Annotated in this window: 57 protein-coding genes and 2 riboswitches (2 of these 59 cut by a window edge); of the genes, 21 read left to right on the forward strand and 36 right to left on the reverse strand. The window is 41.3% G+C overall.

Translation table 11 applies throughout. The features are described 5' to 3' along the window. Positions 1-34, reverse strand: partial view of a molybdopterin-guanine dinucleotide biosynthesis protein B gene (mobB, locus tag G8782_RS14630; protein WP_172372532.1) — the beginning only. The gene continues 479 nt to the left of window position 1, outside the view; the window shows 34 of its 513 coding nt (coding positions 1-34); its start codon is at positions 32-34; the stop codon falls past the left edge of the window. Then, positions 31-1,278, reverse strand: a complete 1,248-nt coding sequence (locus tag G8782_RS14635) for a molybdopterin molybdotransferase MoeA (protein ID WP_246231706.1) — start codon at positions 1,276-1,278, stop codon at positions 31-33. The genes mobB and G8782_RS14635 overlap by 4 nt, the downstream gene beginning before the upstream one ends. Positions 1,279-1,345: 67 nt before the next feature. On the opposite strand from G8782_RS14635, the gene moaC reads away from it, so the two are divergent. Beyond that, entirely contained in the window at positions 1,346-1,840 is a 495-nt protein-coding gene (gene moaC, locus G8782_RS14640; RefSeq protein WP_172372536.1) for a cyclic pyranopterin monophosphate synthase MoaC, read from the forward strand. Positions 1,841-1,899: 59 nt separating this feature from the next. On the opposite strand, the gene G8782_RS14645 is transcribed toward moaC, so the two are convergent. The 7 genes from G8782_RS14645 to G8782_RS14675 form a co-directional block, all read right to left on the reverse strand. Continuing rightward, positions 1,900-2,418, reverse strand: a complete 519-nt coding sequence (locus G8782_RS14645; RefSeq protein WP_216667895.1) for a MogA/MoaB family molybdenum cofactor biosynthesis protein — start codon at positions 2,416-2,418, stop codon at positions 1,900-1,902. Between the two features lie 15 nt (positions 2,419-2,433). Next, entirely contained in the window at positions 2,434-3,453 is a 1,020-nt protein-coding gene (locus G8782_RS14650) for a ThiF family adenylyltransferase (RefSeq protein WP_172372538.1), read from the reverse strand. A 251-nt stretch (positions 3,454-3,704) separates the two neighbouring features. Continuing rightward, a complete protein-coding gene (locus tag G8782_RS14655) occupies positions 3,705-4,742 on the reverse strand; it encodes a ribonucleotide-diphosphate reductase subunit beta (RefSeq protein WP_172372540.1) in 1,038 nt (345 codons plus the stop codon). Next, positions 4,730-5,158, reverse strand: coding sequence for a flavodoxin (locus G8782_RS14660; RefSeq protein ID WP_425505497.1), 429 nt, complete (start codon positions 5,156-5,158; stop codon positions 4,730-4,732). The genes G8782_RS14655 and G8782_RS14660 overlap by 13 nt, the downstream gene beginning before the upstream one ends. Beyond that, complete coding sequence (locus G8782_RS14665) at positions 5,146-7,368, reverse strand: ribonucleoside-diphosphate reductase subunit alpha (protein ID WP_172372544.1); 2,223 nt, start codon at positions 7,366-7,368, stop codon at positions 5,146-5,148. The genes G8782_RS14660 and G8782_RS14665 overlap by 13 nt, the downstream gene beginning before the upstream one ends. A 210-nt stretch (positions 7,369-7,578) precedes the next feature. Next, positions 7,579-7,787, reverse strand: a riboswitch (cobalamin riboswitch). Positions 7,788-8,036: 249 nt separating this feature from the next. After that, positions 8,037-8,234, reverse strand: a complete 198-nt coding sequence (locus G8782_RS14670; RefSeq protein ID WP_172372546.1) for a hypothetical protein — start codon at positions 8,232-8,234, stop codon at positions 8,037-8,039. A gap of 102 nt (positions 8,235-8,336) precedes the next feature. Next, entirely contained in the window at positions 8,337-9,203 is an 867-nt protein-coding gene (locus G8782_RS14675; RefSeq protein ID WP_172372548.1) for an MBL fold metallo-hydrolase, read from the reverse strand. A 151-nt stretch (positions 9,204-9,354) separates the two neighbouring features. Between G8782_RS14675 and G8782_RS14680 the strand changes: the two genes are divergently transcribed. Then, a complete protein-coding gene (locus tag G8782_RS14680; RefSeq protein ID WP_172372550.1) occupies positions 9,355-9,906 on the forward strand; it encodes a spore coat protein in 552 nt (183 codons plus the stop codon). A gap of 57 nt (positions 9,907-9,963) precedes the next feature. Here G8782_RS14680 and G8782_RS14685 read toward each other — a convergent pair whose 3' ends face one another. From G8782_RS14685 to G8782_RS14705, 5 genes are all read right to left on the reverse strand, one after another. Then, the gene (locus tag G8782_RS14685; protein ID WP_172372871.1) at positions 9,964-11,388 is read right to left on the reverse strand and encodes an alanine/glycine:cation symporter family protein; all 1,425 of its coding nucleotides are present in this window, start codon (positions 11,386-11,388) and stop codon (positions 9,964-9,966) included. A gap of 164 nt (positions 11,389-11,552) precedes the next feature. Further along, entirely contained in the window at positions 11,553-13,514 is a 1,962-nt protein-coding gene (locus G8782_RS14690) for an FtsX-like permease family protein (protein WP_343035075.1), read from the reverse strand. Further along, positions 13,492-14,280: an ATP-binding cassette domain-containing protein gene (locus tag G8782_RS14695; protein ID WP_172372554.1), complete on the reverse strand. Its 789-nt coding sequence runs from the start codon at positions 14,278-14,280 to the stop codon at positions 13,492-13,494. The genes G8782_RS14690 and G8782_RS14695 overlap by 23 nt, the downstream gene beginning before the upstream one ends. A 205-nt stretch (positions 14,281-14,485) precedes the next feature. Continuing rightward, positions 14,486-15,529 (reverse strand): sensor histidine kinase, encoded by a 1,044-nt coding sequence (locus G8782_RS14700; RefSeq protein WP_172372556.1) that lies wholly within the window; start codon positions 15,527-15,529, stop codon positions 14,486-14,488. Positions 15,530-15,544: 15 nt separating this feature from the next. Then, positions 15,545-16,222 carry a response regulator transcription factor gene (locus G8782_RS14705; RefSeq protein WP_172372873.1) on the reverse strand — a complete coding sequence of 226 codons (678 nt, stop codon included), beginning with the start codon at positions 16,220-16,222 and terminating at the stop codon, positions 15,545-15,547. A gap of 266 nt (positions 16,223-16,488) precedes the next feature. Here G8782_RS14705 and G8782_RS14710 point away from each other — a divergent pair, with 266 nt between their 5' ends. The 3 genes from G8782_RS14710 to G8782_RS14720 are packed head-to-tail and all read left to right on the forward strand — an operon-like array spanning position 16,489 to position 19,164. Beyond that, the gene (locus G8782_RS14710) at positions 16,489-17,625 is read left to right on the forward strand and encodes a betaine/proline/choline family ABC transporter ATP-binding protein (RefSeq protein ID WP_172372558.1); all 1,137 of its coding nucleotides are present in this window, start codon (positions 16,489-16,491) and stop codon (positions 17,623-17,625) included. Beyond that, positions 17,618-18,271, forward strand: a complete 654-nt coding sequence (locus tag G8782_RS14715) for an ABC transporter permease (RefSeq protein WP_172372560.1) — start codon at positions 17,618-17,620, stop codon at positions 18,269-18,271. Before G8782_RS14710 ends, G8782_RS14715 begins: the two co-directional genes overlap by 8 nt. After that, positions 18,271-19,164 (forward strand): glycine betaine ABC transporter substrate-binding protein, encoded by an 894-nt coding sequence (locus tag G8782_RS14720; protein ID WP_216667896.1) that lies wholly within the window; start codon positions 18,271-18,273, stop codon positions 19,162-19,164. The genes G8782_RS14715 and G8782_RS14720 overlap by 1 nt, the downstream gene beginning before the upstream one ends. Positions 19,165-19,395: 231 nt before the next feature. Here the strand turns inward: G8782_RS14720 and G8782_RS14725 are convergent, their stop codons facing one another. The 6 genes from G8782_RS14725 to G8782_RS14750 all read right to left on the reverse strand — a co-directional run bounded on the left by G8782_RS14725 (position 19,396) and on the right by G8782_RS14750 (position 26,275). Continuing rightward, positions 19,396-20,187 (reverse strand): dioxygenase family protein, encoded by a 792-nt coding sequence (locus G8782_RS14725; RefSeq protein ID WP_172372562.1) that lies wholly within the window; start codon positions 20,185-20,187, stop codon positions 19,396-19,398. A gap of 37 nt (positions 20,188-20,224) precedes the next feature. After that, positions 20,225-20,920, reverse strand: a complete 696-nt coding sequence (locus tag G8782_RS14730; RefSeq protein WP_172372564.1) for a carboxymuconolactone decarboxylase family protein — start codon at positions 20,918-20,920, stop codon at positions 20,225-20,227. A gap of 30 nt (positions 20,921-20,950) precedes the next feature. Then, a complete protein-coding gene (locus G8782_RS14735; RefSeq protein ID WP_172372566.1) occupies positions 20,951-22,504 on the reverse strand; it encodes a 4-hydroxyphenylacetate 3-hydroxylase family protein in 1,554 nt (517 codons plus the stop codon). 182 nt (positions 22,505-22,686) lie between these two features. Further along, positions 22,687-23,160, reverse strand: coding sequence for a flavin reductase family protein (locus G8782_RS14740; protein ID WP_172372568.1), 474 nt, complete (start codon positions 23,158-23,160; stop codon positions 22,687-22,689). Between the two features lie 157 nt (positions 23,161-23,317). Beyond that, entirely contained in the window at positions 23,318-24,430 is a 1,113-nt protein-coding gene (locus G8782_RS14745) for a 5-methyltetrahydropteroyltriglutamate--homocysteine S-methyltransferase (protein ID WP_172372877.1), read from the reverse strand. A 106-nt stretch (positions 24,431-24,536) separates the two neighbouring features. Then, positions 24,537-24,636, reverse strand: a riboswitch (SAM riboswitch). Between the two features lie 148 nt (positions 24,637-24,784). After that, positions 24,785-26,275, reverse strand: a complete 1,491-nt coding sequence (locus tag G8782_RS14750; protein ID WP_172372878.1) for an AbgT family transporter — start codon at positions 26,273-26,275, stop codon at positions 24,785-24,787. Between the two features lie 261 nt (positions 26,276-26,536). Between G8782_RS14750 and G8782_RS14755 the strand changes: the two genes are divergently transcribed. Next, complete coding sequence (locus G8782_RS14755; protein ID WP_172372570.1) at positions 26,537-27,271, forward strand: MBL fold metallo-hydrolase; 735 nt, start codon at positions 26,537-26,539, stop codon at positions 27,269-27,271. A 71-nt stretch (positions 27,272-27,342) separates the two neighbouring features. On the opposite strand, the gene G8782_RS14760 is transcribed toward G8782_RS14755, so the two are convergent. Further along, a complete protein-coding gene (locus tag G8782_RS14760; protein ID WP_246231707.1) occupies positions 27,343-29,079 on the reverse strand; it encodes a sigma-54-dependent Fis family transcriptional regulator in 1,737 nt (578 codons plus the stop codon). Positions 29,080-29,308: 229 nt separating this feature from the next. Here G8782_RS14760 and fdhA point away from each other — a divergent pair, with 229 nt between their 5' ends. Both fdhA and G8782_RS14770 read left to right on the forward strand, forming a co-directional pair. Next, positions 29,309-30,583, forward strand: coding sequence for a formaldehyde dehydrogenase, glutathione-independent (fdhA, locus tag G8782_RS14765; protein ID WP_172372572.1), 1,275 nt, complete (start codon positions 29,309-29,311; stop codon positions 30,581-30,583). 194 nt (positions 30,584-30,777) lie between these two features. After that, entirely contained in the window at positions 30,778-31,617 is an 840-nt protein-coding gene (locus tag G8782_RS14770; RefSeq protein ID WP_172372574.1) for an MIP/aquaporin family protein, read from the forward strand. 54 nt (positions 31,618-31,671) lie between these two features. Here the strand turns inward: G8782_RS14770 and G8782_RS14775 are convergent, their stop codons facing one another. The 4 genes from G8782_RS14775 to G8782_RS14790 form a co-directional block, all read right to left on the reverse strand. Continuing rightward, positions 31,672-32,256 carry a PepSY domain-containing protein gene (locus tag G8782_RS14775; protein ID WP_172372576.1) on the reverse strand — a complete coding sequence of 195 codons (585 nt, stop codon included), beginning with the start codon at positions 32,254-32,256 and terminating at the stop codon, positions 31,672-31,674. 88 nt (positions 32,257-32,344) lie between these two features. Further along, positions 32,345-33,052, reverse strand: coding sequence for a PepSY domain-containing protein (locus G8782_RS14780; protein ID WP_172372578.1), 708 nt, complete (start codon positions 33,050-33,052; stop codon positions 32,345-32,347). A 38-nt stretch (positions 33,053-33,090) separates the two neighbouring features. Further along, entirely contained in the window at positions 33,091-34,452 is a 1,362-nt protein-coding gene (locus tag G8782_RS14785) for a sensor histidine kinase (RefSeq protein ID WP_172372580.1), read from the reverse strand. Beyond that, positions 34,449-35,150: a response regulator transcription factor gene (locus G8782_RS14790; RefSeq protein ID WP_172372582.1), complete on the reverse strand. Its 702-nt coding sequence runs from the start codon at positions 35,148-35,150 to the stop codon at positions 34,449-34,451. The genes G8782_RS14785 and G8782_RS14790 overlap by 4 nt, the downstream gene beginning before the upstream one ends. A 461-nt stretch (positions 35,151-35,611) precedes the next feature. Between G8782_RS14790 and G8782_RS14795 the strand changes: the two genes are divergently transcribed. From G8782_RS14795 to G8782_RS14805, 3 genes are read left to right on the forward strand one after another with little or no spacing between them, the layout of a single operon-like run. Further along, on the forward strand, positions 35,612-36,352 hold the full coding sequence (locus G8782_RS14795) for a metal ABC transporter ATP-binding protein (RefSeq protein ID WP_172372584.1): 741 nt from the start codon (positions 35,612-35,614) through the stop codon (positions 36,350-36,352). Then, entirely contained in the window at positions 36,352-37,218 is an 867-nt protein-coding gene (locus tag G8782_RS14800) for a metal ABC transporter permease (protein WP_172372586.1), read from the forward strand. Before G8782_RS14795 ends, G8782_RS14800 begins: the two co-directional genes overlap by 1 nt. A gap of 39 nt (positions 37,219-37,257) precedes the next feature. Continuing rightward, entirely contained in the window at positions 37,258-38,205 is a 948-nt protein-coding gene (locus tag G8782_RS14805; RefSeq protein ID WP_172372588.1) for a metal ABC transporter solute-binding protein, Zn/Mn family, read from the forward strand. Positions 38,206-38,250: 45 nt separating this feature from the next. Here G8782_RS14805 and G8782_RS14810 read toward each other — a convergent pair whose 3' ends face one another. The 4 genes from G8782_RS14810 to G8782_RS14825 form a co-directional block, all read right to left on the reverse strand. Further along, a complete protein-coding gene (locus G8782_RS14810; RefSeq protein WP_172372590.1) occupies positions 38,251-39,078 on the reverse strand; it encodes an undecaprenyl-diphosphate phosphatase in 828 nt (275 codons plus the stop codon). 7 nt (positions 39,079-39,085) lie between these two features. Further along, a complete protein-coding gene (locus G8782_RS14815; RefSeq protein ID WP_172372592.1) occupies positions 39,086-39,697 on the reverse strand; it encodes a VTT domain-containing protein in 612 nt (203 codons plus the stop codon). A gap of 291 nt (positions 39,698-39,988) precedes the next feature. Next, positions 39,989-40,198 (reverse strand): hypothetical protein, encoded by a 210-nt coding sequence (locus tag G8782_RS14820; RefSeq protein WP_172372594.1) that lies wholly within the window; start codon positions 40,196-40,198, stop codon positions 39,989-39,991. A 63-nt stretch (positions 40,199-40,261) separates the two neighbouring features. Beyond that, entirely contained in the window at positions 40,262-41,884 is a 1,623-nt protein-coding gene (locus G8782_RS14825; protein WP_172372596.1) for a long-chain fatty acid--CoA ligase, read from the reverse strand. A 316-nt stretch (positions 41,885-42,200) separates the two neighbouring features. Here G8782_RS14825 and G8782_RS14830 point away from each other — a divergent pair, with 316 nt between their 5' ends. From G8782_RS14830 to G8782_RS14850, 5 genes are all read left to right on the forward strand, one after another. Continuing rightward, entirely contained in the window at positions 42,201-42,557 is a 357-nt protein-coding gene (locus G8782_RS14830) for a lmo0954 family membrane protein (protein WP_172372598.1), read from the forward strand. Between the two features lie 16 nt (positions 42,558-42,573). Next, on the forward strand, positions 42,574-43,212 hold the full coding sequence (locus G8782_RS14835) for a PspA/IM30 family protein (protein ID WP_172372600.1): 639 nt from the start codon (positions 42,574-42,576) through the stop codon (positions 43,210-43,212). Positions 43,213-43,732: 520 nt separating this feature from the next. Next, complete coding sequence (liaF, locus tag G8782_RS14840) at positions 43,733-44,437, forward strand: cell wall-active antibiotics response protein LiaF (RefSeq protein ID WP_172372602.1); 705 nt, start codon at positions 43,733-43,735, stop codon at positions 44,435-44,437. Then, the gene (locus tag G8782_RS14845) at positions 44,434-45,462 is read left to right on the forward strand and encodes a sensor histidine kinase (protein WP_172372604.1); all 1,029 of its coding nucleotides are present in this window, start codon (positions 44,434-44,436) and stop codon (positions 45,460-45,462) included. The genes liaF and G8782_RS14845 overlap by 4 nt, the downstream gene beginning before the upstream one ends. Next, on the forward strand, positions 45,455-46,087 hold the full coding sequence (locus G8782_RS14850; RefSeq protein ID WP_172372605.1) for a response regulator: 633 nt from the start codon (positions 45,455-45,457) through the stop codon (positions 46,085-46,087). Before G8782_RS14845 ends, G8782_RS14850 begins: the two co-directional genes overlap by 8 nt. 43 nt (positions 46,088-46,130) lie before the next feature. Here G8782_RS14850 and G8782_RS14855 read toward each other — a convergent pair whose 3' ends face one another. Both G8782_RS14855 and G8782_RS14860 read right to left on the reverse strand, forming a co-directional pair. Next, complete coding sequence (locus G8782_RS14855; RefSeq protein ID WP_172372607.1) at positions 46,131-46,664, reverse strand: DinB family protein; 534 nt, start codon at positions 46,662-46,664, stop codon at positions 46,131-46,133. Continuing rightward, complete coding sequence (locus tag G8782_RS14860; RefSeq protein WP_172372609.1) at positions 46,615-46,809, reverse strand: hypothetical protein; 195 nt, start codon at positions 46,807-46,809, stop codon at positions 46,615-46,617. The genes G8782_RS14855 and G8782_RS14860 overlap by 50 nt, the downstream gene beginning before the upstream one ends. Positions 46,810-46,953: 144 nt before the next feature. Between G8782_RS14860 and G8782_RS14865 the strand changes: the two genes are divergently transcribed. Beyond that, on the forward strand, positions 46,954-47,601 hold the full coding sequence (locus G8782_RS14865; protein ID WP_172372611.1) for a CPBP family intramembrane glutamic endopeptidase: 648 nt from the start codon (positions 46,954-46,956) through the stop codon (positions 47,599-47,601). A 46-nt stretch (positions 47,602-47,647) separates the two neighbouring features. On the opposite strand, the gene G8782_RS14870 is transcribed toward G8782_RS14865, so the two are convergent. The 4 genes from G8782_RS14870 to G8782_RS14885 all read right to left on the reverse strand — a co-directional run bounded on the left by G8782_RS14870 (position 47,648) and on the right by G8782_RS14885 (position 52,559). Next, a complete protein-coding gene (locus tag G8782_RS14870; RefSeq protein ID WP_172372613.1) occupies positions 47,648-49,312 on the reverse strand; it encodes a mechanosensitive ion channel in 1,665 nt (554 codons plus the stop codon). Between the two features lie 172 nt (positions 49,313-49,484). After that, the gene (locus tag G8782_RS14875) at positions 49,485-51,710 is read right to left on the reverse strand and encodes a sensor histidine kinase (RefSeq protein WP_172372615.1); all 2,226 of its coding nucleotides are present in this window, start codon (positions 51,708-51,710) and stop codon (positions 49,485-49,487) included. Positions 51,711-51,712: 2 nt separating this feature from the next. Next, positions 51,713-51,889 (reverse strand): hypothetical protein, encoded by a 177-nt coding sequence (locus G8782_RS14880; protein ID WP_172372617.1) that lies wholly within the window; start codon positions 51,887-51,889, stop codon positions 51,713-51,715. Beyond that, complete coding sequence (locus tag G8782_RS14885; protein WP_172372619.1) at positions 51,867-52,559, reverse strand: response regulator transcription factor; 693 nt, start codon at positions 52,557-52,559, stop codon at positions 51,867-51,869. The genes G8782_RS14880 and G8782_RS14885 overlap by 23 nt, the downstream gene beginning before the upstream one ends. A 246-nt stretch (positions 52,560-52,805) precedes the next feature. On the opposite strand from G8782_RS14885, the gene G8782_RS14890 reads away from it, so the two are divergent. Next, complete coding sequence (locus tag G8782_RS14890; RefSeq protein WP_172372621.1) at positions 52,806-53,735, forward strand: hypothetical protein; 930 nt, start codon at positions 52,806-52,808, stop codon at positions 53,733-53,735. Further along, positions 53,732-54,289 carry a hypothetical protein gene (locus G8782_RS14895; RefSeq protein ID WP_172372623.1) on the forward strand — a complete coding sequence of 186 codons (558 nt, stop codon included), beginning with the start codon at positions 53,732-53,734 and terminating at the stop codon, positions 54,287-54,289. Before G8782_RS14890 ends, G8782_RS14895 begins: the two co-directional genes overlap by 4 nt. A gap of 17 nt (positions 54,290-54,306) precedes the next feature. Here G8782_RS14895 and G8782_RS14900 read toward each other — a convergent pair whose 3' ends face one another. Then, complete coding sequence (locus G8782_RS14900; protein WP_172372625.1) at positions 54,307-55,194, reverse strand: DMT family transporter; 888 nt, start codon at positions 55,192-55,194, stop codon at positions 54,307-54,309. 214 nt (positions 55,195-55,408) lie between these two features. Here G8782_RS14900 and G8782_RS14905 point away from each other — a divergent pair, with 214 nt between their 5' ends. Together G8782_RS14905 and G8782_RS14910 are read left to right on the forward strand one after the other, a co-directional pair. Next, positions 55,409-56,683: a D-alanyl-D-alanine carboxypeptidase family protein gene (locus tag G8782_RS14905; protein WP_172372627.1), complete on the forward strand. Its 1,275-nt coding sequence runs from the start codon at positions 55,409-55,411 to the stop codon at positions 56,681-56,683. A gap of 556 nt (positions 56,684-57,239) precedes the next feature. Next, positions 57,240-57,671, forward strand: partial view of a carbonic anhydrase gene (locus tag G8782_RS14910; protein ID WP_172372629.1) — the 5' portion only. Its footprint extends 402 nt past the window's final position; the window shows 432 of its 834 coding nt (coding positions 1-432); its start codon is at positions 57,240-57,242; its stop codon lies beyond the right edge, outside the window.

Below are 57,671 nucleotides of genomic sequence, written 5' to 3' on the forward strand. Positions count from 1 at the left end.
TATTTTTAAAGCCGACGATGTGCAATGTTTTCATAGTACCCAGTCACTGACGCTTTGCTCGGCACCTAGTAATAAGACATCTACTTCCATGCCCGCTGAAAATCCGCGAGTCCCGCTTGGCAGGACAATGATGCAGTTCCCGCGAGCGATCGATGAGACCGCACTGGATTTATTAAACCCTGCCGGCACTGCAACCGGTCCATCCTCAGTCATCTCCCAAACCGCGCGAACGAAGCGTGTAAATGGGTTCGGTTTTGTGAAGTCTTCGCCAAGAACGGCTCTCATTCTAGGCATATAAGGTTTCTCCGCACCCATCATCCGATGGATCGCCGGCCGGGTGAATAACTCGAAGCCGGTGAAACATGCGGATGGATTTCCGGAAAGCCCAAATAGGAGTTTCCCTTCAAGAACAGCCACTGTAGTCACACTACCCGGACGCATCGCCACTTTGTTGAATAAAACCTTGGCACCAAGCCGCTCATAAATCGCCGGTAAATAATCATAATCTCCGACTGAAACGCCGCCTGTCGTGATTAAAACATCCGACTCGGCAAGCGCTTGTTTAACCATGCCGGTACATGCATCCAAGTTATCTTCCAGCATGCCGTAGGATTTATAACCGATTCCCATTCGAGTCAGTTGAGCGGAAATCATAGGTCCATTGGAATTTCGGATTTTACCAGGCGCCAGCTCTTCATCAACACGGAGGAGCTCGGTTCCTGTCGATAAAATACTCACTACAGGACGCTCGGCGACTCGAACTTCCGCATAACCGAAGGTAGCGAGAAGCGCGGTCGTTCCCGGATGTATAAATGCTCCGCTTTCGATTAGCGTTTCTCCATTTTTCGCATCTTCGCCTTGGAACGAAATGTTTTCGCCCGGAGTAAATGGTTTTCGAAGCGTGAAACCATTCGGCTGTTCCACTGTTTGTTCTAGCATAACAACCGCATCAGCGTTTTGCGGGATCGGGGCGCCCGTCATGATTCGATATGCTTCACCTTCGCCGATTTCCCGAGCGGCTACATGCCCTGCGCCGATTTCACCGATGACATTGAAGGCGATCCGGTTATCTCCAGAGGCTCCGTTTGTATCTGCGGCCCTCACTGCAAATCCGTCGTAAGGCGATCGATCAAAAGGCGGCACATCATGCTTTGCAATAATTGGTTCGGCTAGAATCCGACCATATGTATGTTCAAGGGCAATTTTTTCTGTCCCGATCGGTTGTGCATGTTCCATGACGAGTTCGACTGCTTTCGCTACTGGAATTGGTTTTCTCATTGTAAATTCCTCCCTAATTATCATCTGTTATACTAAACTTAAGTTAATGCTGAAAGGAATGAGTAGTTTGTCTAAATTAACACATTTCAACGAACAAGGTCGCGCTAAAATGGTCGACGTTTCAGATAAGGCAATCACCGTTAGAACTGCGATTGCGAAGTCTTCCATTATGTTAAATGAAACCATTCACAGTCAAATTAAAGAAGGTACGAATAAAAAAGGCGATGTATTGGGTGTTGCACAAATTGCAGCTGTCATGGCCGCAAAAAACACGTCAACCATCATTCCGATGTGCCATCCACTTCCACTCACCGGGGTTGATGTTCAATTTGAATGGATCATCGACGAGCTTGCATCTCATTATGAGGTGGTCATCTATGCGGAAGTGAAAACTAAAGGGGTTACAGGTGTCGAAATGGAAGCTTTGACCGCCGCCTCGGCCGCTGCGCTTACAATTTACGATATGTGCAAAGCCGCTGGCAAAGAAATGATCATCGGGCCAACGATGTTAATCGAAAAAACCGGTGGTAAAAATGGGGATTATAAGCGCTCGCAGGACTGATTCTTTTCGAGTGAATTAAACTGCTTTAACGTGCAAACAGTTGATGTTTGCACGTTTTATTATTCCTCTTCTAAGTGTTTCGTAATTTCATGAACGACATGATGCAATTCAGGCAGGACTAACTTGTCCATAGCAAGTTCTACTGCTTTTACTGAGCCAGGGAGCATATAGACGACTTTATCTTTGATAATTCCGGCTTCCGCCCGACTTAATAAAGCCTTCGATCCAACATCTTCTGTGTAACTAATCATGCGAAAAAGTTCACCGAATCCGTCGATTTTTTTCGTGAAGTACGGCTCAATCGTTTCCGGTGTCACATCACGATACCCTAGACCGGTCCCGCCAGTCGTGATAATTCCATTGACATTCGGATTTCGCAACCACTCTTCAATAATCGATTCAATTTCCATTTTATCGTCTTGGCAAATCCAAGTTTCAAATATCTTATGGCCCGCATCTTCTAGTTTCTGTCGAATCGTCCAACCCCCCCGGTCGTTCGATACATTTCTCGTGTCACTCGTCGTTAGAACGCAAAATACGAGCTGTTTCTCCTGATCATATTCATGCTCTTTTGACAATATTACCTCTCCTCTTCAACCAAAAAATTGATGATACATTTTCCGCCCCGTCTGAATATCTTTCAATCCATGTATTAAAAGCCTTCCATTTGCGAATAAAATACAGCGATAGCCATCTGAATTCATTTCAATGAAATAGGGAGTCTTCTTATAGGGATTGCCAAGCTGTTTAGCTACACTTTCAATATCTACTAATGACAAGACGCGCTCTCTTTCTGGAATGACTTGAACCGTATCACGTCCGCAAAGCACTGCGAAGTTCGTTCCGCTTTCTGGCTTTAATGATGGGAAAGACGGCTGAACTCCGCATGTTTCGCAGTACTCGTTTTTCATTCGCCCGATACCCGCCTCGACATTTGTATTGTTCCAAACATCGTATGTAAGCATTTTTCTCCGCATTGCATCTTGATTGCCCGAAAGCCATTTCAATGCTTCTGCGCTTTGATGCGCAGCCGTTATTTGAACAGCAGGCGCAATAATTCCAGCGGTATCGCAAGTTTCATTCACTGCAGGCATGACAGGCAAAAGACAACGGAAACATGCTGATTCACCTGGAATAAAAGGAAAAATAATACTTGAACTCCCTACACAAGCGCCGTACACCCAAGGGATATTCAATTTCCAAGCAACATCATTTATGGCTAATCTCGTTTCAAAGTTGTCTGTCGCATCGAGAATGATATCAGCACTTCCCGCAAGCTCTTTCAATAACGGTCCATCGATGTGGTTAAGAACCGTTTCGATTTCAATGTCATTCCGTATTGTTTTTAACTGGCGTTTTGCCGCGACTACTTTCGGTGTTCCGTCAATCGCATCCTGTTCGGTAAACAGTTGTTGCCTTTGCAAATTCGAAGGCTCCACATAGTCCCGGTCCGCTACAATCAATTTCCCAATACCAGCACGAGTGAGCGTTTCCGCAATCGCCGTCCCAAGCGCACCGCACCCGATCAGCAAAGCAGTCGATCGTTTAATTTTCATTTGCCCTTCTTCGCCAATCGGACTAAATAACGTCTGTCTTGAATACCGGTTTTGCATTTTTGCTCACCCCTTTCCAAAAATTCATAGACTTCAAGTTTTTCTACCAAACGCAAAAGAAACTTACTCTTCTATATAGTATATCATTTCCGTCTAAATTTCAAAGTACGCCCCATCAGTAATAGAATCCAGAATCCTCTATATATATGGTCACAATGTTATGATTCAATGAAGAAGTTTTTGAATCTAAAAAACTACGCAAAGCCGAAGCGATGCGTAGAAAAAAATGGTGTTCAGCAAGTTTTTCCAGATTAAAGATCATCAAACCCATTCAAATCACTAGTTTTCACATACTGCCTAGAGGCTTGTTCGAAGAAATCTGTTTTGGTGTCATCGAAACTATCCACGTAGGCTTTGATCCATCTCATCGGATTGTTGGTAAACTCGGGATAAATTTCGCCGAGTCCGAGCATGCGCAGCATTTTATTGGCGCGGTATTTAATGTAGCCTTCCATTTCTTCGAGATCGATGCCGTCAATATCCTCTAACACATACCGGCTCCACGCGACTTCTTGTTCGACGGAGTGTCGGAATTGATCATAAATCCATTCCGTGAACTCTTCTGTATTGTATTCTGGATTTTCCGCCAGCGCTGCGCGGAATATGTCGCTAATAGCTTTTCCGTGCTGTAACTCATCGCGGTTTATATACGACACCATCGTCGACGTTCCGACCATTTTCTGGTTGCGCGCCAAATTGTAAAAGAATGCGAAGCCGCTATAGAAAAATAACCCTTCGAGTAATGTCGTATACACCATCGCTTTTAACGCTGATTCAATCGTCGGCCTTTCAGCGAATTCGTTATAGACATTAACGATTCGTTCATTTCTGCGCATTAAAACCTCATCGGTTCGCCCCATTTCGAATGAAGCGATTTGCTTATCTAATGTCGTTACAGATGAAAGCACATAGGCATAACTATGATTATGTTCGCTTTCCTGATCTGCAATTGTGGCCATTAATGATTTAACGGATGGATCGGTAGTAAAATGCGAGATTTTTAGCGCAATATCCGTTTGCGGGCCATCCAGCGTTGCTAATAAACCAATTATTTTCAAGAAAGCATCTTGTTCACGTTTTGTCAGCGTAGAAAATTGCTTTACGTCTTGCGTCATATCGACTTCATTTGCCGTCCAAAAAAGTGAACGTATTTGTTGTCTTAATTTATAAAAGTGCGGATGTGCTAGGTCATTCCAATTTAGAATTCCACTTGCTTTCCCGCCGAAAATAGCTGTTGATTTGTTTGGATTCGCTGGATTTAATACTTTCACTCGTGTTAGTGTGCCCATTGTTTGATTACCCCTTCCGTCCAATTTATTACATCGATTTCCTGTGTTCCTCTCGGGCTTTGTTCGATTTTCAGCGGTGCATATTTCGACTCGTAAAATCGTGCCAGCTTTACTGCAGCATTGCAAAATAATTCATCTCCGCCGAACTGCGTGTCACCCGTTCCAAAAACGTAAACATTCGGAGGTTTATAGCCTACTTCCGCCGCGAAATCTTTCACTTCATCAGGGGTCGCGCCTTTGTCCCATGTAAACGACCCAATAATGAGAGCGTCAAATTCATTTACGTCGGGAATCGGCCCCGTGCCGATTCTGTATCGTGTTACGTCAAGATCCGAGTTCAGTAAGACCGCTTCAATCAGTTCCGCGACTTCCTCTGTGTTTCCGCTCCAAGTTGCATAAGCGATTAAGAATGACACCATTCACACTCCGCAATATCTGTGGCGCTTGAACGCGTGTAATAAGTGGTTTTCATGCCGGATTTCCAAGCTTGAATATGCAAGTCGAGTAGAACAGAAGCGCGAATCGTATTCGGGACGTAAATATTGAAAGAAATCGCTTGGTCGATATGACGTTGCCTTGCTGCATTTTGTTTAACCGACCAACGTTGATCGACAATGTAGGCAGATCTTCTATAAATGTCATACGTATTATGGTCCAAATCCGGAGCTACTGTCGGCAACTTATAATCCTTTTTCTCCTCATGGAAAAATGGTTTGAAAATCGGGTCGATTGATGCTGTCGAGCCCGCAATTACTGATGTCGATGAGTTTGGCGCCACTGCCATCAAATAACCGTTTCGCATGCCATTAATGGAAACTTCATTACGAAGTTCATGCCATTTTTTTGAGTGGTATCCTTTGTTTTCAAAGTAGTCCCCTGTCTGCCAGTCGGATCCTTCGAATAAAGGATAAGCACCCTTTTCTTTAGATAATTCCATCGACGCTGAAATTGTGAGGTATGCAATCCATTCATATAACTCATCTGCGTAGTCTACCGCTTCATTTGATTCCCATTGAATATTTTTCAGCGCTAATAAATGATGCCAACCGAATGTACCTAGTCCGATTCCACGGTATCTAGAATTCGTCCGAGCCGCTTGTACGACGGGAATTTTATTCAACTCAATGACGTTATCGAGCATGCGTACTTGGATTTTGATCAGTCTTTCTAACACGTTCGCTAGAACCGCACGACCAAGGTTAATAGAAGACAGGTTACAAACAACAAAATCGCCTGGTTTTGAACGAGTGACGACAATATCATTTTCGAGTGCGACGGATTCGAATTCTGTCGCGCTCATATTTTGAGCTATTTCTGTGCACAAATTCGAAGAGTAAATCATGCCTTCGTGTTTATTCGCATTGGCACGATTCACTTCATCGCGATAAAACATGAACGGCACGCCCGTTTCCAACTGGCTGCGTAAAATACGCTTCATTAAATCAATTGCCGGTACCGTTTCACGACTAAGTTCAGGATGATTTACACATTCAGCGTACTTTTCACGGAATGAACCCTCGCCGCGCTTTTCATCGTAAAAGTCTTCAAGTGAATACCCCATCACTTCTCGCACCTCATGCGGATCAAATAAATGCCACTCTCCGCGCGCTTCGACTTGTTCCATATATATATCCGGTAAACAAACGCCTGTGAAAATATCATGCGCACGCATGCGCTCGTCCCCGTTGTTTAACTTCAAATCGAGGAACGTGAAGATATCTTTGTGGAAAACATCTAGGTAAACGGCAATCGCGCCTTGTCTTTGACCAAGCTGATCGACACTGACCGCAGTATTATTCAATTGTTTGATCCATGGCAGAACACCGCTTGATGCACCTTTAAATCCACGAATCGAGGAACCGCGACTCCTTACTTTCCCCATATAAACACCGATGCCGCCGCCATATTTCGACAAGTTGGCGATATCTGTATTGCTGTCGTAAATGCCTTGCAAAGAATCGTCGACCGTGTCGATAAAACAACTCGACAATTGGCCATGCGGCTTGCCCGCATTCGACAATGTCGGCGTTGCGACGGTCATATACAAATTGCTCATCGCCCAGTAAGATTCCGCTACTTTTTCAAGACGATTTTCTGTTTCGTCCTGCATGAGCGTCATGGCGATAACTAGCCAACGTTCTTGCGGAAGTTCCACTGGCTTTTTATTGAAATCAACGGCAACATAACGATCCATAAATGTTTTCAAGCCGATATAGGTAAATAGTTTGTCTCGCTCTGGATTGATTACGTTGCCCAAATGATTCAAGTCTTCTCTTGAATACTTTTCAGTTAAAACTGGCGTATACAAACCTTTATCCACTAGATTTTCTACATGTCCTGCAAAATCGGAATAGACGGCTTTGCCACGCTGAGCTTTTTCATAAGCATAAACTTCATGAAGGTAAATTCGTGCAGCGACAAATGTCCAATAGGTTTCGTCTTCTGCGACAAAACTGATTGCTTCAAGCACCATCGCTTTCGCCCATTCAGAATGCTGCCCATCAGGATGTCTTTCCTTCCAACGTTCGCTCACTTTAAGTAGCGGCGCTATTTTCTGTTCGCCAAACTCATTTTGCAATTCATTTAGTAACTGATCGACCTTTGTAGTTTTAATTTTTGTTGTCATGATATTCCGTCTCCTCCCAGTTATGTAAATACGTCTAGCTACAGCGACCAGACGTTCAAGTCGCTTCGGCTTTCGACAAAAAAAGCGATAGGTCCGCCTCTTCGGCAGAGCTATCGCTCATGGATTTTTAAGTTGGAAACAGAATGGGACCCCGAAGAAGATAGACGGAAAGAACCCGCTCGCTTCCACCTCTCAACCCCCGAAGAAAGTGTCGCTTGACGATGAAAGGCAGGTCTCCTGGCTTGCGCATCATCCTTCCGCCAAAGCCTTCCCATGAATTTCTCCACAGTGGCTTTTTCGGCGGTCGTCCGCGTTCACAGTTGCGGGGACAGCTCCGGATTATCCGGATTCCCTTTTAAACCGATTAGGGAAGAATTGAACTTCATTCTTCCTCCGGTACCATTCCATCGCTCAATACTATATGTTGTGCTTTGTTAACTACACATACCCTAACATATGGTATTTCAATCGTAAATAGGTAAAAAGTTTTTCACTGCCGAATTAATGATTTGTCCACATATCCACAGGTTGTTTATCCACAATGCGTTAATTGTTTCTATGCAGGTTTCTAGATTTTCATGAAAAAGTTATAAACAAGTTACCTTAAATCAACGAATTAAAAAACCTGTACCGCAATTTTTTAGTTGCGATACAGGTACAATTTAAAATTATCTGTTTCGGTTATTGTTGTTGTTATTATTATTGTTATTGTTGTTTCGGTTGTTTTTATTGTCTTGATTATTTCGATTCAAATCAAGAAAGTCATCACCAAACTCTAAGTTTTTATCATTGTTGTTCTGGTTGTTACGGTTGTTACGGTTGTTTCGGTCGTTCTGGTCTTGGCGATTACGATTGTTGTTGTCCATGATTGGTTTCACCCCTTTATAGTTTTGTTAAGTGAATGCCCCACCTACAATTTATATCTTGTCCCCAAGTAGAAAATAAATTCTCTTTTTTAGTTGCCAAGTTTAACCGTTACTTTTTTCACTTTTTTCAACATACTTTCCATAGTCTGGTACAGCAATTTGGTCAAATTCTTCTAGAAGTTGCTGTAAGCTACCATTTAATAATTCACCAGTCATAGGCACGCCATGACCCGTAATGGCAACGGAAGGTTGTAAAGCCTCCAATTTCCTGACTGATTCAAAAGCTGCCTCCCAGTCAGTCGTTAAATATCTAGGCGGTCCGCTAATTTCTTGTTCTTGGGTAAATACTTTATAAAGGTATTCCTGTTTTACTGTAACGAATGCATCTCCGGCGATTAAGGCTTTATCTTCTTCTCTAAAAAATGCAACATGTCCAGGAGAGTGTCCAGGCGTATGAATCCAACGAAATTTTGGCAAGTGCGGAACGCTGCCGTCTTCAGGGAGAGGTTGAACATAATCTCCCAAGTTGATGGGATCGATTGGAAATATCGCAGACATTTTCGAAACCATGCCGCCTTCTACCGTCGTATCCGGTTTCGGGTAACTCATTTTTCCTGTTAGAAAAGGCATCTCTAATTCATGAGCGTAAACAGGAACATCCCAATGCTCGATCAACTCGATAATCGAGCCAACATGATCGAAATGGCCATGCGTTAAAATAATGGCTTGCGGTCGACTGTTTTCACCAAAGCGTTTTTCAGCAACGGAAATAATTTCCTTAGCCGAGTGAGGCATGCCTGCATCAATTAATACAAAATTATTTGCATCAGCATTTCCCACAAGACAGATATTTACAATTTGAATGGTATGGCAATATAAATCCGGCAATACCTCTGTTCCTACACCACTTTCAAGCGATGTCGCCGGAATGAATTTATAATCTTCGCCGTACGATAAGTTGCTTTTCAAAATAAACGCCTCCTCTAGTTATTGATAGGTTTTGCTCGAAAGCAAAAAATATACTTTAGAAGTGAGTTAATAAAAAACAATATAATGTATTAAAAATTGTTTTTCGCCGAAGATACTATAGATTGATGAGTAAATTACAGGAGGAATCAAAATGAAATTAGCTGCACATGAATTATTCGATTTGAGCGAATTAATAGCCGGTTGTCTTAACACAGTAACCTGTATGGCTGCATTTATTAACCAAGCCCAAGATCCAGAGTTAAAAGAACTTTTAACACGTCACTTTCCACTTCATGTAAAAGATTATAATTTAAAGGTGGAATTTGTTCAAAGCGAAACAACACCCGATATAAATAAGTTTAAACCCGATGATTTAAATCCGACCTTGCAGGATTTTACGTCTCCACCTGTACCGCTGCAACCTACACAACCCAGAACCTCTGTCCAAACACATAATGACAGGGAGATTGCCACTGCCTATTTACTGAATCAAAAAAGTTCTGCTCGGAATTATGCTACATCAGCAGTAGAATGTGCAAATCCCGACCTGAGACACTTTTTGGAAAACGCCTTCATGAATAGCAACAGACACGCTTATGAAGTGTGGCAATACATGACGAAAAACGGCTATTACCCACTCATGCCAGCTCCTGCTGAAGCAATTTCTACAATTGGGTCCATGTATACTAAAGTTCCTGAATAATTGCAGATTTAAACATAAACACCGGAACCCACTAGGATTTCGGTGTTTAAACTATACTTATTTCTCATTCTTTGGAGTTCCGTTATTCTCATTAAGTTCTTCCCAGCATTCTGCATTTTTCAATCCTGGAATCGAATTTGCTTTAAATACCGGATTCAAGCCTTTACGTCGTTGGGCAGAGAAGTCTTCCAACACTTTAAACGCAACTCTTCCAAGTAATGTAATTACAACCAAGTTCAATACAGCCATGATTCCCATGAATAAATCCGCCATATTCCAAACTACGCTTACTTTCGCCATCGCACCGAACATGACCATCCCGAGCACCAAGACGCGATAAATCGTCATCCATGATTTATGCGCTTTTATGAATTCAATATTCGTCTCGCCGTAATAATAATTCCCGACAATTGAACTGAAAGCGAAGAACATGATTGCGATTGCGACAAAGTACGGAGCCCATGAACCAACATGAACCGCCATTGAGGCTTGGGTCAAAATAATGCCATCTTGTTCACCTGTCGTATAAAGGCCAGCAAGGATGATAATGAAAGCCGTTGCCGAACAAATCATAATCGTATCAAAAAATACGCCCAAACTTTGTACGAGTCCTTGCTTCGCCGGGTGCGAGACATTCGCTGTAGCTGCCGCGTTCGGCACACTCCCCATTCCAGCTTCATTCGAGAACAATCCTCGACGTATTCCTTGCATCATCGCTGCGCCGATTCCGCCACCGACCACTTCCTTAAGACCGAAAGCATGTTCAATGATCAACTTAAAGACAGCAGGAACTTCCGTAATGTTTACGATGACAACATAAAACGCGATGAGTAAATAAAAAGTCGCCATTATTGGGACAATTAACTCAGTCACTTTAACGATACGTTTCACGCCACCGAAAATAATGAGCGCTGTTAATAACACCAATGCAAAGCCAACCACCCAATCTTGCAGACCGAAAACATCCATAAACGACTGGCTGATCGTATTTGATTGAACAGCATTAAATATAAATCCAAAACAGAGCGTTAATAAGATGGCAAAAACAATTCCAAGTTTGCGGAAGCCTAACGCTTTTTGCATATAATAGGCAGGTCCTCCGCGGAACGTGTCTCCGTCCTTCACTTTATACACTTGCGCCAACGTACTTTCTACAAAAGCGGTGGCCATTCCGATAATCGCGATTATCCACATCCAAAATACAGCCCCTGGACCACCGACTCCGATTGCAAGCGCTACTCCCGTCACATTCCCCGTGCCAACTCTTGAAGCTGCACTAATGGTAAACGCTTGAAAAGGGGAAACTCCATCGTTACTTTCTTTTTTCTCAAAGATCAGTCGGAACATTTCACCGAACAACCGAATTTGGACGAATTTGGTGCGAATCGTGAAATAAACGCCAATTATTAATAGAAAACCAATAAGTACATACGTCCATAAAAAATCATTTGCCGGACCGACTAACCATTTTAGCGCTTCCATAATCACATGCAACAAATCCTCTCAACCAAAATTTCTACTAAAATATCTTAATACACTCATTCCCTCAAAAGATAGAAAAAACACTTCATCTTTTCATTTTCCATTAGTTGAAAAAATCGTACTGATTGGATAATTTCATCCATATCAGTACGATTAATATTTTCTTATAGCGCTGCTTTTACTGTTTTCCGGTAGTAACCTACAGTTAAGAATGCAAATACAATGTAGATCAATGCGTATAATCCCATCGCGATGGTAGTCGGTATTGTAATATCAGACATGAACAGGAAAGAAGCAGCTTTTATCGCAAACACGGAATGCAACAAACCGATTGCAAGCGGCAATCCGAAAACAAACATCTGCTTACGAATAATCCCTCTCATGATGTCCTTTACTGTAAAACCGAGCTGACGAAGCGTCGCGTAATTTTGCTTTTCTTGTTCGGCTTCAGTCATTTGCTTGAAGTACAAGATACTACCTGTTGAAATCAAGAACACCAAGCCTAGGAAGCCAGCGATAAAGATTAATAGCCCATTGGTTAGGATTCCATTTTCATACATCGAATAGTAATCTGTAGAGTAGGCGTAATTCTCCCCTTCGGCATTATCTATATACTTTGATTGGGAAAATATTTTAGACGCAGCTTCGAGCTGATCTCTATCTAGTAAATTAACTGCATATACATCCAGAACCATATTCCCTTCACTTTCTAAGGGCAATTGTTCTTTTAACTCTTCAAAATATACGTCATTGACGACTAGTTGAAAACCTACAGAAACGAAGTTAACAACGTTTCCACTTCCCAACTCCGTTATACGAAATTGCCTATCGCTTTCACCGCTAGTTACGTTGACGTCAAACGGCAGTTTCATATTATTCATTGACATCGCATAATTCATATCATGCATAACGGCTTTTCCTTTCTTAGGTGCCTCGACTTGAAAACCGGCTTTTTCAAGTTGTTGATCACTCACAATGGAAAATCCATACGTACCGTCCATCGGCCCATCCCACTCTGGGAAAACATCTTTTTCAAATGTACCCCATACACTAAGCAACTCAATTTTTTCGCTTGTAAAATCAATTCCGTTTTCTATTAGTTCCTCGCCAAATTGCGCCGCTAATCCCTCATCACTTTCAAACATAAAATCATGCGGCATCGAATAGCGGGACTCTTTTTCAGTCGAATAATAAAGCGAGTAGGAACCCGCCAACATCGCGAGGGTCATAGCTGATAAAACTGTAATAATCGTTAAAGAGTTCGCATTTCCTTTCATGCGATGCATCAGCGATCCTATGGACAGGCTGTTTTTCAAACCGAGATGTCCTTGTTTGCGAGAACGAATCTGATAAAACATCCAGCTAATCGTCACGCGGAAAATTAGATAGGTTCCTAAAATTGTTGAAACTAGGACAGCAATCATATTGAAAAACAACATTGTGTTCATCATATTAGCTGATAACCAATAACCAAAAACAATTAGACCAATTCCCAATAGCGCCAACACAGCCGAAACAAATGTTTTAGGTTTCTTAGGATTCTCACCTTTTTTATCTGCATTAAATAAACTCAGCAATGTGTTTCGATAAACCGTGTATATCATTTGTATAGTAGTCAGTAAAATAATTGCGACGAACACAACAACCGTTTGGAGAATCGCCGCGGTTGAAAATGATAAGGCTATGAAGCCTTCATAATCAACCAACTTCATCAGCAATAACAAGAACACACGCGATACAAGAATTCCTATCCCTATCCCAATCAAAAGTGCGCCCGCGCTTAGTAAACTATTTTCAATAATGAGTAAGCGCGCAACTGCCCCTTTATTCAAACCGATCAATTGGTATAAACCGATTTCACGGCTGCGTCGTTTGAGAAAAATTGCATTTGCATAAACAATAAAAATCCCTGCGATAAAAATGAGAAGACCACCTGCAACTTTAAACGCGGAAGAAAACTTCATCGATTGCCCAGCTCGCTCCACAACTGCGGAGTCATATTGCAAAGTCGCAAAAACGAAATACAGAACGACGCTAAAAATGAGCGCGAAGAAATAGAGATAATAATGCTTAATGTTTTTCCGCATGCTGCGAATGACCAGGTCAAATAGTGTCAACGCTGTCACCCCCGAGAACGCCCTGGACTTTTAAAATGTCCTGGAAAAAGGCTTGTCTCGTTTTGTCGCCGCGGTAGAGTTCTGAGTAAATCTGCCCGTCTTTCAAGAAAACAACACGGCTAGCGTAACTTGAAGCGACCGCATCATGTGTCACCATCATGATCGTGACGCCGCGCTTTTTATTGACATCTGCCATCGTTCCTAAAAGTGACGATGCCGACTTCGAATCAAGTGCCCCTGTTGGCTCATCCGCAAATACCATAGAAGGTTCATTAATCAGTGCGCGCGCTGCCGAAGTACGTTGTTTTTGTCCACCGGATATTTCATGCGGGTATTTATGTGCGATGTCGGTGATTCCTAATATCGTTGCAATGTCGTTGAAACGTGCTTCCGCTTCCTTCTTCTTCACTTTTCCAAGTGAAATTGGCAAGAGGATATTTTCCTTCGCGGTTAGTGTATCCAAGAGATTATAGTCCTGGAATATGAAACCGAGTTTGTCGCGACGGAACGCCGATAAACCAGCGTCTTTCATCTTCGAAATATCATCTCCGCCAATCAAAATCGCGCCGTCTGTCGCACGGTCGATTGTCGCTAGAACATTCAACAGTGTAGTTTTCCCGGCTCCCGAAGGTCCCATTATGCCGACGAACTCTCCCTCGTTGACGCGAAGATCGATTCCTTTTAATACTTCTTGAACATTCCCTCTTGTTCCAAATGATTTACGGACGTTTTGTGCGTGTAAAACAGTTTGTTGCGATGTATGTGTTTTATTCACTCGTAGTTCCTCCCTGTTTCAATCATGCCCTTATCATATAACGCAATTTACTGGTGGTCGTTTGATTGTGATGACAAAGAGGCTGTCCAATGTGACAGTGTTGTCACTTACGTAAATGTTAGTGAATTTTAAGTAGTCTAGTAGTCCCTTTTTGCGGATATGTTGTTCGAATGTACGGATATCTATCTCAAACCTGCGGATATAACTACTCTGAACTCATTTCGCGTTCACGAACCACTTGATCGAACTCATTTTCAGCGGGGAACACGATTTCCATTGTTGTTCCTTTGTCATTTTCAGATTTAGCAATTAAAGTGATTCCCATTTTTGCAGCGACCATTTGGGCGAGATAAAGCCCGAGCCCCGTCGCTGTATTATGTATTCTTCCCATGCCTCCTGTGAATCCTTTATCAAAAATACGCGGGAGGTCATGCGGTTTAATGCCCGGCCCCTCATCTTTAATCAACAAACTTGTATTTCCAGAGGGTTTTATGTTCATGTAGATAATGATTGTCCCACCCACAGGACTGTATTTCACCGCATTCGTTAAAAACTGTCGTATCATAAAACGGCACCATTTAACGTCCGTAACTACTTCTACATTTTCCCCTTCAAACTCGACAGCAATATTTTTATTCATGCACCATGAAGCAAGCTCTCGCACTTCCGCGGCAGCAAGCTTTTTCAAGTTAATTTTCTCTATCACATAATCCGCTTCAAGTGATGCCAGACGTGAAATTGACAATTGTTGGTCAACGAGTAAGTGAAGACGAAGCCACTCTGACTCTATTTTCCGAAAAGCAGGTTCGCCCCGATGTTCGTCAATTGTCAGTTTCATCGCAGTGAGCGGCGTTTTCACTTCGTGCACCCAGGAAGCGATGTAATCCCCTTCATAGATATTTACTTTTTTTATTTCAGCTAGTTCTCTCGAAAAGTTGTCCGCCGCTTTGCCAAGTATTATTCTAGTTACCTCATCCTGTGAAAAGGTTGGTTCTGGCAATGCAATATGCCAATCTTCAATTCCCGCCTCAATTAGAGTGACAAGCTCTTTGATAAATTTCGTCTCAACTCGGTACCGCCAAATTAGAAATACTATAAAGGAAATCACTATTAAAATGTTGAAATAAAGAGCCGACGTAAATTCCACTGTAATTCCTTGATCGAGCCACAATATTAGGTTAATAAACCCAATCGCGCCAATGAAAAAGAGTATCCAACTTCTCATATCTTTTATGTAATGAATAAACATGCGGATACCCCATTTCTACAATGTAATTGCCATATAGCCAAGCCCTTTTTTCGTTACAACCGCTTCACCAAGACCGATTTCTGCGAGTTTTTGACGAAGACGCGTCACGTTCACCGTAAGCGTATTGTCATTCACAAATCGTTCGTCATCCCAAAGCTTTCGAATAAGATCATCGCGAGATACAATTTCGTTGTTAGATTCTACGAGTACTGCCAGTATGAAGAATTCGTTTTTTGTCAATTCAATTTCCCTTCCATTCATGCGAATGGCGCCACGTTTTATATCAATCATTGCTCGGTTCCATTCGAGTATATCAGGTGTCACTTCCCCGTAAGAATATGTTCGCCTGAGAAGGGCTTGCAATTTAGCGAGTAATACATCCGTATCAAAAGGTTTTTGAATATAATCATCCGCTCCCATATTCATCGCCATAACCATATCCATCGGATGATCTCGGGACGACAAGAAAATAATTGGCACTTTGGATACTGCGCGAATTTCCCGACACCAATGAAAACCATCAAATGCCGGAAGTTGGATGTCGAGTATGACAAGATGAGGTTCATTGGTTAAAAATGAATTCATCACATCTTGAAAGTCATCCGGACCCGTCACATTAAATGACCATTGTTCGAACCGCGATTTTAACGATTCGAAAATTGCAAGATCGTCTTCTACAATGAAAATATTCATATCCAATGCGGTCACTTCCTTTTATTTCACTATAACTAACATAGGGTACTAGGTGCAATTGGATGCATATAAATTCAGGGTTTCCCACCTAATTTTCACTCTATTCAAAATCCAGCCCCTGCAAAGTGCCTGTAAATATGTTATACTATATAAATGCGACAAGATTCCTAGATTATCTATGGAGGCAAAATGTCCATGCAGCCCCCTCCGATTTGGTTAGGTTCATCTCGGAAATAAAGGGCTTTTAAAAAATACAGGAGGTACCTATGATTAAGTTTGAAAATGTAACAAAAATGTACGACGGTGGATTTCAAGCAGTAAAATCTGTCGACTTTGAAATTCACGAAGGTGAATTGCTGGTTCTTATCGGACCAAGTGGTTCAGGAAAATCAACAACTATGAAAATGATTAACCGCATTATCCCCCACACAAGCGGCACAATCTCCATTAACGGCAAAGACGTCAAGTCATACGACGCAGCCGAACTTCGCAGAAATATTGGCTATGTCATTCAGCAAGTCGGACTCTTTCCTCATTATACGATTGAGAAAAACGTCGCGATTGTTCCCCAACTCAAAGGCTGGAATGAAAAAGATATAAAATCACGCGTTACCGAACTTTTAAAGCTGGTTGGGCTGGATCCTGAAATACATGCAACTCGTTATCCAAAAGAACTTTCAGGTGGTCAACAGCAACGCGTCGGTATTGCGAGAGCACTTGCAGCTGATCCAGATATCATTTTAATGGACGAACCTTTTAGCGCGCTCGATCCACTGACACGCGAACAATTACAAGCTGAAATGATCACATTACACAAGAAGTTGAAAAAGACGATTGTGTTTGTCACGCATGACATGGATGAAGCACTAAAGATGGGCGACCGTATAGCGATTATGAAAGATGGCAGTTTACTTCAGTTAGACACTCCAGAAAAAATACTACATGAACCTGCTCACGGCTTTGTTGAGGAGTTTATCGGGAAGCACCGAATCATCCAAAACCCAGAACTTATGCCAGTTACTGAAATTATGTCAGAATCAATTGTTACTTCTCTTCCACATCGTTCTCCGGAAAGAGCTATATCGCTCATCCGCCAACGGAAAATCACGCATCTTATTATCGCGGATGACGATAAGCACATACTCGGAATTGTATCTGCTTATGATTTAATCAAAGAATTCAATAACATCAAAACGGTGGATGAAATAATGCTCCCTGCAGATCCCGTTTTACTTGACTCGGACACAGCGAAAGATGCAATTATTATGATTGACGATGCGCCGCATGGAATGATTCCTGTTGTCGATAAAAATCGTAAAATCGTAGGACTTGTCACACGCGGCTCCTTGCTCTCCGCCATGTCCAGCCCGTGGACGGAAACGGAGGAAGTTATAAATGAATAATTTAAATATATGGCAACAACTTGTTGAACAAACTCAATTACGTTGGGGTGAAGTGCTAAGCGCTACCTCAGTTCATATTCAACTCGTATTCTTTTCGATGATCATCGCCACTACGCTTGCTGTTACACTCGGAATTGTCGTGACGCGCGTACCAAGGCTTAAAACAATTGTACTCGGCGGAACTGGTATTCTTCAGACAGTGCCAAGTTTGGCGTTGCTCGGATTCATGATTCCTATTTTCGGAATTGGTGTAAAGACGGCGATTGCTGCGCTATTCCTTTACTCATTGCTTCCGATTATGCGAAATACGTATACAGGGATTAAAGATGTTGATCCCGCAACGATCGAAGCGGCAAGAGGGATGGGCATGACGAGCATGCAAATTTTGTTTAAGGTCGAATTGCCTTTGGCTGTGCCAGTAATCATGGCAGGAATTCGTACAGCCGCTGTTATTAACGTCGGAAACGCGACGCTTGCGGCATTTATCGGAGCAGGCGGACTCGGAGATTTTATTTTCCTTGGAATTACACGAGGAATCGATGGATTGATTTTGCTCGGGGCTATCCCGGCTGCACTTCTTGCGCTTATCCTTGAAACGTTCTTTAGTGCGGTTGAACGTTGGACGACGCCGGAAGGATTGAAGTAATGATGAAAAAGAAACTGATACTCGCAGCATTAACTGCTTTAATGGCAAGTATGTTATCGGGTTGTATCTTTATTGAAAAAGATTCACTCAGACTCGGCTCCCGGAACAATACGGAAAGTATAATTTTGTCGCATGTAATGGGACAATTAATCGAAGATAAAACTGACATTGAGGTCCTTTATAAGGAAAACCTCGGTGGATCGTCGGTTGTCTGGAACGCTATGACAAACGGACATATTGACGTCATTCCCGATTACACGGGGACGATTGTCGTGACCTATTATCATAAAGATCCAGGGACAGCTGAGGAAACGCTGGAAATGACGAAAGAACTTGTTGACGGTGACGGCATTGTCGCGTTTAACACATTCGGTTTCAACAATACGTACACGCTCGCTCTTGATGAAACGATTGCGGAGGAACTTGATATTCACACTTTCAGCGATTTCGCCAAGTACTCGCAGGACTTCACATTGGGCGCGGTGTTTGAATTTATTGACCGACCGGATGGGTTACCTGGTTTTCAAAAAGAATACAATCTCAAATTCAAGAACGTCAAAGGAATGGATCACGGCATGATGTACCGTTCTATAAGCGCCGGTGAAGTTGACGTGATTAACTCCTATACGACGGATGGACAACTGCAAGTGTATGATTTGCGCGTGTTGGAAGACGATAAGTCTTACTTCCCGCCGTATCACGCACTTCCACTAGTTCGAAAAGAAACTCTGGAAAAGTATCCTGAACTTGAAGAAGTCCTGAATCTTCTTGAAGGGAAAATCGACGAAGAGGCTATGCAAATCATGAACGGTAAAGTTGATAACGACGGCATGATGGTCGAACGCGTAGCGGAAGAGTTTCTTATTGAAGCAGGATTAATCGAGAAGAAATAAGTAGCATAATAAGTTGAACGAGTACTTGAAATATTATTCAAGTGCTCGTTTTTTTCTTGCCAAATAGTTGATTTCCGTTGTGAGTTGAGTTTGCGATTTGGTTTTGCTTGCACTCCCTCATTTTGCTTGCAACTCATGACCTTTGACTCATCCAAAACACTACTTAGATATCCTCTGTAAAAAAGTAGAGAGGAATATTAAAATTCCTCTCTACTTTTTATATGATATATGTTAACTAAAAACCGGCTGATCTTGCAGACGCAGTGCGAAATCAAGATGCGCTCTATAGAAGTCTTTATCTAATCCTTTTTCGGCGCCGTCGTGTTTTGTGAGTTTGGTGATTAGTGTGCCGCGGACTCCTTTTGCGACGTCGTTGTCCAAGTATTTATTCCCTTCGAAGAACACTTGAGAAATGAGCGGATCGCCATTTTTAGGCTTAAATAGGAAATGCAAGTGAGCCGGTCGAGTTGGGTGGGAATCGATCCACTCTAAAAATTGACCTGTCGGGCCATTTGTCGGGATTGAATAGTCTCCTGGAATGACAGTTTTCACCTCGAAGTTGCCGTCCGCGTCTGTTTCAAAGACACCGCGTAAATTTTCATTCGGGATGCCTTCTGCAAAACCGGAATACTCTCCGCTCGCGTCTGCTTGCCACATATCAACAGTCGTATTGGCGAGTGGATTTCCATCGATATCTTTGATTGTTCCGCTAAAGAACAGGACATCCCCCGGCTCATCAGCACGCATCGGCAGAACATAAGGCGCTGTTAGTTTTGTCGCGTCTTTCAAATAATACGGCCCAAGAATTGTCGGTTCTGTACCTTTTACATTTTTATACATTTCTTGGAGTGCATGCGTTTCGAAAAACACATCCATGAAAAGCGGAATTTCCCCTGCTCGACCTAGCTTGTCAAGCCAACCTACCAATGCCTCATAGTCATTATGATTCAGTTCATGTTCGCTAATTAACTCTTTGAATTTTGTCACCATGCCATTATAAACATCGACTACTTTTTGATTCATTGTTTCATGCCTCCCAGTTTAAATTAATAGCTTCCTTTTATAAGAGAGAATCACTCGCTTCAAACCAAGCCGGAATTCCCGCTGTCAACATACTGATTAAACCCATTTCGACGAGCTCTTCTTCCGAAACCCCAATTTCACGACCCGCATCGATCCATTTCCCAGCGGCTCTGCCTTGGAGTTCCATTGTGTAGATACCCGCCATCAAAATGTATTTTAGCTTTGATGAAACTATTCCTTCATTAAATAAGTTTTCCACAAACAATGGATCGCCGGCACGGACGGATTCCAGCATTTTCTCGACAAAACTTGTGTCCTCATTTCTCATCAGCTGTATCATTCTAATTAGAATCTCTTCCAATGAGCCAGCTTCTGCAATTGACGGGTCCTGGAAAGATAGTGCGCATTCCAATGACTTAAACGCTATTTTCAATGCTTCCTCGCCGTTATATACATAAGGGATAAGTAAATATTCGACGAGTTCCGGAATGGTCGCCCCTTGATTCATCGCGCTTTTGGTATGATAAACCATGCTGCGTTCGTACAGTCTGGCTGCATTCATGCCGACGAGAAGTAGATCCTTTTCTTTTGTAGATAGATAACCATCTTTCATAATGTCCTTGCGCAATGCCGTATAATGACTTAGCGCGTCAGCATGATAATCATGCATTTTCTGCACCCAATCCGGAACGACATCGTATACATTCTTGAAATAAGCTAACCCATCACTCATTTCCCTTCACCCTATCCAAAAAGACTTTACTTATTTACTTTTTTTAAAATAGCTGACATCGTCCGGATTAATCCATCTATCGTTTGTCCAGCCGTCCAAGTTGTAATCGTTCATGCATTCTTCCGCAAACTTCTCAAACTGGTCCGCCTGACCACTCATATTGGCTACTACTAAATTTTCAAGCCGGATATTTTCATGGTTCCCGGAGTAATTGCGCTCGTATAATTCATGCCTGCCCCCGTACTCAGTCCCGATGACATCCCATAATAATTTGATAAGCTTAATTTTTTCCTCCGCTTTAACACCGTATGATCCTCTATATAACTTATCGAGATACGGCCTCAACTCTGGGTTTTTAAAGTCTTGAGCACTTGATGGTTGCGCTATTAAACTTCCCGCGACTACATTCTCGATAATCTCTTTTACTCTCGGCCATCCTTCAGACATGAACATCCGGTAAGCAAGACCATAATTCAAATTGGGCAGGACTGTGCCGTTTCTTCCTTCATCCGGATTCAACGCCATTGCATCACTTAATGCCCAAAACATATTTTTCCATGCAATTACTTCGCCCACGTTCACTTGAACGCCGCGAAATTGGTCTGTCCCATTCATTTTTACAGCTTTTAATAGTAATCCTGAAACAAAATCGAGCTTTACAGCTAGTCTTGTCACGCCGTGGAACGTGAAACGATTCAAGAAACCACTTTCCGCGAAGAAGTTGTTCGCCTTCTCGATATCTTTATAAATGATGACATTCTCCCATGGAATGATCGCCATATCAAATACGAGAACAGAATCATTTTCATCGAAACGACTGCTAAGCGGATAGTCGAATGGACTTCCCATTACGGCCGCTGTCATCTCATAAGATGTTCTACTGATCAGCTTCACGCCTGGTGTATCCATCGAAGCGATAAATACTAACGCATAGTTTTCATCTGTAATTGGCGCAGCACCGTAATGCGCTACAAAATTGTAGTTCGTTAAGGCAGAGCCTGTAGCAACCATCTTCGCGCCGCTGACAATAATGCCTTCGTCCGTTTCGCCTTCTGTCCGGATAAAAATATCTTTGACGGCTTCAAGAGGGGTATGTCGATCGACAGGCGGATTAATAATTGCATGGTTGAAATACCAATTTCGTTCTTGCGCTTCTTTATACCATCGTCGCGCGTTATTCGCGTATTTTCCGTAGTAATCTGGATCCGCTCCGAGTGTTCCAAGAAATGCTGCTTTGTAATCCGGAGATCTCCCCATTTGCCCGAAAGTCAGCTTCGCCCACCCGGCAATCGCATCTCTGGATTCCAGTAATTCCTTGGAATTCTTGTCCACTCTAAAGTATTTTTGCGTGAATCCTCCGTTACCCGTGTCCGTCTCAGTTGTCAGAACATCTTTAGTTTTTTCATCATGCAGCGCATCGTAGAGCCTCGCGATAGAACGGGCAGCATTTCGAAAAGCCGGGTGAGTCGTGACGTCTTTCACTTTCTCTCCATGAAGCCAAATTTCACGTCCATCTTTCAGACTTTCCAAATACTCTTGTCCAGTCAATGGAATCGTAGTCTTTTTCTCTTCATCTACTTTCATTATTTCTTTCCTCCTTTTAATTACATGGTTCAATCCAACGTCTCAAATCCCCATTCCTGCTTGGACCCAGAATGAAATGAAGAGTTGTCCATAATCCATTGTATTTATGCGCCTCTAGTATTATTCATAAAAAAACTAGTTAGCCATGGGAATTCTCTTAGGTCCAACTAGTTTCCTTCCGTTTAGGTGCTCGGACTATCTGAAGTAATTGATGCAAATTTACCTTTGTAATAACTTAAGGGCCTTCCTTCAGCAGAGTTATAGTTAATTACTTTCCCGACATATAAAACATGGTCACCGCCGTCGTATTTAGCCCATGGTTCGCACTCCAAATAAGCGAGCGAATCTTTTAAGCGGTGGCAATGCGTGCCCTTTTCCCAGCTGAAAGGTTCATTGTCGAGCGGTCTTCCGGCAAAATGCATCGCAGTATCTTGCTGCGTTTCTTTTAAAATATTTATTGTGAAATGGTTGTTTTTCAAAAACTGAAAAGCCTTCGTTTTTCGATCTACAGATACGAGCAGTAACGGCGGATCCAATGATACTGATGTAAATGAATTCGCTGTGAACCCGTGTTTTCCGTTATCTGTCTCGCATGTGACGACTGTTACGCCTGTTGCGAAGTGTCCAAAGCATTTTCTTAATTCCTTCGTATTCATCCTCGTTCCTCCTTTTATTTCATCAGATGCCCGAAACTCTTCTAAAGTCTATTCCATTGTCCCTATTCTTTATTACTCCCGAATACGCAAATAAGCACACCACTTGTACGCGACAAGGGTGTGCTAATACTTTGAACTTTTTATGATTTGTTAACCTTTATTTTTGTGACCAAATTTCCTTCGAGATATCAACGATAAACTTCAACTTTTCCCATTGTTCCTCTTCTGTTAGATTATTTCCATGATGTGTTGAAGCAAAACCGCACTGCGGGCTTAAGCATAGTTGTTCAAGCGGAACATATTTGGACGCTTCTTCTATTCGAGATTTAATCAGTTCTTTGTCTTCTAGCTCTCCATTTTTCGAAGTCACAACGCCTAGCACGACTTGCGCACCGCCATTCGGGATATGCTCAAGCGGTTTAAAGTCTCCTGAACGATTATCGTCATATTCTAAGAAGAAGCCATCAACTTTTTCTTTTGCTAGTAAAGTCGGAGCAATTAAATCATAGCTACCTTCAAATGCCCAGTTAGAGCGGTAGTTTCCCCGGCATAAATGTGTTGAAACGACCAGATCTTCTGGTTTCCCTTCCAATACGCCGTTTGCTATACGGAGAGCCAAATCAATCAAATATTCTCTCGAGAATTCGCCATCATTAAATGGAATGTCCGGCGAAGAAAGCCCCGCAATATACACATCATCCAATTGTAAATAACGAACGCCCGCATCATAGAATGCTTTGAAAGCGTCACGGTAAGTTTGAATAACGTCCTTTGCATATTCTTCAATATCCGGATAGATGTTTTCGTCTCTGATTCCTTCATTAAATAATTGGTTCGGGCTTGGAATTGTTTGTTTGGCAACAGCACGACCAGCAACGATTTCATTGAATTCGATAAAATCTTTAACATGCGGGTGGTCAGGATTGAATGAAATCTTTCCAGTGTTACGGACATTATATCTTTCTGTTTCTTCATTGCCATTAAAAATATAGCCTACTTCAGGGATATATCCTTCTACACCATTCAAATGCTCTAGAAAATCTGTGTGCCAAAATCGACGTCTAAATTCTCCGTCGGTTACTAATTCTAAACCGATTTCAATTTGCTTATCGACAACTCGTTTAATTTCAGTCGTTTCCACCTCACGCAATTGTTCGGCTGTGATTTCGCCCGCTTGAAACTTTTTCCGTGCATTGTGTATGCTTTCCGGTCGTAGTAAACTCCCTACATGATCCGCCTTAAATGGTGCTTTTGTCAATGTCTCCGTCAGTGTTTTTGTCATTTCGCCATTCCTTCTTTCCAATTATATTAATAACCAGAATAAGAAAAACCTCTTCATTTAATAAGAAGAGGTCGGCATTTACCGTTGTTCACTCTTCTCATCTCCAAGCTTGCGCTACTGGAATTAGCACAGTACTTAAAAAGTCTGTTGCTGAGGCTTCAAAGGGCCAGTCCCTCCACCTCTCTGGATAAGAAAGTTTTACTATTTAGTTATTGAGTAACACTTTACACATGCCCTCATCTAATGTCAAGGTTATTTTGAATATTTATACTGTTGTAACTAGATTAATAAATAAAACCGCCTTGAATTAATCATCATTCAAGGCGGTTAAAATAGAAATCATTATTTAGTATAGTAAATTCCCGAACCTGGTCCGAGATCGATTCCGAACAGCATCCAAACGACGAGCGTAAGCGTCCAGAATACAAGGAAAAACATACTGTATGGGAACATGACGGAAATCAGTGTTCCGATACCCATTTTTCTGTCATACTTTTGCGCAAATGCTATAATAATTGCGAAATAAGTCATTAACGGTGAAATGATATTCGTTGCCGAATCCGCAACACGGTAGGCCATTTGTGTTAATTCTGGCGAATAGCCGAGTTGCATCATGATTGGTACGAATACCGGTGCCATCATCGCCCATTTTGCGGACGCGCTTCCGATGAATAAATTGATGAATGCAGAGATTAAAATGAACATTAGTATTAATGGAATACCTGTTAAGTTGATGCTATCTAGGAACTGCGCTCCGTACACACCGATAACAAGTCCCATATTTGATTCTGAGAAAAATGCGACGAACTGTCCTGCTGTGAATGATAGAACGATAAACATTCCCATGGATGCCATAGTCGCGGTCATCATTGCGGCAACGTCTTTATCGCTTCGAATTCCTTTTGTAACTTTTCCATATACCAAGCCAGGGACGAAGAAAAGAATTGCAATAATTGGCACTAAAGAGCTCATAAATGGTGAACGAATAATCGGCATATCCCCTTCTACTCCGCGAAGCGGTCCCCAAGAAGGTAAAATTAATAATGACACAAGAATACTGGCAACGACGATGGATACTCCTGCCCACGTCAAACCTTTTTTCTCGATCGGTTTCAGTTTCTCTAATTTCTCGCGGAACTCGCCTTTGTATTCGCCAAGGCGTGGTTCTACGATTTTTTCTGTAACCCAGGCGCCGACAATTGTTAAAACAAATACGGATGCCGCGATGAAATAATAGTTCATAGCAATATTCATGTTTTCAGCGTAAGTCGGGTCGATAATGGCTGCTGCTGCAATGGTTAATTCTCCAAGTAGCGCATCAGTTCCGGAAAGGAATAAGTTCGCACTAAATCCGCCCGAAACACCGGCAAATGCGGCAGCGAGTCCTGCGAGCGGATGTCTGCCAATTGCTGCAAAAATAACTGCACCTAATGGCGGCAAGACAACATACCCTGCATCAGAAGCAACACTAGACATGACACCAGCAAATACAAGTCCTAGCGTAATAAGTCGTTGTGGAACAGATAAAACAAATCCACGTAAGATTGCACTGATTAAGCCGGTTCCTTCCGCTAATCCGATTCCCAACATCGTAACGAGTACAACACCTAGTGGCGCAAAGCCAACAAAGTTCGCAGTCATTTGTGTAAATATGTATTCAATTCCTTCAGCACTTAGCATGTTTTTAACGGTGATCATTTCACCCGCTTTTCCAGGATGCTCAACGCTAACGCCAAATAACGAAACAATCCATGATACAATCAAAACTAATAAAGCTAAAGCTGCGAATAATGTTACTGGATGCGGCAGCCTGTTCCCAGTTGTCTCTACCATATTCAAAAACCTTTGAAAGAGACTTGTCTTCTTTGTTTTCAATGTAATACTCCTTCCACTCAGCAATTCATTATCAAATATTCAGAAAATAAAGCGTTTCCTCTATTGAATATGTATCAGTATATAAGAACTTTATTTATACTTAAATAGGCAAACGATAAGTCTAACTATGAAGAACTATCCTTACCTTTACACTTTTCAAAAAGGTCATATCAAGATACACTCACTACAAGGTTTGCAATAGTGAATGGAGGTTCTAGGATGAAAGTAATACCAGTAGGAATTTGGGGCGGGTATCCAAAAGCGAATGAGGCGACCTCATCGTTTTTGATTGAACACGAGGGATTCCATTGCCTTGTCGATTGCGGAAGCGGTGTTCTTGCTTCTTTACAAAACTTTTTGCCATTGGAGAAATTAGATGCTGTTGTGATTAGTCATTACCATGCAGATCATATTGCCGATTTAGGCAGTCTGCAATATAGCCGACTGATTCAATACTATTTGAACAATCCATCTCCTGTATTGCCGATTTATGGGCATGTTCAAGATGAAGACAACTTTGCAAAACTGTCCTATAAAGAGCGAACGCAAGGTATTGCAATCTTTGAAGAAAAAACTGCGCAAATCGGCCCTTTTACAGTGAGTTTTTGCCGAACTGACCATCCTGTTTATTGTCTTGCAATGAAGTTCACAGTTGGTGATCGTTCCATTGTTTTAACGGCTGACACTGAGTGGCGTGATGAGCTCGTCGATTTTGCACGGGGCACTGATTTATTAATTAGCGAAGCGAATTTATATGAAGAACATATCGGTGTTGCGCCAGGCCATATGGGTGGAAGCGAAGCGGGTAAATTGGCACAGCTGGCGGATGTAAAACGACTCGTTTTAACACATCTGCCGTTACATGGAAACATTGAGGAAATTCTTGAAGCTGCAATGACCAATTTCGATGGAGCTGCTGAAATTGCTGAAGTCGAGAAAGTTTATTTGGTTTGATTGGAGAAGACAATGAATAGAAAAAACCGTTAATAACTCGACTGAAGTAATTAACGGCTTTCTTCTCAACTCTACTTGATATTATATTCTTTCATTTTACGATAAAGCGTATTGCGGCTAATTTTTAGTCGTTCCGCGGCTACGCTAATATTCCCTTCAGCAATACGTATATATTTTTCCATTACAGATTTTTCCGCATCTTTTAAGGGGTCCATGTCATCCGTAATTTCTATGCTTGTACAACCAGCACCAATTTGGATATCTTCAGGAACGATTACTTCCCCCTCGGCTAAAAAGCTCGCTTCTATTAGAACACTCATAAGCTCCCGGATATTACCGGGCCACTTATGGGATAAAATCTTTTGCTTTGCTTCTTCTGACAGCGTTAAATCCGAATACCCTTTCTCCTCTAATAAGCTATTCGCCATTTGGATTAGGTCCGTTCGTACACGAAGTGACGGAAGTATGATTTGTATCCCCTTTAAGCGGTAATATAAATCCGCACGAAAACGTTTTGCCTCAATTTCTTTTATTAAATTTTTATTCGTAGCGGCGATAATTCTCACATCTATTTCCTTCGTAGTTGTACTCCCAACCGGCGTAATTTCCTTCTCTTGCAATGCCCTCAGCAACGTAACTTGAGCACGCAAAGACATATCACCAATTTCATCAAGAAAGAGTGTGCCATTTTGGGCTGCTTCAAATTTCCCTTTCCTCCCTTCCTGATTTGCACCTGTAAAGGATCCGCCAATATAACCGAATAGCTCGCTTTCGATAAGGGATTCAGATATCGCCCCGCAATTAACCGCAACAAATGGCGAATGGCTTCGCATACTTTCGGAGTGGATCGATTGGGCAAACAGCTCTTTACCTGTTCCGGTTTCCCCGATAAGTAGAATTGGTATATCGGTAGCGGCCGCTCTTTCGGCCATTTTCTTTATGCGCACTACAGAAGGACAATTACCCTTAATATCTGAAAATGTATATAAACGTTTTTCTTTCTTATATTTTTTATGAATTGCAACTGACCGTATCGAGTTCTTGCAATCGCTTGTAAACGTATCAATAATAAATCGATCTATATTATTTAACTTTTGACCAATATTATTTTGTCCGATAATGGCTTTTGCTCGATTATTCGCGCGGATTATACGATGTTCTTCATCTAGCGAAAGGAATGGTACTGTAATATATTTATTAATGCTATGTTCAAATTCTTTAATAGTGAGATGGTATTCATTATTCATTTTGCGAAGCAAGATTCTATTTCCAATGTCGCCTGCAATAATTTGAGTCAATGTAAAAATGTAAGGGTGATAGTGTTCTTTTTTCCCACTAATGTTAACTGCTCCAAGAATTTCGCCTGATGGAGAAAAAATCGGAGATGCAGCACATGTTAAAAAATGCGCAGAGGCGTTAAAATGCTGACTTCCATGAACCCTAACGGGATTTTTCTCCAGCAATGCAACACCCATCGCATTTGTTCCTCTATTATCTTCAAGCCAATTCGTTCCAACTACCATTTGCACTTCACTAGCTAAGTTTTCATCTCCCAATGTGTAAATTATTATTCCGTGACGGTCAACAATCGAAACTATATGGCCCATCTTCCTAAAAGCAGGATATAAGTTCTTTAAACTTGCGATTGCAGAATGAGTCAGCTCTTGATTTCTGTTAAGAACTTCAGTAATTTGATAATGATCTAAAACGGTGCTATCTACTGGATCAGTCGGTTTAAATCCATATTCTTCACAACGTTTCCATGAATCTTGAATCATTTTCTCCTCAACAACGTTCTCTTTCAACAAGAAACTCACCTCTTATGACCTATTTTATAATTACACTAGGTGGCTGATGTTTCAATTGAATGATTATACTTCCCACTGTCTCAAAATTATACACTAAACCGTTCAAGAATGTAACAATTCTGAATTGTTATTCTCCTGGAATGTTAATCTACTAAGGACTGCAGACTTGGCACGAAACTTGCATATTACTAAAGTGCAAGGACAAACTTTTTATAGGGGGTATTTATTTATGTCAGGAAATCGTGCTGTTGTTGACCTGGATGTTGAAAAGAGTCCCGTTGATTACAAAAAAGCGGGAAATCGGGCGGTCGTGTACAAAGAACCCGGGAAGGTAGATGTCGTTGATATTGGTTTTCCGGACCTCGTGTTAAGAGATGGACCCGGGGTAAATCCATTGAATGTCGGTCGCAAGTGCGATCACGGCGTTATTTTAAAGGTGGTCGCAACGAATATTTGCGGAAGCGACCAGCATATGGTGCGCGGAAGAACAACTGCACCAAGCGGTTTGGCATTGGGGCATGAAATTACCGGCGAAGTCATCGAAGTCGGTCGGGATGTTGAATTTATGAAAGTGGGAGATCTCGTCTCCGTACCTTTCAATATCGCTTGCGGCCGCTGTCGCAATTGTAAAGAACAAGACACGCATATTTGCGAAAACGTGAATCCTGATCGTCCAGGATCAGCATACGGATACGTCGATATGGGTGGATGGGTAGGCGGGCAATCGGAGTATGTGATGGTTCCTTACGCCGACTTCCAATTATTGAAATTTCCGGATAAAGACCAAGCGATGGATAAGATTCTTGATTTAGCCATGCTGTCGGATATTTTCCCTACAGGATTTCACGGGGCTTATAGCGCAGGAGTTACAATCGGATCCACTGTTTATATAGCCGGCGCGGGACCTGTAGGATTAGCGGCAGCCCATTCCGCACAACTACTAGGTGCTTCATGCGTTATTGTTGGCGATATGATTGAAGAGCGATTGGCGCAAGCAAGAAGCTTTGGATGTGAAACAATCAATCTTTCGGAGCATGATGATATTGGGGAACAAATTGCACAGATTCTCGGGACCCCTGAAGTAGATTGTGCAGTTGACTGCGTAGGGTTTGAAGCGCATGGCCATAAAGGTGCTGGAGAGGCGCCTGCCTCTGTTCTCAACTCAATTATGCAGGTGACGCGTGCCGGAGGAAAACTCGGAATCCCGGGATTGTACGTCACAGGTGACCCTGGTGCAGTTGATGAGGATGCAAAATTCGGTACGTTGAAAATTCGAATCGGATTAGGATGGGCAAAAGCACATCATTTTGTCACTGGACAAACACCCGTCATGAAATACCATAACTTCTTAATGAAGTCGATCCTGAGCGGTAAAGCCCAAATCGCCAAGGCAGTCAATGCGACAATTATCAATTTAGATGAAGCCCCGAACGGTTATCAAGTTTTTGATAAAGGCGCGGCGAAAAAATTTGTTATTGATCCGCACGGAATGATTAAAAGGTAAATTGCTTAACTACTATAATCGCATCCATGGCCTGGACTTCGAATATTTGGAAGCAAGCTGTGGATGTTTTTCATTCTATTGTCGATACGGTTTTACTCGCTCATGTATAAGTCATGAGCCACTTATGAGCACTTTCAACTGGTCTTCCTTCTCTCAAGGAAGTAAGCCTTGCTGCTCATTCAAGGGGGATTCCTATGTCAGCATTTTTAGGTGAATTAATTGGAACTATGATTTTGGTGACTTTAGGTTGCGGTGTTGTTGGAGGTGTAGTCCTCAATAAAACAAAATCCCAAAACTCTGGTTGGATTGTTATCACGATGGGGTTCGGGCTCGCTGTAGCTGTTGCAATTTATGCAGTCGGCGGGGTAAGCGGGGCTCATATTAATCCAGCAGTTACAGTTGGATTAGCTGTCATTGGCGCTTTTCCTTGGGCTAATGTTCCGGCCTATATTTTAGCCCAACTTATAGGCGCTAGTATCGGAGCTGTCATTGTTTACTTTAATTATTTACCGCATTGGGAAGAAACTGAAAGTAAAGAAGAGAAATTAGTTGTTTTTTCAACCAGTCCAGCGATAAGAAAACCTTTTTCCAACTTGATAAGCGAGATGATCGGTACATTCATTCTTGTACTCGGGATATTAGCGATTGGAGCAAATGAATTCACACAGGGGCTTAATCCGCTGATCATCGGATTTCTAATCCTTTCCATTGGGCTATCACTCGGAGGAACAACCGGCTTCGCGATTAATCCTGCGCGTGATCTAGGGCCAAGAATCGCTCACTTCTTCTTGCCGATACCTGGAAAAGGTCCATCTGATTGGGGTTACGCCTGGATACCGATTGTAGGCCCAATACTTGGAGGAGCATTTGGTGCCCTATTTTATCAACAAGTGTTTAGCGGGGTAAATTCTGCGGCATTTTGGATTGTAGGTGCAATCTGTATAGCTGCAATTCTTGGTGCGCAACTTATGGACAAAGAACATAAAGTTCGTCCAAATGTGAGTAAAAGTCAACCAATTGAAGAGCGTTTATAGCTATTGAAATTAAAAAAGGGCTGTTTTAGGAACAGCCCCTTTTTCTCAATCAAATCAATCATCGTCACGGTCTTTTTCAAAATCTAGAATTTTACCTGTGATTGCATCGATTTCAAATTCGTATTCATATTTACCATCTTTAATTTCAATTTCGAAGTATGCACGATTGTCATCGTCATCTAACTCAACATCGGTTACTGTACCTGGTGAATGTTTTAAAGCAATAGCCATTGCTTCTTTAGCAGTAATATAGTTCATGTTTTTTGAGGTTGTTTTTGCAGTTGCTTTTGCATCTGATTTCACAACGGATAACTTCATGTCATCTGTCTCTTTTTTAACGACTTCACCAGTTGTGGCGTTAATGTCCAACTCATACGTAACTGATCCACTCTCTACTTCAACTTCATACTCATCGTCTGACGAATCATAATCAATTTCAGTTACAGTCCCATCAACGGTTTCAACCGCTTTTGATTGAACTTCTTCAACCGTTAATTTTGCTTGATCATCATTTCCTGCTGCTTCTACCGTTAAAACTCCCGCTGATTGGTTATCGCCTTTATCAGCGCTCGCTACCATTGCCGCTCCGCCTATTACCACTGCACCAGCCAATGCCGGTATTGCCATCCATTTTTTCATCCAAATCTTCCTCCTTTTTGATCTTATCTTCATATTACGTGCCGAAGATGAGATTTTCTTGTGAGGATTATTAGAGTTTGATGAGAAATTAATCATCCCATTCGACGGATATGATGTCTCCTGTAATCGCATGGATTTGGAAAATGGCTTCAACATCTTCTGCGTCTTCATTATCTTGTTCAATGTCGACTAAATAGTACCCGCCGTCATCTGTTTGTTGGAAGGCAACGTATTCCACTTCACCTTTCAACTGACCAAGCGCAATTTTTATTGCTTGATCTTTTGTAATGAGCACATCTTCTTTTGTTGTTTCTATCCTATTTTCAGAAATTATCTCACCCGTAATTGCATCAACTTGAAGTTCCACAAGCGCCTTTTCCTTAACAACTTCCGCGTTATAAACTGGTTGCTCTTTCTTTTTATTCAACGAAAGGCGTTTAATTTCCCCGACATATTTTTTCGCAATTTCCACGCGCACTTCTTGTTCGGAAAGAGTTTGGAGTTTCCCCTCTTCCACTTTACTTAATTGGTTCAGCCCCAAGACTTTACCGCTCACTGCATCAACCTCAGCTGAATAAAGTGCATCGGAACGTTCAATTTCCGCAAAATAAACACCGTTTTCCAGTTTCAGGTTATCGACTTTTCCGTCGTATATAGTTTCAAGTTGCATCTGGATTTCTTCACTTGAGAGGGGGGATTTTTTCGTCAATAAATTCCCGATAAAGAGTCCTCCGGCAACCAAAATGATAATGGTAAAGATAAGTGGGAGTGCCCATGGCTTTCGCAAGTTTTTCATTATTTCCGCCTCCTTATTACCATTTTACGTGCCGATTATTAAAACTCGGTGAGAATTCGCTGTTTTGGAATGTAAATTCTTATTGTCGTGCCCATTCCATATATGCTTTCCACTTTTAACTCGGCACCAAGGCCTTCGGCAAGATCCTTTGCAATTGCAAGTCCAAGTCCGGTACCGCCTGTTTTTCGACTGCGATCTTCTTCAACACGGTAAAAACGATTGAATAAATTTGGCAGTGCGTCTTCAGGGATTCCGTTACCATAATCAATAACGGAGATCGTAAAACCTCCATCACTTTTTTCTATAATTGTTTTGACTACGTCATCGCTATACTTTCTCGCATTATCAAGCAAGATAAACAAAAGTTGTCGAAGTTTTTCCCCATCCGTAACGGCCATTGCCGGACTTATCCCTTCCACTAAAAACTCCCGTGAATACGCTTGCCGCATCGGTTGCAAGGTCTTATCAACTTGCTCATAAATATCCGTTTCAGCAAAGTTAAACTTCATTTGTTCTTGATTTCTCGCCAATTGTAATAACTGCTCGATCATTTCTTTCATGCGAACCGATTCGCTGAGTATTGCGCCTACTGCTTCTTCTGCAACGTCCCGATTATCGAATCCTCTTCTTTTTAGCAAGCGCGCATAACTTTCAATGACGGTTAATGGCGTCCTTAATTCATGAGAGGCATTTGAAACGAAATGTTCTTGTTGATTATAGTTTGTTTCTAGTTGAGACATGAGATCGTTAAATGTTGTCGCCATTTGCCCCATTTCATCTTTTCCATTTGAAGGAATGTTGATTTTTTCATATGTGCCTGCTTTTCTGCTTTGAGACATCGTTGCAATAAGCTTTTCGATAGGATGCGTTATAATGCGACCGAGTGCGATACTCGATATGATGATGGGGATCATTGCGATGAGTGTAACGCCAAGCAGAATTAAAGTAAGAGTTCTCAAGCTGTTTTTCACATCAATCAGTTGTTGAATCATGTGCAATTCAGCTACTTCACCATTTGTCCAAATGACAGGCATCCGTAATGACAGAACTGGAACCCCATCAAACTTTTCAATTATATAGCGGTCGCCTTGTTTAAATTGAGGTTTGTAGAATTTTATTTCTCCAATGGTATCTTGTCCTGCAATCTCTTTACCCGCAGAATCATAAACACGGATTGCTCCATTGGCCGGCATATAGGCACCAATTACTGTCCGTATGTCCATTTTTTTATTTACCTTGCTGAAAGACTGTGTAAGCTCCATAGATTGAAGTTGGAGTTGGTTGTATTCCGTGTCATAAGCCATTTTTTCAAATACGAAATAAATCCCTATGTTGGTAAGGGATAGGATTACGAGCATGAGGAGTGTAGAAAATAGATGGATTCTCGTTTTCAGCTTCATGTGGGTTGCTCCTTCAATACATATCCGACTCCGCGCACTGTTTGAATCAAGGTACTCTCCCCTTCTATTTCTATTTTCTTCCGGACATAACGAATATAAACATCGACGACATTCGTATCGCCAAAATAGTCATACCCCCAGACAGCATTCAACAACTGTTCACGAGATAGCACTTGATTTGGATGTCTTAGTAAATGGAGAAGAAGATCATACTCACGCGGCGTTAAATCAATCAAGCGGTCGTTCCGTTTAACTTCGCGGGTTTGTTCATGCATCGAAAGACCAGCGAATTCATGTAAATATTCATCTTCCACGGGCTCGGATTGTTTCGACGGCGAAAATCGCAGCGCCGCGCGAATTCTTGCCAGCAGCTCTTCAATTTCAAATGGTTTCGTCACATAATCATTGGCTCCGAGATCGAGCCCCGCTACTTTGTCCTCAACATCATCTTTCGCCGTCAGTAAAATAACAGGCGTATTTGCTTCTGTCGCTCTAATTCTTCGCAAAACATCGAGTCCGTTCAGACCTGGAAGCATCAAATCGAGCAAGATTAAATTCCATTCCTGTTCGCGATATTTTATCAGTCCATCGGGACCAGTATAGGCAACATCTATATCATAGCCTTCAAATTCAAGTTCTAATTGTAGAACACGTGCAATATTTTCTTCATCTTCGATTATTAGAATGCGTTCTTTCATATCATTCTTCTCCCTTTTTTGAATGAATTTTGTGGTCATTGGTCGTTTTTATGTAGGTTTTAGTCGCTTGGGGGTTGTCTATAGTCGCTTCTATATTGATATTAGTCGTTTCAGCTTTGCTATTAGTCGCTTTTCCGTCATTTATGGTCGTTCGACTCAAGTATATATGATTTAATAGTAAATCTCCGGCGGCACTCCCGTCAAATGCATGCGATTTAGAAATAAAGAAGCCCCCATTAACCAATTGCCCAACGATAGACAAAAATAAGCAATAGTATAGTTATAGAGAAAAGTGTTGCACGAGGGAAACTTTTATTATATACTTTACATTATAGAAGTTGCATGAGGGAAACTTATCAATTATGCCCCCTAAGATTCTTTTTGGAGAGCATGATTCTTCTCAAAAAGTTGCACACGGGAAACTTACTAATTATAAACAACTCAATAAGGAGGTAAAATGAATGATCGATTCGATAACTGTGAATAACATAAGCGTTTCATATGACGATAATGAGGTAGTAAAAGATGTTTCATTTTCGTTTGGACCTGGGAGTTTAATTGGCGTGTTAGGACCAAACGGCGCTGGAAAGTCATCATTGCTTCAAGCGATGCTTGGATTAATCCCCCGAGACCACGGTAATGTCCGACTTGGATCTCATTCAATAGATGAAATGCGGAAGCAAATTGCCTATGTTCCGCAACGTTCGAATATCGACTGGAATTTTCCGATCATCGTGAAAGATACGGTGCTGCTTGGGACGTATCCGAAAACCGGCTTGTTTCGCCGACCGAAAAAAGAAGATAAAGAGTGGTCAATGGAGTGTTTGAGGCAAGTAGGAATGGAGGAGTTCGCCAAGCGTCAAATCGGCGAGCTGTCGGGCGGTCAACAACAGCGAGTGTTCTTAGCCAGAGCGCTTGCTCAGAAGGCAGATTACTTCTTCCTCGACGAGCCGTTCGTGGGGATTGACGTATCGAGCGAGGAAGTCATCATCGATATTTTACGCCAGTTGAAGAACTCCGGAAAAATCGTCTTCGTCGTGCATCATGATTTGTCGAAAGTGAGAAGCTATTTTGATGAACTTGTCTTGATAAATAAAGAACTTATAGACGCGGGTCCAGTAAATAAAGTATTTCAGCGGGACAATATGGCAAAGGCATATCAACGCGAACTCATGCTAGAAGGTTTGGGGGTTTCAATGTAATGGATTTCATACATGATTTAATGACCTACGGTTTTCTACAAAAAGCATTCGCCACGTCAATCATGGTAGGCATCATATGCGGAGTGATCGGTTGCTTCATCGTCTTGCGAGGCATGGCATTAATGGGTGACGCCATTTCGCATGCAGTCCTGCCAGGTGTTGCCATTTCTTACATGCTCGGCATCAACTTTTTCTACGGAGCTGTGGCGACCGGTATTTTGACAGCATTCGGAATCGGGGCCATCTCGCAAAACAGCCGCATTAAAAACGATGCGGCAATCGGATTGGTATTCTCGGCGTTTTTTGCGCTCGGAATCATTTTGATTACGCGAGCGGGCAGCGCAACCGATTTGACGCAAATTCTATTTGGAAATGTTTTGTCGGTTCGTTCATCGGATATGTGGTTGACGCTTATTATTGGCGCTTTTGTTGTTTTGGTTGTCATCATGTTCTTTAAAGAATTGCTCGTCTCTAGTTTTGATGAGACGATGGCTGCCGCGTATGGTTTAAAAACGCGCATGATCCACTATACAATCATGTTTTTGCTAACGCTAGTCACGGTGGCTTCGTTACAGACAGTCGGCGTCATCTTGGTTGTGTCAATGTTGATCACGCCCGCTTCAACAGCTTATCTTCTCACTAATAGATTATCGGTCATGGTCGTATTGGCCGCATTCTTCGGAGCATTATCTTCAGTCATCGGTCTTTACTTCAGCTTCTTGTACAATTTACCGTCCGGGCCTGTAATCGCACTTGCCACAACTTCGTTATTCTGCCTTGCCTTTTTATTCGCACCGAAACAAGGCATCGTGTCTAAAAAGATTCGAATAATGAGCAAACGCAAAGAAGCGACAGCCAAGAGTTGAATTTGGCATTATAAAACACAGAGGAGTAGAATCATTTCTATGAAAAATTTAATGAAATTGCTTGCCCTGTCTTTCCTGGCTGTATTTACACTAGCGGCCTGCGGAACTGATGACGGCGTCAAGGAAGACATAGAGACTAATGGGAAATTGAAAGTCGTTACATCCTTCACAATTATCGCCGATATGGCTAGAGAAATCGGCGGCGACTTGGTGGAAGTGTATAACCTCGTACCAAGCGGAACGGATCCCCATGAATATGAGCCGTTGCCGAACGATATCAAAGCAGCAACCGATGCGGATATCCTCTTCTACAACGGGCTAAATCTTGAAGGCGGGGAAAACGGCTGGTTCATGAAAATGATGGAAGCTGTTCACCAGAAAGATGAAAACATTTATAGTTTGACGGAAAGAGTGGAACCAAGATACTTATCTGGCGGTAATGGCGAGGAAGAAGTTAACCCTCATTCGTTCATCGACCCAGCTGTCGGTGTCAAGATGGCGGAAGATATGCGCGATGCTTTAATGGCAAAGCACCCAACGAATGGCGATAAAATTAAAGAACAAGGTGACGCGTACGTTGAGCGCCTCAAAGATCTTGATAAAGAGTTTGAATCGCGTATTCAAAGCATCCCAGAAGAAAATCGCGTCCTCGTTACAAGCGAGCGCGCTTTCCAATACTTGAATGATCGCTACGGTATAAGAGAAGCATTCATCTGGGAAGTGGATACAGAAGAAAATGGTTCTCCGAAACAAATCAAAGAGCTTGTGCACTATATCAAAGAAAATAATGTGCCCGTTCTATTTGTAGAATCGAATGTCGACACACGTCCAATGGAAACCGTCTCCAAAGAAAGTGGGGTTCCGATAGCCGATAAACCAATCTATTCTGATGAAATCGGCAACCCGGGTGATGAGATCGATACGTATGTAAAATACTTGGAATACAATATGAAATTAATCCATGAAGAATTAAGCAAAGTGCGATAACTATAGCAAAATGACCCATGCATGTCAGTATGCACGGGTCATTTTTTACGTGAAGACTATAATCGCTAGTATCGCGGCTAGAACGAGTCTATAAATCGCGAATGGCATAAGTTTCACTTTCGAAATCAACTTCAAGAAGAAACGAATCGAAATGAGTGCGAACACAAATGCACTTACGAATCCGACAACATAAAACGATAAATAATCCATCTCCATATGTTCCCAGTTCTTTAATACCGAAACGAGACTTGCACCCATCATAATCGGAACGGCCATGATGAATGTAAAATCTGCCGCTGTTCGGTGATTCATGCCGAATAGGACACCACCGGAAATTGTTGCGCCTGAACGAGAAAACCCCGGCCATAATGATAGACATTGAACCAGACCGACCGTAAATGCTTGTCGGTAACTAATTTGATCCAATGTTTTCACTCTTGGATATCTCGGTCCGAGTTTATCCGCGCCAATCATGAGGATCGCTCCTATGACAAGTGCCGCAATAACCGTTTCCACTCTGAATAAATAATCGTCAATCAAATCTTTAAATGCAAAACCAAGAATAACTGCTGGCAACATCCCGACAATTACATGCATTAAATTGAAACGATCATTCATTTTCTTGCCATCAATTTTATAAAGCCCGACTAAACTGAATAAACGTTTCCAAAACACAACAACGACGGCAAGTATCGATCCCAACTGAATAACAATTTTAAATGTATTCGCCGGATACTTACCGAGAAACTCTTGGGATTTCAACCACATATCATCGACAATGATTAAATGCCCTGTCGAAGAAACAGGCGCAAATTCTGTCATACCTTCTACAAATCCTAAAATCAGTGCTTTTATTAATTCAAAAAAGTCCATATGTCACCTATGCTCTCTTTCTGCGGAAGCGAATATACCAAATAATCGCCGCTACTCCGCTCATTCCGATTATTACGTACGCAATGTTCGAATAAATATCCATATAATACACAATCGATTCCCAATTGTCTCCGACCGCGACACCGACAGAAACGAGAATTCCGTTCCATAGCAAACTACCAAGGGTCGTCAATAATATGAATAATGGAAAGTTCATATTGGACATGCCTGCCGGAACCGAAATAAGGCTCCGAATAAGTGGAACTAACCGGCAAAAAAACACAGTCCATGGGCCGTATTTGTCAAACCATGCATCCGCTTTATGAATATCTTTCCTAGTCAGTCGCAATAGGCGACCCCAGCGATCGACGATCTTTTCTAAGCGGCTCACATCAATCAGGAGACCTATGCTATATAAAATCATTGCTCCAATCACTGATCCGATAGTTGCCGCTATGATGACGCCGAGTTGTGTCATTTCCGTGAACGTCGTCATAAATCCGCCAAACGTCAATATCACTTCTGAAGGGATTGGCGGAAAGATATTTTCAAGCATAATCAACAATAATACACCAAAATAGCCAAACTCGCTCATAAATTCAGTAATCCAATTTTCCACGATCTATCCCCACCGATACCAAGTCTACTAAAATCAATACTTCTATGCAAATTGAATTTCCACATGAATTGGACGTTTACAATTAAGGATAGTTCCATAAGTAGGTAGTATTTTATGCAAAGCGAGATTTATTCATGATATTTATAACATTCATTTCGATCTCACACGCTACATTATCTCTTTTATTTGTGGATATCTTTTCGTTCTTCATAGTTATACACAGATTCCCGTGGGTAACTTGCCATATATGTGCATAGATTCTGAAAATTACCTTTTCAATACACAACTAAACTATTTTTTGCCTATAATAATCTTTTCCACAATTAATAATGTGCATAAGATGACAGTGAAAATAAACGTAACAATAAGCGCATGCGTCTGAAGATGATAGGAACTCTCAACAGACGAATAACCTATATTCGACATAATCGGTGCAACCAAAAAAATAGTGATCAAATATAAAATCACTGTGGCTAACATAGCCCTTCCGAATGATTTCAATCAACACGCCCCTTTTGCGTTTTTCAGAAAACAAGCCACCCTGAGTAAACGGGCGGCCTAAGCTTATACTTCCTCTAACTGTTCGGCGAGTTTCTCTCGGAGTGCTCTCTTTAAAAACTTCCCGACCGAGGTTTTCGGGATTTCATTTAAAAACACGACATCGTCTGGGACCCACCATTTCGCAAATTGCCCTTCTATATAGGACAGTAATTCTTTTTTCATATTCTCATCAGGCGTTTTACCTTCATGCAACACAACACAAGCAAGCGGACGTTCCAACCACTTTTCATGCGGTAATGCGATTACCGCTGCTTCAAATACCGCATCATGTGTCATTAATGCATTTTCAAGATCAACGGATGAAATCCACTCACCCCCGCTTTTTATCAAATCTGCGGTTCTATCCATCAATTTCAAGTATCCGTCTTCTGTCATGACTGCAATATCTCCCGTATAAAGCCAACCATCTTTAAATGCATTCGCCGTACGTTCGTCTTTATAATACTCGCTTGCAATCCAGGGACCTTTGATGATTAATTCACCCATCGTTTTTCCGTCCCACGGCACTTCCCCGTCTTCATTCACAATGCGAACTTCGAGTCCAGGCATTGTCAACCCTTGAAGCGCACGAACACTGATTTTGTCATCCATCGAATAATTTTCCATTTTAGATGTAAATACCGACAAACTCACAAGCGGCGACGTTTCAGTTAATCCGTATCCTACAATGAATGGAACTTTATATTTTTCTTCGAATGCACGTATGAGTCCTTTCGGTGAAGCCGAACCGCCACTAACGATCGCACGAAGGGATGATATATCTCGCGGATTCTTTTCAAGTTCGTTTAGGACTGCCAACCAAATTGTCGGAACGCCCGCCGTAATCGTTACTTTCTCCTGTTCAATTAAATCGAGAATAAGAGCCGGATTAAATCCTGGTCCCGGTAGAACTTGTGACGTTCCAAAGAACACAGCCGCGAACGGCATTCCCCATGCATTTGCATGGAACATCGGAACAATTGCCAACGTAACGTCGCGCTCGGACATACCCATTGCATCAGACAAACCTAATGCATAACTGTGCAACACAAGTCCGCGATGCGTGTATACGACACCTTTTGGATTTCCCGTCGTCGCGGATGTATAGCACATGCCGGCAGGTGTGTTTTCATCTAGATCATCAGGAAATTCAAACGTATCAGAAGCTGATTCTAGAAGAGCTTCATAGGAATGAACATTCTCAAGTGTCGTTTCAGGAATCTCTTTGCTGTCGCCCATAATGACATAATGTTTAACTGTTTTTAACAATGGCGCAAGCTGTTGAAGATGCGGAAATAAATTATCGTCGACTAGAAGAATTTCATCTTCAGCATGGTTGATAACATACGCGATATGTTCTGGCGATAGTCGAATGTTTATCATATGAAGGACTGCACCGGTACACGGAACACCGAAATAAGCTTCTAAGTGACGATGGTGGTTCCAAGCAAAAGAACCAACTTTCGTGCCGTGCTTCATGCCGAGTTTTGTCAGTGCATCCGCAAGTTTTCGTGTTCGTTTTGCAAACTCACTATACGGGATACGGTGGATTGTATCCTCGCCCGTCCGAGAAATGATTAACTTGTCCGGGAAGAACTGTTCTGCTCGTTTGACAAATGACGATAATAATAGCGGTGTTTGCATCATACTAAATCCAGCTCCTTTTAATTAGGTAATAGATGATTAAGTACTTAACGCAATCGGTACCGGGTAACCCAATGATTATATGCAATTCTTCCTTTCTGTATGTCTTGATAATCGCCCCTTTCTAGCAATCAACCTTTTAGTTATCTAAATTTAAAGACTCTTCATTCAATTATAGTCTACATGAAAGCTAGTCCAATTTCCATAGCACTTTATATATAATTCAGCCTTAGGTCTTAGATGGAAATCCGTTCTGCGCCTGTAGGGACAAACAGGATTCCATTATATGATTAAGGTACAAATAAAGGAGGCAAGGAAAATGAAAAAATTCGGACTTGTACTACTCGGCATCACTGCAGGAATTATCGCTGTCGCTAATTTAGGTTCGTTATTGGCACTCGCTTTTTCGGCGCTAATCGCATATGCAGGTGTCCACTACTTCAGAAAAAGCGACTCTACGATTGCAAAGTTATTCTGGGGAGGCATACTTCTGATCGGCTTAATCACAGCGATTTCGAATGTACCCGCTTTTATCGGCATCATCGCGATTCTAGGCGTTTTATATGTGTGGCGCAAATGGAATAGCGCTCCGGCAGATAACAACATTATCGAACATGGACCCGTAAACGATCCGTTCGTTAACTTCGAAAGACAATGGGAAGAAATCACAAAATAATGAGGAGGAATTTATTATGAATTCACTTTGGAATCGATTTAAATACACAGTACAAGCAGACTTGCACACGGCTTTTGACAAAAAAGAAAAGAAAAATCCAATTGCGATGCTTAACCAGTACATTCGCGAAGCAGAAAAACAAACAAATTCAGTCGGAAAATTGCTTGAACGTCAATTTAAACTTAAAACTGAACTTCAAAAAGAATTAACTGAAGCTGAAACAATGGTCGATAAACGTCGAAGTCAGCTAAAGCTCGCGCAATCTGTCGGTGAAGAAGATTTAGTCGCATTTGCAGAACAGGAGGTTAATACTTACGAAAAGCGCGCGAATGATCTTACAGAAACCATCATTAATGTTGCTGACGAATTAACAACGTTAGAACGTAAATTCGAAGAAATGAAACATAAAGTTAAAGATATGAAAGTACGTCAGTTACAATTAATGGGCAAAGAAAATGTAACACGCGCCCATCATCAAATGGACAAAGTGATTTCTCCCGAGACAGCAGATGAAAAAATATCGTCAATTACGGAGATGAATCAATATATAGAAAGCCTTGGCAGCAAAATTGACCGGGAATACGAAACATCCTCAATGGAACGCCGACTCGAATCACTCGAAACAACTACTGAAAAAAATGTCGAACTTGTGTAAACTATAAGATATGTGATATCAGCGCGCGTGTTGAAGTTATGCGCGCTGGATAGTTTTTATGCGCGGATCTTGAGGGTTTTGCGCGCGGTAAAAATTTTATGCGCGCTTTTAAAGATTTATGCGCGGACTTGGTATTTTCTGCGTACGGCGGAAAGTTATGCGCGCTGGATAGTTTTTATGCGCGGATCTCGGGGGTTTTGCGCGCGGTAAAAATTTTATGCGCGCTTTTAAAGATTTATGCGCGGACTTGGTATTTTCTGCGTAAGGCGGAAAGTTATGCGCACTGGATAGTTTTTACGCGCGGATTTCGGGGGTTTTGCGCGCGGTAAAAATTTTATGCGCGCTTTTAAAGATTTATGCGCGGACTTGGTATTTTCTGCGTACGGCGGAAAGTTATGCGCGCTGGTTAGTTTTTATGCGCGGATCTCGGGGGTTTTGCGCGCGATAAAAATTTTATGCTCGCTTCTAGAGATTTATGCGCTTATACTACCGACAACAATACAGAAGAGGAGGAGATAAAATGAAGGAGCAATTCAATACAAGCAAAATTACATTTTGGAGCTTTGCATTTTTACTCCTCGTTCTTTTTGAAACGGTTTTTTTACGTACAGGTAGCATAGCTTTTGTTATTATCGGCTCGTTTCTCCTCTATTTTGGGATTCGGAAGCAATCAAAGTTTCTAGTCATTACAGGACTTATTTTTATTGTTCTCGCTCTATTTACCTTATGGAGTTTGCGTCTATTAGCCTTACTCTTAGTCATTAATATTCTCTATAAATTATGGAAAGGCGTTCCCGCAGAAACAATCATGCAGCCTCTTCACGAATATAAAAAAGAAACGCCGAACGGAATCTGGAAAAACAATTTATTTTCAGTCCAGTCTTCGCCCTTTTCATCTTACGAATGGGAAGATGTTCACATTCAAGGCTTCTTCGGAGATATTACGATCGATGTCACGGAGACTGTCCTACCAAAAGGAACTTCACTCATTTCCGTCAGACAAGGAATCGGGAAAATCAAAATTGAATTACCCTATGAGATTCCAGTTCGCGTCCATTACACAACCCTTTTCGGCGAGGCAAAACTTTTTGGCGTTCATAAAAAAAGACTCATCAATGAGTTTCTTCATATGAAAGAGGGTTATACAGAGTCGGCGAATAATGGTCCGGAACTCATTATCACTCTATCTACTTGGGCCGGGGATGTTGAGGTGACACGTAAATGAGAAAAGTGATTGCGCGCGGTTTTTTCCTGACATTCCTGTTTGTAATAATTGCGGCACTTTACCTTTATTTCCTGATTGGATTGCCATTAAGAGAAAGTTGGCGAGCGTTTTATGAGTTGACAGTTTCCGCTGTCCCGATTGGCTGGTGGATTCTTAATACCGCACTCTTGCTTGGATGGACCATTGCCATCTGGACGCATAATCTAGAACGTTCAAAAGAAAAAGTCATTGAAAAGAGATTGTCTAATATACTTGCTACTGATGGAGACGCCTACCCTAAAGAAAAATTCACGCCTCGTATGGATCGGACCATTGAAACAGTTTCGGATTTAATTCATTCGCAACGAAAAAGCTTGCAACGCATTACAGATGAACGAGCTGAAACGCAAGACCAACTTATTCAAGAACGCGTCGTACAAGAACGCCAACGACTTGCGCGGGAATTGCATGACTCAGTCTCCCAACAATTATTCGCCGCCTCAATGCTGTTATCCGCAATTACGGAGGGCGAAGAAGACGCCGCAGCAAAAGTGCCCCTTCATCAAGTTGAAAGAATGGTCCAACAAGCTCAATTGGAAATGAGGGCTCTACTTCTCCATCTGCGTCCGGCTGCTCTTAAAAACAAGTCTCTCGCAGAAGGTCTAGAAGAACTTTTAGTCGAATTAAAAGAGAAGGTCTTATTTGATATTCGTTACCGCTTAGAAGAAGTACATCTTTCAAAAGGCGCTGAAGATCATCTCTTCCGAATCGCCCAAGAGACTTTGTCCAACACACTGCGCCATGCGCAAGCGACAGAAGTTGATATTCTATTAGTGGAAAGAGACGGACTTGCCATTTTGCGCGTGCAAGATAACGGCATCGGCTTTAAAGAAGTTGACGAAAAAACAGGTTCTTACGGCTTGCAAAACGTTAAAGAACGAGCTATTGAAATTGGAGCGACCTGTAAAATCGTCTCTGTGCCTTCGCAAGGCACTATTATTGAAGTGAAATTACCTACTCTGAAAGGAGCTGAATCGATTGATTAAGATTTTATTGGTAGATGATCATGAAATGGTTCGTATCGGCGTCTCTGCATACTTAAAAATCCAACCCGATATGGAAGTTGTCGGAGAAGCTGTTAATGGAATTGAAGCGGTAGATAAAGCGCTAGAATTGCGACCGGATATCATATTAATGGATATGGTCATGCCCGGCATGAATGGGGCTGAAGCGACTAAAGCGATCATTGATCAATGGCCAGAAGCGAAGATTATGATAATTACCAGCTTTTTGGACGATGACAAAGTGTATCCTGCACTCGAAGCAGGCGCAATTAGCTACATATTAAAAACGTCGAATGCAAAACGGATTGCGGAGGCCATTCGTGAAACATTAAAAGGCCAAACGGTGCTAGAACCTGAAGTGACGACAAAAATGATGAAACGAATGCGTGTCGGCAATCAATCATCGCTCCATGAACAGTTAACCGAGCGGGAACTTGAAGTGTTGCTCCTCATTTCAAAAGGAAAAACGAATCAAGAAATCGCAGATGAATTATTCATCGCCATTAAGACCGTAAAAACGCATGTGAGTAATTTATTGTCAAAACTAGAAGTTCAGGACCGAACACAAGCCGTTATCTATGCGTTTAAACATCAATTGGTAAAATGAAAAATCAGCTGACCTAACATTTAGGCTGCTGACTTTTCGTCGTTTATTTTAATGTCGCATGATTTAACCCATCGATAATTCCCGTGTGCAGACCTTCATGCCAAATTGCAAATAAGATTAACGACCCGATTGTTTTTACTTTATAATCGCCAAAATCTATCGGATTCTCTAAAGGTTCTTCGAGTCTTCCTGCAAGGACTTTTGTTAGACGCGTAGTTTGCTCTGTCAATGCATATATGACTTCCTCATTTGAAGGAATATTCCCTTCCCAAATTGCAGGAGAAGACCCTCTCACAAAAAGCGGAATCCATTCAGCATGAACGATCTCATATTCTTTATCTATTAGATGTACGAAATACTCCAGCGTCACATAAATATGTCCGGCGTTCCACCTTATTGTATTACTAAATCCAGTCGGTTGCGTATCCCACTCAGCATCAACTGATTGTTTCAGAAGACCTAGCGTGTATAAACGCGTGAAATTCATCTGATTCAGGATTTCGATTGTCAACATCCCCATTTCTTCTCTATTTTCTTTTTTTATTTTCACCGTAAGCGGAAGGCTTTTGTTCGCCATCTTCCTTAAATTCGTTTTCTCGAAAAACTTCTGTTTCATTCGATTCTGCCGGATCCGAAAGTGGAAGGTCAGCGTCTGTTTTTCCGTGTTTATCAACTTTTGGTTCAAAATCAGCTTTGTTTGGATAATTCTCATGTTTTGTCATGTTTTCTCGTCTCCTTATTAAGAATATTAACTCATCCATATTAGTAGTATACCCGAACGAGAGAATAAAGACTATTTTGAAACTTCTTCTTTACACGGCTCCCCTACCGGCATATAGTATAAATAAATACCTCGGAGGTGTGTGATGTTAAAAGGACTTTTATTAGCTTTAGCTAGTATTGTATTTTTACTTTGGATTGAACAGGGAATAGAAGTTTCATATATTTGGAAAACGATGGCGAAAGTTATCCTCTTTCTAGTTATTCCACTAATTCTGTTCAGGAAAACAAAACTCACTTTTCTGGAAATAAAAAGAACGGATAGGACAAGTTTACGAATCGCATTATTTTCAGGTCTTGCCGTCATGTTCGTGATTATCGCGGCATTTATCGTACTCATGCCTTCGATTGATATCGATTCGCTACTTTTAGATTTAATTGAACGCGCAGGCGTAACTGCTATAGTATTCCCTATTGTTGCCCTCTATATTTTAATCGGAAATTCACTATTAGAAGAGTTTTTCTTTCGCGGATTGTTGCCAAGCTTCTTTAAAAACAAATTTGCCAGGTTGTTACTCCCTTCCCTGCTATTTGCGATTTATCATGTCGCGATATTTTTACCGTGGTTCAGTCTGCCGATACTACTTCTTGCGGTGGCCGGCTTATGGATTGGCGGTTTCATTTTTCAATTGGCCAATGAGCGGAGCGGAACCATTTTACCTTCTTGGATTATTCATATGTTCGCGGATATTGGGGTTCTTCTTGTTGGGGTTTACATATTCTATTTTCATTAAAAAATTGGACTACTAATTAAATAGCAGTCCAATTCTTTCATTATCTTTATGGTACTAGTGGATCGTCATTTCCTTCCCCTTCAAACGGGTATCTCTCGCCCGGTTTCGGTTCATTATATGACTTGTCTTGTCCCGGAGTCGATTTGTTCGGGTCAACTTCGGCTTTGTTTATAACATCTTCAACCTCGTTTTTCACTTCTGCCTTCTCTTTTTCCCATTTTGCTTTTGAAACTTCAGCACCCGATAAACTGCTTTCCATTTCCGATAAGTAACGAGAAGCATGCTCTCGGCCGCCTAGACCAAATGCAAGGCCAAATGCGAGTGCAACCCCGCCGAGTATGAGAATAAACGCCGCATTGATAATCGCTGGCGCAATTCCAAGCTGACTAAGCGCCATGAAGAAAGCAAATGCTAGAATAGCATATTTTGCTACATATCGCAGAACATGCGGTGCGCCGGACGGTTTTCTCATCACGCTTCCAACAAAACGTTCAGCAAGATTCGCCAACCAGAATCCTACAGCTAGAATAACGACTGCTGCTAAAACCATCGGCAAGTAAGCGAATATGCCCGTAGCTAATGTCACCATAAAGTGTAAGTTTACTACTTGCAATGCTTCAACAACGAATAACAAAACAACTACAACTTGTACAATTGCACCTATGATTTCTGCTAGTGACGGCATGGAAGGCTTTACAGAACGAACACCCATCTTGCCGAACAATGAATTGACACCTAAATTTTCAAGCAATGAAACAACGACGCCTCTAATCCATTTGGCTAGAAGTAAGCCAACTAATACCAGCAGAACTGCAATTACGATTTTCGGTATCATTCCAACAATGTCATGCAACATCCCGATTGCCGGTTCTGAAATGCCGCGCAAGTCAAGCGCTTCGAGCGATGAAATCGTTACAGGAATCATGATGAGAATGAACGCAATCGTTCCAACTAATTTTGAAAGGCTCGTTCCTTTTATAAACGATGATAGCTTTAATTTATTGGCAAAACGATCAGTTCCAATTGATTCCAAGAATTTGGTTAAGATGACACGGATTATTTTTGCGACGATAAACCCTACTGCAAAAATAATTGCCGCACCAACAAGTTTTGGTATGAAGTTTAAGAATCCTTGCAGTAATCCTTCAAATGGACCACTTACACCGCTTAAGCCCAGCGCATGTAAGACAGCTGGCATGAATAAAAGCAGTATCAGGTAAAATGCAATATTTGCTGCACTCTCAATCCATTTCGATTTATTTGCTTCCTCGGCAGAAACGCCAGCTTTCACAATATACTTATTGAGATTTAACTTACCTCCCGCCATGAGAATGAACTTCTTCACGACAAGCGCGAGTATCCAAGCAATAAATAAAATGAGCGCTGCTTTTAAAATACCTAGAATAGCACCCGCAAATCCTGAATAAATTGAAACGAATGGCGTTGCAATCAGGCTCATGTTCATAACATTTAAGAACATAATCAATGCTAGAAGCATGATGCCCCAAAATATAACTTTACTAATAATTTTCTCGATATTCCATTTTGATTCTGTCGTTCCAAGACGTTCATTCATGCGGAATTTCCGTAACAGCTTATAAACTGCTCCTTCGATAATTTTTGCAACAATAAAGCCAACAAGTAAAATTAGTAAACCTATTAATAAATCAGGTAACCAACTTAAAAATCCTTGAATTGTAAAATCTGACATTAAATTTCCTCCCGTCTATTTTTTGTTTTCTTCCATATTGTTCTATTCCTACTAACCCTTCACAATAAACATATATTTGATAACTTTCTATCAATCTATGAAAAAGCCACACAAAAAAACTGTACGACATTGCTAGATTAGCAAGTTGTACAGTCTTTGATTTGCGTTAATATTAAATGACTGGAACTAACACCGTGACTTTAAATAAATCCCCATCCACTTCGATCTTCATTTCTCCGGCATGCATATCAACAATGGATTGAGCGATTGCAAGGCCGAGACCTGAGCCATCTGTATGTCGAGAAGTGTCCGCTCGTTTAAAGCGTTCGAATAGTTCATCGCCGTTTTCATTTAATTCGTACTTGGATATGTTTTTCAATTCGAACTTTGCCAGTTCCCCCGCTTGCTTTAGCGTAATGTAAACGCGAGTACCCGGCATCGAATATTTTATCGCGTTGACGATTAAATTATCGAGAACCCTCCACCATCTTTGCCCATCGACATTCGCAACAATCTCGGCGTCCGGCAAATTCACTCGGAAATCAAGGCCATTTGTTGAAATATCATCAGCATGTTCCGCTAGGGCTTGTTGAAGTAATTGCGTCAAATCGACTCGTTGTTTATGAAGCTCCAAGTTTCCGCTGGCCATTTTCGATACTTCAAATAAATCTTCGATCAACGTTTTCAATCGTTGTGATTTTTTATCGAGGATATCAACGTATTTTCGACGTTCTTCTTCCGTTAATTCCGGTGATTTCAATAAATCCGTGTACGTGATGATTGATGTTAGCGGTGTGCGTAAATCATGGCTCACGTTAGTGATTAATTCGGTCTTTAATCTTTCGCTTTTCGCTTGCTCAGTCAATGAGACTTTTACACCCTCGCGTAAGTTGTTCAAATTTCTTGCGTGATCTGCTAATGGGGATTTTCCTTCAATCCTGATTTCATCTTGTAAACGCCCTTGTGCCATCTTTTCCGTCGCGATAATAATACGGTTCAAGTATGCTAACCGTCTCACGAAAATATAGAGCGCTGGTAAACCCAAGAATACGACAAATATTGCGTAAATGACTAAATAGAAAGGGTGGAAATACATTCCAGCGATAAAAAATCCAAAAAGCAAGACAAACGTTTGAATCCCAAAAAATCCGATGAGTAAGATAAACATTTGCATACCAATTGTTTTTCTCATGAACACTTCCTGCAGGGATCTGAAGAATTTCAAAACGTAACTGTGTGCAACATCTTGTTCCAGCACCCCTTTACGCTTCCAGCGTTCAACACAATTGACAAGCTGAAACGCAATGGCGGCAATCGCTATTGCAAAAATTACGAGCCAACTACCATGAACAAGTAAATTTCCCGAATAGATTTGGAAATAATGGCTAGGTTGGGCATTTCGATAAATAATTTCAGTTGTAATGAGAACAGACAAGAAAAACAAAGCGGCTTTCATGTCTATTTTCAAATTATCGTAACGCGCACTGAGACTTGTATTTGTTACCCATTCTTTTCTAAATTTAACTATGGTAAATAAAACGACAGCCGATAGTATTCCTAATATCCAAATTGCATAGGTTGCATATTTTCTTTTATTAAATTCTGCTACTTGGCTTTTCAAATAACCGGAGGCCAATGCGGTATCCGGAACAATCACTTCCCCCTCGAATGTTCTTTCTGGTTTTTTAAATAAGGACATATCGCCATTCGTTAATTCAGCTACTTCATATGAAATATAGGGTGCATAATCCCCTTCATCATAGCCATTACGCGGGATGGAATTAGCTTTAAATAATCCGTCCTCTTGACCAAACACCTTTTTGTATACTGGTTTCACATTAACACTACCAGATGAAAACGTTTCACCAGTTTCCACATCTGTTAGTTGATAGGCTATAGGAAAAGGAGACAATTCTGCGCCTTTGATTTCATTAATATACTTCTCTAAAACCACTTCTTTTTCAGCCCTGATTTTGGCTGCGACATGCTCATCACTTTCAAAATTCTTCTCGATATCCGCAATTTTAATATCCCGTTCTTTGACCAATGCGGACGCTAGTTTTTCATTGCCCGACGATTCCGCTTCATTAATCCGTTCCTCATATTGGTCATGAATATTGGTCAGTTGATCAGAAAGTGATCCATAGTAATTGCGATGATGCTCTATTTCATCTCTTGTAACCGGAATTTTCTTTTTCGCTTCTTCAATATCAAGCGGATTCAAAACCGCTGGACCAAGCATGTCATAGAAGTTACTCAATTCCCTTTTAAAATCATCTGTATCAAGATAACTTTTCCCGATATAAGTGGGCGAAAATTTTAATGCTGATGGTATGGCAATTAATAACAGAGCCGCTAAAAGAGACCAGACAAAAAGTTGTATTTTATTATTTTTCATACTCACAGGCCTCCGCTAAACATTCTTGTTAGTTGGACAATCATCCGGTTGGATCGGAATGCATCTCCGAAATACAGTTCAAAAATATGCGTAAAACAATAACCGATGCTAACGGTAGCTAGTATAAGGGCAATGATTGACCAAAAAAGAGCAATATTATTTTTCGATTTTGTAGCCAATGCCCCACACCACCTTCACGTAACGCGGATTTTTTGGATCGGCTTCGATTTTTTCGCGGATTTTTCGAATATGAACTGCGACTATATTTTCGGCATTGTATGCCTGTTCATTCCAAACACGTTCGTAAATTTCATTTATCGAGAAAACACGTCCTGCGTTTTTCATCAGTAATTCAGTTATTTTAAATTCGATTGGCGTCAGTTTTACCCCTGCCCCGTCAACAGTAATTTCTTTTGCTTCTTCATCAAGTGCAAGCCCATCAATGACAATCTTCTTTTGCGAACCTTCATATGTCCCGAATTGGACATAACGACGTAATTGGGATTTAACCCGCGCCATCAATTCCATCGGGTGAAAAGGTTTTGTAACGTAATCATCGGCACCAACTGACAAACCGTGGATTTTATCGGAGTCTTCTGCCTTGGCACTCAACATAATGATCGGGATGTTTTTTTCTTCCCGAATTTTGAATGTCGCGGTTATGCCGTCCATGTTCGGCATCATAATATCGAGAACCAGTAGATGCACTTCATTTGCCCCTAGAAGTTCAAGTGCCTCTTTGCCGTCCGCCGCCTTCAACACGTCATAACCTTCATTTTTCAAATAAATTTCAATGCCGTCTCGAATCTCTTGGTCGTCATCCGCAACAAGTACTGTAAATCTAGCCATCATCCGCACCTCGCTTTCTTCTATGATACCAATTCTACTCGGCAAATCTTAACTTTCAGGCATTCAAATTATGAAGACTTTCTTAAGAAGCGATTTTCGAACGAATTGAGGTTTTGAGAATTGATGATGAAATAGCGCAGCTCCTTGCACAGGCCCAAGACCAACTAACAAAATAAGTGTAGGAGATATGCTTCTCGCTTAGTATACTGAATTTATAGATTCTTCTTATTTGAGGGGGGGAGCGGTTTGAAAGGTCGAATATTTTGGCTTGCACTGTTTTTGATCGGTTTAAGTTGGATGGTGAACTCTTATTATGCCTATTCCAAACGACTCGATGAACCCATATTTTTGGATCATTATATTGAAAAATCGGTGCTTGAAGAAGATGAAAGTAATCTCACGCTCTACTATTTAACAAATAAAAATGATGATTCCCATGTCTCCCTTGTAAATTTCGGTGGCATCACTGGTTATGTTGCGCGGAAAGACTTTTTCGATGACTTCGGTTTTTATGAAAATGAATTTAATCATGATATCCAGACTTTCACGCATTATGCATTGCGAGAACTTCAGATCGAATTAAATTCATTCGAATTTGAAGAATTATTAAATGGAGACGATGAGTTAATCGTACATGAAATGGAATTGTTCTATTCCGATGGGCGAGATATAACTGTCCCAATCGGCGAAGTCGTCCTTCATCTCCCCTATCAAATTGAAAATGTACTTAACCAGCCATGGGCGGGATCTAGTAGCGATAATTTAAGTATATTTTCATATTCAGCAGAAGAATCCCTGACAATTGACAATATTACATTCGGTTTTGATGAGGTTATAAAAGATCAGGTTTTTATCAAAATAGATTCCATGAATACTGTTTCCGTTCCAAATCAAATGGCAGATGACCTTTCGGTTAACTGGAGTAGATTACCAGGTATTGAGATTAAAGAATTCAAGTTTCCTCATGAGCTAAAAAAGGAAGAAGGTTTCAAGCTTTACACGCAGATTTCACCTGAATTTATCGGTTCCTTGGAATCTTCTCTCGTAATTAAAGGGTCAACTGAAAGTGGCAAACCGTTTACATCCTATAGCCTCATTAATAATCAGCCCCCTTATTTAGAACAAGAAGATGTTAATAGGATTATTCAGGAAAAAGGAAAAGGAGGTTCGCAATGAAAAGTTCCTTAAATTTAGTGTTTTGGGGTTATCTCCTTGTATTGCTTCATCTTGAAATCGGAATTGACATAATCCCTGATCCTGTTGGTTATTTTTTAATCGCACTAGGCTGCTTTGGTCTTCGTGAACATTATCCAATCGCTCCAAAGGCAGGCATTATAGCTGTCGGATTGATTTTCCTGTCAGTTCCATCAGTTTTTGTTAATCTGTCCAAGGTACATTCTTTAGGCTGGGGCATCTATACCCCTGTCTTGATCTTTGTAAAACTGATTCTCGCTTATTTTCTTTTTTTGATTTTGAAAAACATTGTCAAAGATTATAATCATGCTGCATTAATTGCCCGCACGAACACCGTATACACTTTTTATATCACATCATATCTACTTTCTTTGGCTTACGCATCCTTTGCGATGAATGTGTCTGGGGATTTTTGGATCGCAGGTGGTGTCGTGATAGCATTTGCAACCTTTATAATGTCAATCATATTTCTCGTTCAGATACGTGCAATTCGAAAAGCCGAACCCGTTCAGGTTAGTCCAATTATGGAAGCATAAACATCAAAGAAGCCATGTCATTTATTCGCGACATGGCTTTCCTTTGATTTTCGTCCACTCATTGTCAGCACAAGAATCCCGCCGAGCAGCATGGCGATTCCCGTCCAGGACGTTAAATCTAATCGCTCTCTCACAACAGCAACACTGAGTAAAGCTGCGGTGAGCGGTTCTGCCAGTGAAAGCGTGACGGCAGATGAGGAAGGGATACGTTTTAGCCCTGTTGAAAATAAAATGTAGGCGACGCTCGTCGTTGCGATTCCCAAGTAGATGACCACCGCAATCCCGCTTCCGGTCAGTAGCCCCTCTGTCTCAAATCGAAAAAGAAACGGCAGTAACATTAGAGCACTGGCTGAGAAGATGACAGCAACAGCCGGAATGGCTTCAATTTTTTCAAGGACTTCTTTATTCACAAGCGCATAGAATGCAAATAATAATCCTGCGCCTAGCGACATTGTCACGCCGATTGGATTGACGACGATTCCCTCTTTATTTAAAAAGAGCAGTGCACAGCCGATGATTGCGAGTAATGTGGCAGTTATCCAAATCCCGTTCGGTCGGCGCTTCAAAAGGAACCATTCAATGAACCCAGAAAAAACTGGCGCGCTTCCAATCGCAACAACTGTACCAATGGCGATGCCGGTGTGTCTTACAGAAGAGAAAAATAGATACTGGAAAACAGCCATTGAAATCGCAGCATAGATCGTGGGACGCCATGGCCAGTTTCGAAAATCAATTTTGCGCATGATCAGTAAAATGGCTAGTAATGAGAAACCACCCACTGCGAGTCTTGACGCCCCTACCGCCAATGGATGAATTGTTTGCGGCATGAATGTTTGAGCCGTTCCTGTTGTTCCCCAAAGTACAGCCCCTGTCAGGACTAGAAAATATGAAAGTCGTTGTGACAAAACTTCACCTCCAACCGCTTTACCCTAAGAATACCATTATTTATGTACCTAAATATACAATATCTATAATATTCCCATTACTTTTCAATATTTGCGGATTCTTTCGCTAGATTATAGTATGATTGGTATAAAGTGTAAAGATTGTGATTTTATTGGAATATAAATTTGTTGAAAAATAAATAGCCTATCAGACTAATTTCACGGAGGGATATTCATGAAGTATTCATTTATAGGGAAAGTAATAGTTGTATTAACAGTATTCATGTTTTCGTTACTTTATACAGAAGTTCCATTTGGCATCGGTAAAGATTCTACATCTCGAGCAGAAGCATCCACAATAAGTTATCAAACAACCACCAACCTCAAGATGAGAAAAGGCGCCTCTACAAAACATAAAATCATCACTACAATTCCAAAAGGCAAAAAGGTTACATATGTTTCCAAATCCGGTTCTTGGTTTAATGTGAAATATGGTAACAAAACAGGTTTCATAAATAGCAAGTATTTGAAGAAAGTAACTGCACCAGCTAAAAATGCGGCTGCAAAAACAACTTCGTCTAAACAGTATCAAACTACTACAGATTTGAACATGAGAACAGGCGCGTCTACGAAACATAAAATTGTTATACCGATTCCAAAGGGAAAAAAAGTGACGTATGTTTCCAAATCTGGTTCTTGGTTTAAAGTGAAATACGGAAATAAAACAGGTTTTGCGAGCAGTAAGTACTTGAAACAAGTATCCGGTTCAACAAAAACGACAAAGAAATCGGCTACTTCTAAACAGTACCAAACTACAACAACTTTGAACATGAGAACAGGAGCATCTACGAAACATAAAGTTATTATATCGATCCCCAAGGATAAAAAAGTGAATTATGTTTCTAAATCTGGTTCATGGTTTAAAGTGAAGTACGGCAACAAAACAGGCTTCATAAACAGCAAGTATTTAAAAAATCCTAGCAAGGTCACCGTTCCGGCAAAACCGATCTATGTAAAAGGTATTCTGATGGCCAGTAAAACGCATCCACTCCCTTCAAATTATGCACCAGGTGAAAGCAAGGAAGCCCGTCGTGCTTTTAATAAAATGTCAGCTGCGGCGAAAAAGCATGGTTTTCAATTAACTGCGTTCAGTACGTATCGTTCATATTCCGTACAAAAACAATTATATGCAGGATATGTTGCTCGTGATGGGAAGGCTGAGGCAGATCGCTTTAGTGCTAGACCGGGTACTTCTGAACATCAGACAGGTTTAGCTTTTGACATTAGTGAAGTAGGTAAATACAGTAACCGTTTCAATGAATCTAACGCAACGAAATGGCTGGCTAAAAACTCGTATAAATACGGTTTTATTGTTCGATATCCGGAAGGTAAAGAACATATAACAGGTTATATGTATGAGCCATGGCATTTCCGTTATCTCGGCGTAGATGCGGCAACAAAAATTTACAAAAGTGGTTTAACATTGGAGGAATACTTAGGAATTAAATAAGGCTGGATTTTCGGGAGAGCTTTTATTTTTGACCGATATAAACGAACCATCCTCCTATAATCAAACTATAAAGGACTTCCTTAATGGGAGTCCTTTAATCATTTCAAAATCATGTAAAATACACAAATATGTCTGCTAAATCCCTCACTTTTGTTTTCTCGTACTCTTTTTCCTTAACCCATTCATTCAACCACCCGATTTCCTCCCCTTCCCATCATTCTTCGGCTGAGTAATCTAATTCACTTGTTTTATTCTGGGTCTTTTTAACACTACCTAATTCAGTTGTTTTTCTAGAAAATATTCCTGAGTTTTGGGTCAGCTCCTTACCGACATGAAACAAAAGATACTTTTCACTAAAACAAGAATTAGCCATTAAGAACTAAGTGATTACTCACACTTTTACGCATTTTCATATATTAACGCGTAGTATTTATTAACTGCATTACGGAATTTAGGTATATTTGGTAAATAATACCTTGCTTTTTACACTTTTTTTAGTATTCTATTTTATGGGCATTAAATAGAAAAATATAAGGAAGAAGGGGATTTGCCAAAAATGAAAAAATACTTTGTGTATCCATTTTTAGTTGTATCGTTAAGCTTATTACTGGGAGCTTGCTCAGAACAGACGAAGGAAACAACTAAACCCGAAAAAGAAGAAGCTCACGTGATAGAAAAAGAAGAAACAGATGATACAACCACTGCCGAGTGGTCTTACGAAGAAGAAACAGGACCTGAACATTGGGGGGAATTAGATTCATCATACTCAGCCTGTGTTAATGGGACTGAACAATCACCGATCAATATCGACTCCTCTCAAGTGAAAACAACTGAAAAACTAGATAACGTTGAAATTCAGTATATGCCGACAGAGTTTTCAATAGTCAATACCGGTCATACAGTACAGGCTAACCCAACGACACCAAACAACAGCATTGTAGTTGAAGGAAAAGAATACATACTTGCTCAATTCCATTTCCATACACCA

Source organism: Sporosarcina jiandibaonis, from assembly GCF_013184495.1.
In the GTDB taxonomy this organism is placed as follows: domain Bacteria; phylum Bacillota; class Bacilli; order Bacillales_A; family Planococcaceae; genus Sporosarcina; species Sporosarcina jiandibaonis.

Bases quoted from the DNA above. Each gene is read 5' to 3' on its own strand.
- G8782_RS14720 (WP_216667896.1), top strand. From the start codon at position 18,271: ATGATGAAAAAGAAACTGATACTCGCAGCATTAACTGCTTTAATGGCA.
- G8782_RS14780 (WP_172372578.1), bottom strand. From the start codon at position 33,052: ATGAAAAACTTGCGAAAGCCATGGGCACTCCCACTTATCTTTACCATT.
- G8782_RS14805 (WP_172372588.1), top strand. From the start codon at position 37,258: ATGAAAAATTTAATGAAATTGCTTGCCCTGTCTTTCCTGGCTGTATTT.
- fdhA (WP_172372572.1), top strand. From the start codon at position 29,309: ATGTCAGGAAATCGTGCTGTTGTTGACCTGGATGTTGAAAAGAGTCCC.
- G8782_RS14845 (WP_172372604.1), top strand. From the start codon at position 44,434: ATGAGAAAAGTGATTGCGCGCGGTTTTTTCCTGACATTCCTGTTTGTA.
- G8782_RS14700 (WP_172372556.1), bottom strand. From the start codon at position 15,529: ATGTTTATTCATTACATAAAAGATATGAGAAGTTGGATACTCTTTTTC.
- G8782_RS14785 (WP_172372580.1), bottom strand. From the start codon at position 34,452: ATGAAGCTGAAAACGAGAATCCATCTATTTTCTACACTCCTCATGCTC.
- G8782_RS14870 (WP_172372613.1), bottom strand. From the start codon at position 49,312: ATGTCAGATTTTACAATTCAAGGATTTTTAAGTTGGTTACCTGATTTA.
- G8782_RS14875 (WP_172372615.1), bottom strand. From the start codon at position 51,710: ATGAAAAATAATAAAATACAACTTTTTGTCTGGTCTCTTTTAGCGGCT.
- G8782_RS14705 (WP_172372873.1), bottom strand. From the start codon at position 16,222: ATGAATATTTTCATTGTAGAAGACGATCTTGCAATTTTCGAATCGTTA.
- G8782_RS14885 (WP_172372619.1), bottom strand. From the start codon at position 52,559: ATGGCTAGATTTACAGTACTTGTTGCGGATGACGACCAAGAGATTCGA.
- G8782_RS14835 (WP_172372600.1), top strand. From the start codon at position 42,574: ATGAATTCACTTTGGAATCGATTTAAATACACAGTACAAGCAGACTTG.
- G8782_RS14860 (WP_172372609.1), bottom strand. From the start codon at position 46,809: ATGACAAAACATGAGAATTATCCAAACAAAGCTGATTTTGAACCAAAA.
- G8782_RS14635 (WP_246231706.1), bottom strand. From the start codon at position 1,278: ATGAGAAAACCAATTCCAGTAGCGAAAGCAGTCGAACTCGTCATGGAA.
- G8782_RS14775 (WP_172372576.1), bottom strand. From the start codon at position 32,256: ATGAAAAAATGGATGGCAATACCGGCATTGGCTGGTGCAGTGGTAATA.
- G8782_RS14830 (WP_172372598.1), top strand. From the start codon at position 42,201: ATGAAAAAATTCGGACTTGTACTACTCGGCATCACTGCAGGAATTATC.
- G8782_RS14715 (WP_172372560.1), top strand. From the start codon at position 17,618: ATGAATAATTTAAATATATGGCAACAACTTGTTGAACAAACTCAATTA.
- G8782_RS14665 (WP_172372544.1), bottom strand. From the start codon at position 7,368: ATGACAACAAAAATTAAAACTACAAAGGTCGATCAGTTACTAAATGAA.
- G8782_RS14725 (WP_172372562.1), bottom strand. From the start codon at position 20,187: ATGAATCAAAAAGTAGTCGATGTTTATAATGGCATGGTGACAAAATTC.
- G8782_RS14810 (WP_172372590.1), bottom strand. From the start codon at position 39,078: ATGGACTTTTTTGAATTAATAAAAGCACTGATTTTAGGATTTGTAGAA.
- G8782_RS14730 (WP_172372564.1), bottom strand. From the start codon at position 20,920: ATGAGTGATGGGTTAGCTTATTTCAAGAATGTATACGATGTCGTTCCG.
- G8782_RS14650 (WP_172372538.1), bottom strand. From the start codon at position 3,453: ATGCAAAACCGGTATTCAAGACAGACGTTATTTAGTCCGATTGGCGAA.
- G8782_RS14680 (WP_172372550.1), top strand. From the start codon at position 9,355: ATGAAATTAGCTGCACATGAATTATTCGATTTGAGCGAATTAATAGCC.
- G8782_RS14895 (WP_172372623.1), top strand. From the start codon at position 53,732: ATGAAAAGTTCCTTAAATTTAGTGTTTTGGGGTTATCTCCTTGTATTG.
- G8782_RS14795 (WP_172372584.1), top strand. From the start codon at position 35,612: ATGATCGATTCGATAACTGTGAATAACATAAGCGTTTCATATGACGAT.
- G8782_RS14755 (WP_172372570.1), top strand. From the start codon at position 26,537: ATGAAAGTAATACCAGTAGGAATTTGGGGCGGGTATCCAAAAGCGAAT.
- liaF (WP_172372602.1), top strand. From the start codon at position 43,733: ATGAAGGAGCAATTCAATACAAGCAAAATTACATTTTGGAGCTTTGCA.
- G8782_RS14750 (WP_172372878.1), bottom strand. From the start codon at position 26,275: ATGGTAGAGACAACTGGGAACAGGCTGCCGCATCCAGTAACATTATTC.
- G8782_RS14655 (WP_172372540.1), bottom strand. From the start codon at position 4,742: ATGGGCACACTAACACGAGTGAAAGTATTAAATCCAGCGAATCCAAAC.
- G8782_RS14865 (WP_172372611.1), top strand. From the start codon at position 46,954: ATGTTAAAAGGACTTTTATTAGCTTTAGCTAGTATTGTATTTTTACTT.
- G8782_RS14770 (WP_172372574.1), top strand. From the start codon at position 30,778: ATGTCAGCATTTTTAGGTGAATTAATTGGAACTATGATTTTGGTGACT.
- G8782_RS14685 (WP_172372871.1), bottom strand. From the start codon at position 11,388: ATGGAAGCGCTAAAATGGTTAGTCGGTCCGGCAAATGATTTTTTATGG.
- G8782_RS14855 (WP_172372607.1), bottom strand. From the start codon at position 46,664: ATGGCGAACAAAAGCCTTCCGCTTACGGTGAAAATAAAAAAAGAAAAT.
- G8782_RS14670 (WP_172372546.1), bottom strand. From the start codon at position 8,234: ATGGACAACAACAATCGTAATCGCCAAGACCAGAACGACCGAAACAAC.
- G8782_RS14710 (WP_172372558.1), top strand. From the start codon at position 16,489: ATGATTAAGTTTGAAAATGTAACAAAAATGTACGACGGTGGATTTCAA.
- G8782_RS14905 (WP_172372627.1), top strand. From the start codon at position 55,409: ATGAAGTATTCATTTATAGGGAAAGTAATAGTTGTATTAACAGTATTC.
- G8782_RS14800 (WP_172372586.1), top strand. From the start codon at position 36,352: ATGGATTTCATACATGATTTAATGACCTACGGTTTTCTACAAAAAGCA.
- G8782_RS14825 (WP_172372596.1), bottom strand. From the start codon at position 41,884: ATGATGCAAACACCGCTATTATTATCGTCATTTGTCAAACGAGCAGAA.
- G8782_RS14790 (WP_172372582.1), bottom strand. From the start codon at position 35,150: ATGAAAGAACGCATTCTAATAATCGAAGATGAAGAAAATATTGCACGT.
- G8782_RS14740 (WP_172372568.1), bottom strand. From the start codon at position 23,160: ATGAATACGAAGGAATTAAGAAAATGCTTTGGACACTTCGCAACAGGC.
- G8782_RS14735 (WP_172372566.1), bottom strand. From the start codon at position 22,504: ATGAAAGTAGATGAAGAGAAAAAGACTACGATTCCATTGACTGGACAA.